The organism is Mesorhizobium waimense (assembly GCF_003601975.1).
GTDB classification, from domain to species: Bacteria; Pseudomonadota; Alphaproteobacteria; order Rhizobiales; family Rhizobiaceae; genus Mesorhizobium; species Mesorhizobium waimense.
Window position 1 is genome coordinate 1 of the sequence record NZ_QZWZ01000017.1, and the last position, 55116, is coordinate 55116.

57 protein-coding genes, 1 tRNA gene, 1 pseudogene and 1 riboswitch (1 of these 60 only partly in view) are annotated in these 55116 nt (G+C 63.4%); of the genes and pseudogenes, 28 read left to right on the plus strand and 31 right to left on the minus strand.

The window, feature by feature from the left end; genetic code table 11:
• Window positions 1-416: 416 nt before the first annotated feature.
• Window positions 417-493, minus strand: a tRNA-Arg gene (locus D3227_RS21240).
• Window positions 494-677: 184 nt separating this feature from the next.
• Window positions 678-1841, minus strand: coding sequence for a M20 aminoacylase family protein (locus D3227_RS21245; RefSeq protein ID WP_120016275.1), 1164 nt, complete (start codon window positions 1839-1841; stop codon window positions 678-680).
• 214 nt (window positions 1842-2055) lie between these two features.
• Between D3227_RS21245 and D3227_RS21250 the strand changes: the two genes are divergently transcribed.
• Complete coding sequence (locus D3227_RS21250) at window positions 2056-3222, plus strand: D-alanyl-D-alanine carboxypeptidase family protein (protein ID WP_120016395.1); 1167 nt, start codon at window positions 2056-2058, stop codon at window positions 3220-3222.
• 3 nt (window positions 3223-3225) lie between these two features.
• Window positions 3226-4368 (plus strand): CobW family GTP-binding protein, encoded by a 1143-nt coding sequence (locus D3227_RS21255; RefSeq protein ID WP_120016276.1) that lies wholly within the window; start codon window positions 3226-3228, stop codon window positions 4366-4368.
• Window positions 4369-4384: 16 nt separating this feature from the next.
• Here the strand turns inward: D3227_RS21255 and D3227_RS21260 are convergent, their stop codons facing one another.
• From D3227_RS21260 to D3227_RS21280, 5 genes are all read right to left on the minus strand, one after another.
• Entirely contained in the window at window positions 4385-4648 is a 264-nt protein-coding gene (locus D3227_RS21260; protein WP_120016277.1) for a sulfurtransferase TusA family protein, read from the minus strand.
• A gap of 51 nt (window positions 4649-4699) precedes the next feature.
• On the minus strand, window positions 4700-5995 hold the full coding sequence (locus tag D3227_RS21265; protein ID WP_120016278.1) for a L,D-transpeptidase family protein: 1296 nt from the start codon (window positions 5993-5995) through the stop codon (window positions 4700-4702).
• 212 nt (window positions 5996-6207) lie between these two features.
• Window positions 6208-7158: an acetyl-CoA carboxylase carboxyltransferase subunit alpha gene (locus D3227_RS21270; protein WP_120016279.1), complete on the minus strand. Its 951-nt coding sequence runs from the start codon at window positions 7156-7158 to the stop codon at window positions 6208-6210.
• A 100-nt stretch (window positions 7159-7258) separates the two neighbouring features.
• Complete coding sequence (locus D3227_RS21275) at window positions 7259-8176, minus strand: site-specific tyrosine recombinase XerD (protein ID WP_120016280.1); 918 nt, start codon at window positions 8174-8176, stop codon at window positions 7259-7261.
• 28 nt (window positions 8177-8204) lie between these two features.
• Complete coding sequence (locus D3227_RS21280; protein ID WP_006200257.1) at window positions 8205-8357, minus strand: hypothetical protein; 153 nt, start codon at window positions 8355-8357, stop codon at window positions 8205-8207.
• A gap of 151 nt (window positions 8358-8508) precedes the next feature.
• Between D3227_RS21280 and D3227_RS21285 the strand changes: the two genes are divergently transcribed.
• Genes D3227_RS21285 through D3227_RS21295 form a run of 3 tightly spaced genes read left to right on the plus strand, consistent with a single transcriptional unit; the run spans window position 8509 to window position 11161 of the window.
• Window positions 8509-9120, plus strand: coding sequence for a shikimate kinase (locus D3227_RS21285; RefSeq protein ID WP_120016281.1), 612 nt, complete (start codon window positions 8509-8511; stop codon window positions 9118-9120).
• A gap of 8 nt (window positions 9121-9128) precedes the next feature.
• Window positions 9129-10268: a 3-dehydroquinate synthase gene (aroB, locus tag D3227_RS21290; RefSeq protein ID WP_425374533.1), complete on the plus strand. Its 1140-nt coding sequence runs from the start codon at window positions 9129-9131 to the stop codon at window positions 10266-10268.
• Window positions 10265-11161: an HlyC/CorC family transporter gene (locus tag D3227_RS21295; RefSeq protein ID WP_167480792.1), complete on the plus strand. Its 897-nt coding sequence runs from the start codon at window positions 10265-10267 to the stop codon at window positions 11159-11161. The genes aroB and D3227_RS21295 overlap by 4 nt, the downstream gene beginning before the upstream one ends.
• Window positions 11162-11196: 35 nt before the next feature.
• Here D3227_RS21295 and D3227_RS21300 read toward each other — a convergent pair whose 3' ends face one another.
• Genes D3227_RS21300 through D3227_RS21310 form a run of 3 tightly spaced genes read right to left on the minus strand, consistent with a single transcriptional unit; the run spans window position 11197 to window position 16032 of the window.
• Entirely contained in the window at window positions 11197-12747 is a 1551-nt protein-coding gene (locus D3227_RS21300; RefSeq protein WP_120016284.1) for a SpoVR family protein, read from the minus strand.
• A 9-nt stretch (window positions 12748-12756) separates the two neighbouring features.
• Window positions 12757-14064 (minus strand): YeaH/YhbH family protein, encoded by a 1308-nt coding sequence (locus D3227_RS21305; protein WP_120016285.1) that lies wholly within the window; start codon window positions 14062-14064, stop codon window positions 12757-12759.
• Window positions 14065-14082: 18 nt separating this feature from the next.
• Window positions 14083-16032: a PrkA family serine protein kinase gene (locus D3227_RS21310; protein WP_120016286.1), complete on the minus strand. Its 1950-nt coding sequence runs from the start codon at window positions 16030-16032 to the stop codon at window positions 14083-14085.
• Between the two features lie 299 nt (window positions 16033-16331).
• Here D3227_RS21310 and D3227_RS21315 point away from each other — a divergent pair, with 299 nt between their 5' ends.
• Window positions 16332-17870: an acetolactate synthase large subunit gene (locus D3227_RS21315; protein WP_120016287.1), complete on the plus strand. Its 1539-nt coding sequence runs from the start codon at window positions 16332-16334 to the stop codon at window positions 17868-17870.
• A gap of 60 nt (window positions 17871-17930) precedes the next feature.
• Here the strand turns inward: D3227_RS21315 and D3227_RS21320 are convergent, their stop codons facing one another.
• On the minus strand, window positions 17931-18233 hold the full coding sequence (locus D3227_RS21320; protein WP_120016288.1) for a BolA family protein: 303 nt from the start codon (window positions 18231-18233) through the stop codon (window positions 17931-17933).
• Between the two features lie 134 nt (window positions 18234-18367).
• On the opposite strand from D3227_RS21320, the gene D3227_RS21325 reads away from it, so the two are divergent.
• The 4 genes from D3227_RS21325 to D3227_RS21340 all read left to right on the plus strand — a co-directional run bounded on the left by D3227_RS21325 (window position 18368) and on the right by D3227_RS21340 (window position 23036).
• Window positions 18368-18997 (plus strand): J domain-containing protein, encoded by a 630-nt coding sequence (locus tag D3227_RS21325; protein ID WP_040582048.1) that lies wholly within the window; start codon window positions 18368-18370, stop codon window positions 18995-18997.
• 123 nt (window positions 18998-19120) lie between these two features.
• Window positions 19121-20107 carry a cobaltochelatase subunit CobS gene (gene cobS / locus D3227_RS21330; protein ID WP_006200247.1) on the plus strand — a complete coding sequence of 329 codons (987 nt, stop codon included), beginning with the start codon at window positions 19121-19123 and terminating at the stop codon, window positions 20105-20107.
• An 11-nt stretch (window positions 20108-20118) separates the two neighbouring features.
• Entirely contained in the window at window positions 20119-22017 is a 1899-nt protein-coding gene (cobT, locus tag D3227_RS21335) for a cobaltochelatase subunit CobT (protein WP_120016289.1), read from the plus strand.
• Window positions 22014-23036 carry an esterase-like activity of phytase family protein gene (locus D3227_RS21340; protein ID WP_120016290.1) on the plus strand — a complete coding sequence of 341 codons (1023 nt, stop codon included), beginning with the start codon at window positions 22014-22016 and terminating at the stop codon, window positions 23034-23036. Before cobT ends, D3227_RS21340 begins: the two co-directional genes overlap by 4 nt.
• 25 nt (window positions 23037-23061) lie before the next feature.
• On the opposite strand, the gene D3227_RS21345 is transcribed toward D3227_RS21340, so the two are convergent.
• From D3227_RS21345 to rpmB, 3 genes are all read right to left on the minus strand, one after another.
• Window positions 23062-23736, minus strand: a complete 675-nt coding sequence (locus D3227_RS21345) for a hypothetical protein (RefSeq protein WP_120016291.1) — start codon at window positions 23734-23736, stop codon at window positions 23062-23064.
• A gap of 28 nt (window positions 23737-23764) precedes the next feature.
• The gene (locus D3227_RS21350; protein WP_120016292.1) at window positions 23765-24445 is read right to left on the minus strand and encodes a queuosine precursor transporter; all 681 of its coding nucleotides are present in this window, start codon (window positions 24443-24445) and stop codon (window positions 23765-23767) included.
• Window positions 24446-24566: 121 nt separating this feature from the next.
• Complete coding sequence (gene rpmB / locus D3227_RS21355) at window positions 24567-24863, minus strand: 50S ribosomal protein L28 (protein ID WP_120016293.1); 297 nt, start codon at window positions 24861-24863, stop codon at window positions 24567-24569.
• A 247-nt stretch (window positions 24864-25110) separates the two neighbouring features.
• On the opposite strand from rpmB, the gene D3227_RS21360 reads away from it, so the two are divergent.
• Genes D3227_RS21360 through D3227_RS21370 form a run of 3 tightly spaced genes read left to right on the plus strand, consistent with a single transcriptional unit; the run spans window position 25111 to window position 27486 of the window.
• On the plus strand, window positions 25111-25899 hold the full coding sequence (locus tag D3227_RS21360; RefSeq protein WP_120016294.1) for a DUF3108 domain-containing protein: 789 nt from the start codon (window positions 25111-25113) through the stop codon (window positions 25897-25899).
• A 28-nt stretch (window positions 25900-25927) separates the two neighbouring features.
• On the plus strand, window positions 25928-26815 hold the full coding sequence (gene yddG, locus D3227_RS21365; protein WP_120016295.1) for an aromatic amino acid exporter YddG: 888 nt from the start codon (window positions 25928-25930) through the stop codon (window positions 26813-26815).
• Window positions 26812-27486, plus strand: coding sequence for a lysoplasmalogenase (locus D3227_RS21370; RefSeq protein WP_120016296.1), 675 nt, complete (start codon window positions 26812-26814; stop codon window positions 27484-27486). The genes yddG and D3227_RS21370 overlap by 4 nt, the downstream gene beginning before the upstream one ends.
• Here the strand turns inward: D3227_RS21370 and D3227_RS21375 are convergent.
• Window positions 27483-27911 (minus strand): cupin domain-containing protein, encoded by a 429-nt coding sequence (locus tag D3227_RS21375; protein ID WP_120016297.1) that lies wholly within the window; start codon window positions 27909-27911, stop codon window positions 27483-27485. The two genes, D3227_RS21370 and D3227_RS21375, sit on opposite strands and share 4 nt — an antisense overlap.
• A 22-nt stretch (window positions 27912-27933) precedes the next feature.
• Entirely contained in the window at window positions 27934-28701 is a 768-nt protein-coding gene (gene gloB, locus D3227_RS21380; protein ID WP_120016298.1) for a hydroxyacylglutathione hydrolase, read from the minus strand.
• Between the two features lie 104 nt (window positions 28702-28805).
• Here gloB and D3227_RS21385 point away from each other — a divergent pair, with 104 nt between their 5' ends.
• The 3 genes from D3227_RS21385 to D3227_RS21395 all read left to right on the plus strand — a co-directional run bounded on the left by D3227_RS21385 (window position 28806) and on the right by D3227_RS21395 (window position 32409).
• Complete coding sequence (locus D3227_RS21385; RefSeq protein WP_120016396.1) at window positions 28806-29588, plus strand: class I SAM-dependent methyltransferase; 783 nt, start codon at window positions 28806-28808, stop codon at window positions 29586-29588.
• 114 nt (window positions 29589-29702) lie between these two features.
• Window positions 29703-31523, plus strand: coding sequence for an ABC transporter ATP-binding protein/permease (locus D3227_RS21390; RefSeq protein WP_120016299.1), 1821 nt, complete (start codon window positions 29703-29705; stop codon window positions 31521-31523).
• Window positions 31524-31608: 85 nt separating this feature from the next.
• Entirely contained in the window at window positions 31609-32409 is an 801-nt protein-coding gene (locus tag D3227_RS21395; protein WP_120016300.1) for a DUF1194 domain-containing protein, read from the plus strand.
• A gap of 37 nt (window positions 32410-32446) precedes the next feature.
• On the opposite strand, the gene D3227_RS21400 is transcribed toward D3227_RS21395, so the two are convergent.
• Window positions 32447-33382 carry a glycosyltransferase family 2 protein gene (locus D3227_RS21400; protein ID WP_120016301.1) on the minus strand — a complete coding sequence of 312 codons (936 nt, stop codon included), beginning with the start codon at window positions 33380-33382 and terminating at the stop codon, window positions 32447-32449.
• Window positions 33383-33710: 328 nt separating this feature from the next.
• Between D3227_RS21400 and D3227_RS21405 the strand changes: the two genes are divergently transcribed.
• On the plus strand, window positions 33711-34031 hold the full coding sequence (locus D3227_RS21405) for a DUF1330 domain-containing protein (protein WP_120016302.1): 321 nt from the start codon (window positions 33711-33713) through the stop codon (window positions 34029-34031).
• 25 nt (window positions 34032-34056) lie between these two features.
• On the opposite strand, the gene metW is transcribed toward D3227_RS21405, so the two are convergent.
• The gene (gene metW / locus D3227_RS21410) at window positions 34057-34671 is read right to left on the minus strand and encodes a methionine biosynthesis protein MetW (protein ID WP_120016397.1); all 615 of its coding nucleotides are present in this window, start codon (window positions 34669-34671) and stop codon (window positions 34057-34059) included.
• Between the two features lie 58 nt (window positions 34672-34729).
• Window positions 34730-35899, minus strand: coding sequence for a homoserine O-acetyltransferase MetX (gene metX / locus D3227_RS21415; protein ID WP_120016303.1), 1170 nt, complete (start codon window positions 35897-35899; stop codon window positions 34730-34732).
• A gap of 76 nt (window positions 35900-35975) precedes the next feature.
• A riboswitch (SAM riboswitch) is annotated at window positions 35976-36053 on the minus strand.
• A 136-nt stretch (window positions 36054-36189) separates the two neighbouring features.
• Here metX and hisC point away from each other — a divergent pair.
• Together hisC and D3227_RS21425 are read left to right on the plus strand one after the other, a co-directional pair.
• The gene (gene hisC / locus D3227_RS21420) at window positions 36190-37299 is read left to right on the plus strand and encodes a histidinol-phosphate transaminase (RefSeq protein WP_120016304.1); all 1110 of its coding nucleotides are present in this window, start codon (window positions 36190-36192) and stop codon (window positions 37297-37299) included.
• Window positions 37300-37305: 6 nt separating this feature from the next.
• Entirely contained in the window at window positions 37306-38241 is a 936-nt protein-coding gene (locus tag D3227_RS21425) for a prephenate/arogenate dehydrogenase family protein (RefSeq protein WP_208646410.1), read from the plus strand.
• A gap of 3 nt (window positions 38242-38244) precedes the next feature.
• On the opposite strand, the gene D3227_RS21430 is transcribed toward D3227_RS21425, so the two are convergent.
• Both D3227_RS21430 and D3227_RS21435 read right to left on the minus strand, forming a co-directional pair.
• Window positions 38245-39177: a sugar kinase gene (locus D3227_RS21430; RefSeq protein ID WP_120016305.1), complete on the minus strand. Its 933-nt coding sequence runs from the start codon at window positions 39175-39177 to the stop codon at window positions 38245-38247.
• A gap of 9 nt (window positions 39178-39186) precedes the next feature.
• Window positions 39187-40185 carry a DUF2125 domain-containing protein gene (locus D3227_RS21435; protein ID WP_120016306.1) on the minus strand — a complete coding sequence of 333 codons (999 nt, stop codon included), beginning with the start codon at window positions 40183-40185 and terminating at the stop codon, window positions 39187-39189.
• A 122-nt stretch (window positions 40186-40307) separates the two neighbouring features.
• On the opposite strand from D3227_RS21435, the gene D3227_RS21440 reads away from it, so the two are divergent.
• From D3227_RS21440 to D3227_RS21450, 3 genes are all read left to right on the plus strand, one after another.
• On the plus strand, window positions 40308-40844 hold the full coding sequence (locus tag D3227_RS21440; protein ID WP_120016307.1) for a gamma-glutamylcyclotransferase: 537 nt from the start codon (window positions 40308-40310) through the stop codon (window positions 40842-40844).
• A gap of 122 nt (window positions 40845-40966) precedes the next feature.
• Entirely contained in the window at window positions 40967-41929 is a 963-nt protein-coding gene (locus D3227_RS21445; protein ID WP_120016308.1) for an aldo/keto reductase, read from the plus strand.
• Window positions 41930-42011: 82 nt separating this feature from the next.
• The gene (locus tag D3227_RS21450) at window positions 42012-42632 is read left to right on the plus strand and encodes a LysE family translocator (protein ID WP_120016309.1); all 621 of its coding nucleotides are present in this window, start codon (window positions 42012-42014) and stop codon (window positions 42630-42632) included.
• Window positions 42633-42656: 24 nt separating this feature from the next.
• On the opposite strand, the gene D3227_RS21455 is transcribed toward D3227_RS21450, so the two are convergent.
• Together D3227_RS21455 and D3227_RS21460 are read right to left on the minus strand one after the other, a co-directional pair.
• Window positions 42657-43457, minus strand: coding sequence for a lysophospholipid acyltransferase family protein (locus D3227_RS21455; protein ID WP_120016310.1), 801 nt, complete (start codon window positions 43455-43457; stop codon window positions 42657-42659).
• 104 nt (window positions 43458-43561) lie between these two features.
• Window positions 43562-44467: a LysR family transcriptional regulator gene (locus D3227_RS21460; protein ID WP_120016311.1), complete on the minus strand. Its 906-nt coding sequence runs from the start codon at window positions 44465-44467 to the stop codon at window positions 43562-43564.
• A gap of 114 nt (window positions 44468-44581) precedes the next feature.
• Between D3227_RS21460 and D3227_RS21465 the strand changes: the two genes are divergently transcribed.
• Window positions 44582-45202, plus strand: coding sequence for a pyridoxamine 5'-phosphate oxidase family protein (locus D3227_RS21465; RefSeq protein ID WP_120016312.1), 621 nt, complete (start codon window positions 44582-44584; stop codon window positions 45200-45202).
• A 16-nt stretch (window positions 45203-45218) separates the two neighbouring features.
• Here D3227_RS21465 and D3227_RS21470 read toward each other — a convergent pair whose 3' ends face one another.
• The 3 genes from D3227_RS21470 to ftsE all read right to left on the minus strand — a co-directional run bounded on the left by D3227_RS21470 (window position 45219) and on the right by ftsE (window position 47705).
• On the minus strand, window positions 45219-45941 hold the full coding sequence (locus D3227_RS21470; protein WP_120016313.1) for a YdcF family protein: 723 nt from the start codon (window positions 45939-45941) through the stop codon (window positions 45219-45221).
• 122 nt (window positions 45942-46063) lie between these two features.
• Window positions 46064-47053, minus strand: coding sequence for a cell division protein FtsX (locus D3227_RS21475; RefSeq protein ID WP_120016314.1), 990 nt, complete (start codon window positions 47051-47053; stop codon window positions 46064-46066).
• On the minus strand, window positions 47046-47705 hold the full coding sequence (gene ftsE / locus D3227_RS21480) for a cell division ATP-binding protein FtsE (RefSeq protein ID WP_120016315.1): 660 nt from the start codon (window positions 47703-47705) through the stop codon (window positions 47046-47048). Before ftsE ends, D3227_RS21475 begins: the two co-directional genes overlap by 8 nt.
• A gap of 177 nt (window positions 47706-47882) precedes the next feature.
• Here ftsE and D3227_RS21485 point away from each other — a divergent pair, with 177 nt between their 5' ends.
• The 3 genes from D3227_RS21485 (at window position 47883) to D3227_RS21495 (ending at window position 49612) form a co-directional block, all read left to right on the plus strand.
• Complete coding sequence (locus D3227_RS21485; protein ID WP_120016316.1) at window positions 47883-48530, plus strand: hypothetical protein; 648 nt, start codon at window positions 47883-47885, stop codon at window positions 48528-48530.
• Window positions 48531-48645: 115 nt separating this feature from the next.
• The gene (gene hpt / locus D3227_RS21490; RefSeq protein ID WP_120016317.1) at window positions 48646-49188 is read left to right on the plus strand and encodes a hypoxanthine phosphoribosyltransferase; all 543 of its coding nucleotides are present in this window, start codon (window positions 48646-48648) and stop codon (window positions 49186-49188) included.
• 52 nt (window positions 49189-49240) lie between these two features.
• Window positions 49241-49612, plus strand: a complete 372-nt coding sequence (locus D3227_RS21495; protein ID WP_120016399.1) for a response regulator — start codon at window positions 49241-49243, stop codon at window positions 49610-49612.
• 67 nt (window positions 49613-49679) lie between these two features.
• Here the strand turns inward: D3227_RS21495 and D3227_RS21500 are convergent, their stop codons facing one another.
• Window positions 49680-50630, minus strand: coding sequence for a DMT family transporter (locus D3227_RS21500; RefSeq protein WP_120016318.1), 951 nt, complete (start codon window positions 50628-50630; stop codon window positions 49680-49682).
• Between the two features lie 212 nt (window positions 50631-50842).
• Between D3227_RS21500 and D3227_RS21505 the strand changes: the two genes are divergently transcribed.
• Complete coding sequence (locus D3227_RS21505; protein WP_120016319.1) at window positions 50843-51727, plus strand: LysR family transcriptional regulator; 885 nt, start codon at window positions 50843-50845, stop codon at window positions 51725-51727.
• On the opposite strand, the gene D3227_RS21510 is transcribed toward D3227_RS21505, so the two are convergent.
• Window positions 51722-51979: a glyoxalase superfamily protein gene (locus D3227_RS21510; protein ID WP_342634006.1), complete on the minus strand. Its 258-nt coding sequence runs from the start codon at window positions 51977-51979 to the stop codon at window positions 51722-51724. The genes D3227_RS21505 and D3227_RS21510 overlap by 6 nt on opposite strands.
• 388 nt (window positions 51980-52367) lie before the next feature.
• Window positions 52368-52829, minus strand: a complete 462-nt coding sequence (locus D3227_RS21515) for an Lrp/AsnC ligand binding domain-containing protein (protein ID WP_120016320.1) — start codon at window positions 52827-52829, stop codon at window positions 52368-52370.
• Window positions 52830-52968: 139 nt separating this feature from the next.
• Between D3227_RS21515 and D3227_RS21520 the strand changes: the two genes are divergently transcribed.
• Window positions 52969-53961 (plus strand): ornithine cyclodeaminase family protein, encoded by a 993-nt coding sequence (locus D3227_RS21520; protein ID WP_120016400.1) that lies wholly within the window; start codon window positions 52969-52971, stop codon window positions 53959-53961.
• A gap of 13 nt (window positions 53962-53974) precedes the next feature.
• On the opposite strand, the pseudogene D3227_RS21525 reads toward D3227_RS21520, so the two are convergent.
• Both D3227_RS21525 and D3227_RS21530 read right to left on the minus strand, forming a co-directional pair.
• Window positions 53975-54249, minus strand: a pseudogene (locus D3227_RS21525) (transposase); the annotation flags it as partial.
• Between the two features lie 40 nt (window positions 54250-54289).
• Window positions 54290-55116, minus strand: the 3' end of a protein-coding gene (locus D3227_RS21530) for a TIGR02302 family protein (protein ID WP_120016321.1). The gene runs 1762 nt beyond the window's last position; only the last 827 of its 2589 coding nucleotides appear in the window; its start codon lies off the right edge, out of view; the stop codon is at window positions 54290-54292.

Here is a 55116-nt window from a genome sequence, read left to right on the forward strand (position 1 = left end):
GCCACAACGAGAACCCCAAGCCATATCGATGGACCAAGTCCGCAGACGACATTCTCGCCTCCGTCAAACGCTTCTGCCAGAAGGCGGAACAATCCTTATGCCACGAAATTTAGATTCAGATGACTAGCTCGAGGCGGTCGGAAGGGCGATCAGCACGATAGCTGCCATGGAAGGCAGGGTTGCAGGACCGGGGTTTCCATAAAGGCCATCGGATCGCCGGTGCGTCGAAAGACAGGTGAGGATGATTGGGAACACCCGATGACCACTCTGAATCGGACATCGTAGCGCTCCGCTTTGCGGTTTCTTTCTCAGGCATGCGTGCCCAAAGTTTGAAGGTCTGCGAAATTCGCCGTACTTATTTCGCAAATACATCGCAAAAAAGTACGGCGAGAATTTTGCTAAGTATTTGAAAAGCTTGGTGATCCCGACAGGAATCGAACCTGTGACCTACAGATTAGGAATCTGCCGCTCTATCCTACTGAGCTACGGGACCACGCGGCCCGACACATAGCCGCTTCGGATCGTTTCGCCAAGAGGAAGGTTCAACGCACCAAGCGGGTCTTTTGTAGGTGGCGCGACGTTGAACTCCAAGGCCTGCGCCGTCGTGGCTGAGCCCTCGATCCCTTCGCGCCAGGCGCCGGAACGCCGGGCCGCATGCGGCCCGGCGCCAAAGTCCGTCAGGCGGCCAGCGCGGTTTCCGCCAGCTTCACCCAGTAGCTCATGCCGTGCGGGATGACCTCGTCGTTGAAGTCGTAGGCCGGGTGGTGGAGGCCGGCGGTGTCGCCGTTGCCGATGAAGATGAAGGCGCCCGGGCGTGCTTCCAGCATGTAGGAAAAGTCTTCGCCGCCCATCACCGGCTGGATGGCGCGGTGAACCTGGGCATTGCCGGCCACGTCGGCCGCGATATCGCCGGCAAAGATCGTCTCTTCGGCGTGATTGAAGGTGACCGGATAGTTGGCATTGTAGTCGACCTCGATCGTCGCGCCGAAGGCGGTGGCCAGCCCCTGGCAAATGGTGCGGATGCGCTCCTCCGCCTTCTTGGCGACTTCCTTCTTCAGCGAGCGCACGGTGCCGGCGATCTCGGCGCTTTCGGGAATGACGTTGTAGGCGTCGCCGGCGTGGAATTTCGTCACCGAAACCACCACGGCCTCGACCGGGTCGGTGCTGCGCGAAGCGACTGTCTGCAGCGCGCCGACGAGCTGGCTGGTGATGACGATCGGATCGATGGTGCCGTGCGGCATCGCCGCATGGCCGCCGCGGCCCCTGACGGTGATGGTGAATTCGGCGGTCGCGGCCATGATCGGGCCCGGCCGGATGGCGAACTGGCCGACCGGCAGGCCCGGCATATTGTGCATGCCGAACACCTTGGAGATGGCGAAGCGGTCCATCATGCCGTCCTTGACCATCTCGTTGCCGCCGCCTCCGCCTTCCTCGGCCGGCTGGAAGATCACAGCCACGGAACCGCTGAAATTGCGCGTCTCGGCCAGGTATTTGGCCGCGCCCAGAAGCATCGCGGTGTGGCCGTCATGGCCGCAGGCGTGCATTTTGCCCGGAACGGTCGATGCGTAGGGCTTGCCGGTGATCTCGTTGATCGGCAGCGCATCCATGTCGGCGCGCAGACCGATGGTCGTGCCGTCGCCCTTGCGGCCGTGGATGATGCCGACGACGCCGGTCTTGCCGAGGCCCGTCACCACCTCGTCGCAGCCGAAAGCCTTGAGCTTCTCGGTGACGAAAGCAGCGGTCTGGAAGACGTCGAAATTCAGTTCCGGCGTCTGATGCAGGTGTCGTCGCCAGCCGGCAACCTCTTCTTGCATCTCGGCGGCGCGATTCAGAATTGGCATGATCGGTCCATTTCGCTGTTGGAGCAGCCGGGTTGCGTCTGCTCAATTGCAATCGTGATTGTCCGGCACTTTGCCATGTTGGCGTCACATAGGGTAAATAGCACCGCAGCAAAGCGGTCCGGGGATGAGGGTCGGACCAACATGCTGGCGACCGTCTAATGAAATCTTACGGAGCCAGAGGCGACTACGGCAAGAGGCGATTTCGGATTCCATGATGCGGCACAGGCATTTTCTCAAATTGTTGCTGGCGGGCGCAGTTGCTCTGCCCGCCTTCGCGACATCGGTTCTCGCCAATCCGCTGGTCCTGTTCGACCTGCAGACAGGCAAGATCCTCGAGCATCAGGATGCCTTCAAGCGCTGGTATCCGGCCTCGCTGACCAAGCTGATGACCGCCTATGTGACGTTCCGCGCCATTGCGGCGGGCGAGGTCCAGCTCGATTCGCCGATCAAGGTGACGAAGCATTCCGCCGGCGAGCCGCCGAGCAAGATGGGCTTCAAGCCGGGTTCGGTGATGCGACTCGACAATGCGCTGAAGATGATGCTGGTCAAATCGGCCAACGACATCGCCATGGCCGTGGGCGAGAACGTCGGCGGCTCGCAAGCTGCTTTCGCCGAACGCATGAATTCCGAGGCACGCCGGCTTGGCATGACCGGAACGCATTTCGTCAATCCGAACGGGCTTTATTCGCCCGACCAGTACACGACGGCGCGCGACCTCGCTTTGCTGGTGATGGCGATCCGCAGCGAATTCCCGCAATACGCGCCCTGGTTCTCGATCGAGGGGCTAGCGGTCGGCAAGAAGGCGATCTCGAACTACAATCTGCTGATCGGCCGTTATCCGGGCGCCGACGGCATGAAGACCGGTTTCGTCTGTCCCTCGGGTTTCAACATGATCGGTTCGGCAACACGCAACGGGCGTACGCTGGTGGCGGTGGTGCTTGGCGAAAAGTCCGCGGTAAGCCGGGCGGAGACGGCGGCACGCCTCCTCGACCAAGGTTTTGACATGCCGGCGACCGGCTCGACCACCATCGCCGCCTTGCCCTCCTATGGCGACACGCTCTCGGCCAACGACATGAATGACGAGATCTGCAAGAAGAAGACGAAGGAGCAACAGTCGGAAGCACCGCCGGCCGTTGCCGCCAAGGATGCGCCGAAGTCGCCCTATCAGGAAAAACTCGACCACGTGCCGACGCTGGTCGCCGTCGGCCTCGGCGGTGCCACCGGACCGACGCCGAAGGCGATGCTCGACGAGACCGGCCAGGAATTTGCCGACGTACCGTTGCCGACCTGGCGGCCCGACCGGCCAGCACCGGCCGGCGCCACCGTGGTCGGCTCAGCCGCCGTACAGGGCGACCAGCCGGTCAAGGCCGCGAAGAACTAGGCAATGGCAAGCTTCCCGATCCCAGTCTCGGTGCTCACCGGTTTCCTCGGCGCCGGCAAGACGACGCTGCTCAACCGGCTGCTCAAGGATCCCGCGCTCGTCGACACAGCCGTCATCATCAACGAGTTCGGCGAGGTGGCGATCGACCATCTGCTGGTGGAGCAGGCCTCCGACGGCATCATCCAACTCTCCGACGGCTGCCTCTGCTGCACGGTGCGCGGCGAACTGGTCGACACGCTGGCCGATCTCGTCGACCGGCTGCAGACCGGGCGCATCGCCAAACTGGCCCGCGTCGTCGTCGAGACAACGGGTCTCGCCGATCCGGCGCCGGTGCTGCAGTCGATCATGGCGCATCCGGCGCTGGTCCAGGCCTTCCGGCTCGACGGCGTCATCACTTTGGTCGACGCGGTCAACGGCAATGCGACGCTCGATGCCCATGTCGAGGCGGTGAAGCAGGCGGCCGTCGCCGACCGCATCGTGCTGACCAAGACCGACCTGGTGACCGAACCCGGTGACGTCGAGGCCTTGCGGACCCGGTTGCGGCAGATCAATCCGGGTGCGGCGCTGCTCGAGGCGGGCGACAGGAACACGGGCGCGGCGGCGCTGTTCGACTGCGGGCTCTACAATCCGGCGACGAAATCCGCCGACGTGCAGCGCTGGCTCGGCGAAGAAGCCTCCCATGATCATCATGGAGAACATCATCACCACCATGGCGATCACGACCATGCTGGTCACGATCATGGTGGTCATGATCACGATCATGACGGCCATCGCCACGATTCACGCGTGCGGTCCTATTCGCTCGTGCATGACGGGCCGGTGCCGTTTTCGGCGATCGAGATGTTCCTCGACCTGTTGCGTTCCACGCATGGCGAGCGCCTGCTGCGCATGAAGGGCGTCATCGAGTTGCAGGAGGACCCGTCGCGGCCGCTGGTCGTGCACGGTGTGCAGAAGATCCTGCATCCGCCGGCGCGGCTGCCGTCCTGGCCCGACGGCCAGCGCGGCACCAGGTTGGTGCTGATCACGCTCGACATGCCGGAAGATTATGTCCGCCGGCTGTTTGCCGCCTTCACCAACCGGCCGTCAATCGACACGCCCGACCGCGCGGCCCTGGAAGACAATCCGTTGGCCATCGCCGGGATGTGAGCGAAGCTCTGCGGGGTCAGGCGGCGCCGCCGCGCTCGACCAAAAACCGATGGCCGCCGGATACCGCCGCCGTTTCGATCAGCTGGTGGCCGGCGTCGGAGCAGAAGGCGGGAATGTCGATGACCGCCAGCGGGTCGGTGGTCTCAAGCCAGAGCCTGCTGCCCGGCTTCATGGTCGCCAACCGCTTTTTTGTCTTGAGCACGGGCAAGGGGCAATTCAGCCCCTTGAGGTCGTAGACAGTGTCGGGATTGGCCAAGGGCCTATCTTCTTGTTCAAGCATGATCTTTTCCGAAAACCGGCTTCCACTTTTTCGGGATCATGCTGCGGAGCCTCAGCCGCCGAACATGCCGAGCAGCTTTTTCTTCAGCTTCGTCACTGTGCCGTCGCCAGCGTCAGCCGCCTGCGTCTCTGCCGGTGCGGCCTCGGCGGGCTGCGCGATGGTTGCAGTGGCGACCGGCTGCTGGGCCGCGGCCTTCTCGGCCTCTTTTTCGGCCAGGGCCTGGGCCTTCGCCGCCTCTTTCGCAGCCTTCGCGGCCTCGATTGCCGCGAGCCTTTGTTCCTCGGCCTTCTTCTTGGCCGCCTTCTCGGCGTCGAGCGCGGCCATCTTGCGGCCTGCCGGCGAATCGATGCGGCCCATGCGCGCCGTCTCGGTCACCGTACCGTCGGAGTTGAGAGACGGTGGATTGATCGGCACGCGCTCACCGCGGGCGCGGCGCTTCGACCAGTCGGAAACGATGCTGGCTTCCTTGATGCCGGCAATGGTCGGCTTGGGCGCCGGCACGCTGGCCTTCACCGCGCCGCTGAACGCAGCGTCGTAAGTGCTCTGATAGGCGTTGTAGGCGCTCTTCAGCGAATCCGGCTGCGTGCTGGCGGGGCAGGGACCGGTCGGATCGAAGGTCGTGCCTTCAGGGGCGACCTGGTTGAAGACGTAGCGCTTCTCGCAGACGTCGACCTTCGGCGGCACCTTGGTGATCTCGAAATTGTCGTAGCCGACCTTCAGCATCTTCCAGAAGTCGTAGTTCGGGTCGTTGCGGTAGCGCGCCATGTTGGCGGGGGTCATGCGGAACGGAAAGGCCTCGATCTGGAACTCGGTCTGGCCGCCCTGGAAGGCGTCGCGGCCGAAGGCATAGATCTGCTCGATCTGCGCGTCCGTCATCGAATAGCAGCCCGAGGACGAGCAGGCGCCGTGCACCATCAAATTGGAGCCGGTGCGGCCATTGGCGCGGTCATAGGCGTTGGGATAGCCGATGTTGAAGGACAAATGGTAATTCGAGCGCGGGTTCATCTGCTGGGGACGGACCGTGTAGAACCCTTCCGGCGCCTGGCGGTCGCCCTCGGTAAATTTGGGTCCGAGCTTGCCTGACCATTTGCAGATGTCGTAGCTGGCGACCAGATCGTAACGGCCGTTGGTCTTGGCCTTCCAGATCTCGAGCTTGCCCTCTTCCTTGAAGATACGAGCCATCACCGAGGAGGTGCGGACCATGCCCTTGGCCTTCATGTCGGCGAGGATCTTGTCCGGCAGCGGCTTGTTGGCCTCCGGGGCGAAATCCTTCATCGAGGAATCGTTGCAGCCGGCCACGCCAATCGCGGCGATCAGGGCTCCGGTGCGGGAAAGCTTGGCAAACATGGGTACGGCTACGTCTTTTCTCTCGGGCGACAGATCTCGGCACCGCCGGCCCACAGCTAAACATTAGCGGACCGTAAGCCCGTTAACCTTGAAAAATCCTTACCGCAAGCTTCGGATCACCCCTCACGGCAGTTTCATTGACCCGAATGCGGCGGCATTTTTGTGGCGAAATTGCACAATTCCGCCACTTTGCGGCGTGTTGTCGGCGCCGCCTAGAGGCTACGGCCCATGGCCAGGTATTTCTCGCGACGCTGCTCGCGGAAATCGGTGTTGGCGCCGGCAAAGTCCTTCATCGTCCTGGCGATGAGGTCGCCGGTGGCGGCGATCACCGTTTCCGGGGCGCGATGGGCGCCGCCGAGCGGTTCAGGGATGATGGCGTCGATGATCTTCATTTCGTAAAGATCCTGGGCGGTGATCTTCATGTTGGTCGCGGCATCCTTCGAGCGGGTGGTGTCGCGCCACAGGATCGAGGCGGCACCTTCCGGCGAGATGACCGAATAGATGGCGTGTTCGAGCATGTAGACCCGATTGGCGGTGGCGATGGCAATGGCGCCGCCGGAACCGCCTTCGCCGATCACCACCGAGATCGACGGCACCTTGAGGCCAAGACAGGCCGAGGTCGAGCGGGCGATGGCCTCTGCCTGGCCGCGCTCTTCGGCGCCGACGCCGGGATAGGCGCCTGCGGTGTCGACCAGGGTCAAAAGCGGGATCTTGAAGCGGTCGGCAAGCTCCATCAGTCGCACCGCCTTGCGGTAGCCTTCGGGCCGCACCGAGCCGAAATTATGCTTGAGACGGCTCGCCGTGTCCGAGCCCTTCTCCTGGCCGAGCACCGCCACCGGTTCGCCGCGGAAGCGGGCGAAGCCGCCGACGATCGCCTGGTCCTCGCCGTAATTGCGGTCGCCGGCCAGCGGCGTGAAATCGCTGAGCAGGCCCTTGATGTAGTCGACGCAATGCGGCCGGTCGGGATGGCGCGCTACCTGCACCTTCTGCCACGGCGTCAGCGCCTTGTAGGCATCGCGCAGCGCGTCGCGTGAGCGTTTCTCCAACCGGCTGATCTCGTCGCCGACATCGACGGCCTCGCCGTTCTCGGCAAGCTTCTTCAGCTCGAGGATCTTGCCTTCGAGATCCTGCACCGGCTTTTCGAAATCGAGGTAATTGTACATTCTTGAGCGGACCGGCAATTCGGAAGGCAATGGCTGGCGAAACCCTCGAAAACGGAGGCTCCGGGCGGTGGAACGTCGCCCTCACATAGCGATATGAGGCCTAGTCGGCAAGCGGATGATGATCATTGACCAGCCGCACCAGCCGCTCCTCCAATACGTGGGTGTAAATCTGCGTGGTCGAGATGTCGGAATGACCGAGCAGCTGCTGCACCGCCCGGAGGTCGGCGCCGTTCTGTAAGAGATGGCTGGCGAATGCATGGCGAAGCACATGCGGCGAGATCTTCGCCGCAGTGATGCCGGCCCTGGCGGCAAGCCCCTTCAGGTCGCGGGCAAACACCTGCCGCGAGAGATGGCCGGTGTCGGACGCCGCCGGAAACAGGAAAGTACTGTCGGCAAAGGCCGGCACGGTGGCTCTGGCGGTGAGCCAGGCCCGCATCGCGGCACGTGCCTTGGCCGACAGGGGCACCATGCGTTCCTTGTCGCCCTTGCCGCGCACCATGAAGAAGCGATCGTCGCGCAGCGCCACCGTCACTGGCAGGCCGACCAGTTCGGAGACCCGCAGGCCGGTGGCGTAGAGCACTTCGACCAGCGCATGCAGGCGCAGCGCCGCCAAGCTGTCGCCGTCGTTCAGCGCGGCATTCGTCGCCTCTTGCGCCGCGCGGTCGACCAGGCGGCCGGTCTCGGCCTCGCTCATCGTCTTCGGCAGCGGCCGGCCCTTTTTCGGACTGTCCAGCGTGCCGGTCGGGTCGTCGCCGCGCAGGCCTTCGGCGTAGAGGAACTTGAAGAACTGGCGGATCGCCGACAGTTTTCGCGCCTGCGAGGTCGGCGCAAAACCGCGTTCGGCGATGTCGTCGAGATAGGAGCGGATGTCGGCGGCGCCGGCGCCCGCAAGCCCGCCGCTGATCTCTTGCGAGGCGTCCTCGAGGTCGCGGCGATAGGAGGAGAGCGTGTTTTCGGCGGCACCCCGCTCGGCGCTCATCATTTCCAGGAAGGCTTCGATGCGAGCCGCGCTGTTCATTCTTCTGGATCAGTTTTTCTTTTTTTGATCAGTTCTTCTTGGGATTCAGCTTTTCCGGCGGAATGCGCACGCTCATCTCAGCCTTTTTCGGCTCGACGAACATCGCCAGCGCGAACATCGTACCATAGGCAATGCCGGCAAGAATCATCAGCGTCACGACAAAGCGAAACAGAGTCGGCATCAATCTTCGCCCGTCTTCATGTTCTGCATTTCCAAACCCTGTGCCCTTATGGGACGCCAATCCGGCCAATTCAAGGACGAAGCTCGCTTGACGCAAACAGGCTTTTGATGTCGATACGCCGGCAAAGAGGGCCTAGAAACATCATGGTCTCATGAACGCGCTGCCAGCAAATCCTCCAGGCGAAGGCCATGCCGAGCTGCTCGAGCGGCTGCGCAACCGCTCGATCGTCTTTGTCGGCCTGATGGGCGCCGGCAAGACGGCGATCGGCCGCAAGGTGGCGGCGATGCTGGCACTGCCCTTCATCGACAGCGACCAGGAGATCGAAAGCGTCTCGCGCATGACCGTGCCGGAGCTGTTCGAGCGCTATGGCGAGACGGAATTCCGCGCGCTGGAGCAGCGCGTCCTCCTGCGGCTGCTGGAAAACGGCCCGCAGGTGCTGTCGACCGGCGGGGGCGCCTTCATGAATGCGCAGACGCGCGAGGCGATCGCCGGTCACGGCGTTTCGGTATGGCTGAAGGCCGAACTCGACCTTCTGATGGAGCGCGTGTCCAAGAAGCAGAATCGGCCGCTGCTCAAAAATCCCGATCCGCGCGCCGTGCTCGAGCGGCTGATGGCCGAGCGCTATCCGGTCTACGCCACATCCGACGTCACCGTGCCGACCCGCGACGACCGCAAGGAGGTCATCGCGGCCGAGGTCGTGAATGCGCTTTGCCGGCATTTCGGTGTTGCTGAAATCGTCGCGGCCAGCGAGGTGCGTCCATGAGCAGCGATATGCCTGCCGGAGAGACAGTCACCGTCGAGGTCGGGCTCGGCGAGCGTGCCTACGACATATTGATCGGCTCCGGCCTGCTGTTGCGCGCGGGCGCCGAAATTTCACGCCGTTTGCCCGGCACGCGTGCGGCGGTCGTCACCGACGACAATGTCGCCGCAGCCCATCTCGAGACGCTGAAGGCGGGCCTGGAGCAGGGCGGCTTCCAGCCTGCCGTCATCACGCTTCCAGCCGGCGAAAAAACCAAAAGCTTTGCCCATCTCGAAGAGGTAGTGGACGGCGTGCTTGCCGCGAAGCTGGAGCGCGGCGACGTCGTCATCGCGCTTGGCGGCGGCGTCATCGGCGACCTTGCCGGTTTTGCCGCCGGGATCGTGCGGCGCGGCATGAATTTCGTGCAGATCCCGACCTCATTGCTGGCGCAGGTCGATTCCTCGGTCGGCGGCAAGACCGGCATCAACAGCGCGCGCGGCAAGAACCTGGTCGGCGTCTTCCATCAGCCGAAGCTGGTGCTGGCCGACACCGGGGTGCTCGACACGCTGCCGATCCGGGAATTCCGCGCCGGCTATGCCGAACTCGCCAAATACGGATTGATCGATCGCCCGGCCTTCTTCGGCTGGCTGGAAGAAAACTGGCGCGAGGTCTTTGACGGCGGCCCGGCGCGGGCTGAAGCCATCGCAGAGGCCTGTCGCGCCAAGGCGAATGTCGTCGCCCGCGACGAGTTCGAGACCGGCGACCGCGCGCTGCTCAATCTCGGGCACACCTTCGGCCACGCGCTCGAAGCCGCCACGCGCTATGACGGCGCCCGCCTCGTCCATGGCGAGGGCGTCGCCATCGGCATGGCGCTGGCGCATCGCTTTTCATCGAGGCTCAACCTGGCGAGCCCGGACGATGCGGCGCGCGTCGAGGCGCATCTCAGCGCCGTCGGCCTGCCCTGGCGCATGACCGATATTCCCGGCGAACTGCCCGACGCCGAGGCATTGTTCTCGTTCATCACCCAGGACAAGAAGGTGTCGCGCGGTGCGCTGACCTTCATCTTGACGCGCGGCATCGGCCAGTCCTTCATCGCCAGGGATGTGCCAGCTTCGGAAGTCTTGTCGTTCCTGAGAGAGAGCCACCCGGGTCAGGAAAGCCGACCTGGATGATGAACGAGCCCGGCTGGATTGTCGCTGCCGTCCTTGCCGGCCTCGGCCTGCTGGTCCTTCTCTTGCGCACGCGCTTGCTTGCCCTCTTTGGCTACGAGTTGCAGCCGATCGAGCCGCAGCGTTCGAGCCATGACGAATTGCGTGGTGCGGTCGACGATTTCCGCCGTGACGGCCAGATGGTGCGCGAGGATCGCGACCGTGTCGGCGGCCTGTTCGACCTCGAGGAACTCGAAGTGTCCGACATCATGGTCCACCGCACCAATATGCGCTCCGTCAATGCCGACAATCAGCCGGAAGCGGTGGTGCGCGAGATCCTGCAGAGCCCGCACACCCGCATGCCCTTGTGGAAGGGCTCGCTCGACAACATTGTTGGTGTGCTGCATGCCAAGGACCTGCTCAGGGCGCTCAACGAAGTCGGCAACGACTTTTCCCGGATCGACGTGATGAAGATCGCGTCGAAACCATGGTTCGTTCCGGACACCACGACGCTGCAGGAACAGCTCAACGCGTTTTTGCGTCGCAAGGCGCATTTCGCCATTGTCGTCGATGAGTATGGCGAGGTCGAAGGGCTGGTGACGCTGGAGGACATCATCGAGGAGATCGTCGGCGAGATCGCCGACGAGCATGATATCGAGATCCAGGGCGTCAAGCAGGAGGCCGACGGCTCCGTCGTCGTCGACGGCACCGTGCCGATCCGCGACCTAAACCGGGCGCTCGACTGGAACCTGCCGGACGAGGAGGCAACCACTATTGCCGGCCTTGTCATCCACGAGACGCAGTCAATCCCTGACGAGAAGCAGGCCTTCACCTTCCACGGCATGCGCTTCGTCGTAATGAAGCGCGACAAGAACCGGATCTCCAGGCTGAGGATCAAGCCTGCCGGCGAAGCCTGAATATTCTAGACCAACGACCTACAGTTCCGGAGGCCTCACTCCGCGATCTGGCGGCTCGAGCGCTCGTTGATTGTCGCACCGGTCTGGGCATCGACCGCCGCCAGGCTGACCTCGTAGCCCCAGAGCCTGCGGATGTGGCGCAGCGTCGCGTCGCGACTGGCCTCATCAAGGACGACGCCGTCTTTGACCTTGTGCTGCAGCCGCAAATGCCGGTCGCCAAGCAGATCGACATCCACGGCCTGGATGTCGGGCCGGTTTACTCCGACATCGTAGCTGTGAGCCAGGGCGGCGCGGATCTTCCTGTAGCCACGCTCGTTGTGGATCGAGGCGACCTGGTAATGCGGTTCGTCGGCCGCGTCGCCAAGGACAAAGAACCGCCATTTCCGGATCAGGGTTGGACTGAGGTACTGGCGGATGAAGGACTCGTCGCGATGGTTCGCCCAGGCGTCGAGCAGGATCTCGCGCCAGTCGCCGTGGCCGGCGATGTCGGGAAACCAGTCGCGGTCCTCCGCCGTCGGCTCGGTCGCGATGCGCTGTATGTCCTGCATCATATCGAGGCCAAGCGCGTAGGGATTGATGCCGGAATAGCGCGGATCGTCGAAGGCCGGCTGGAAGATCACGTTCGAATGGTTGCGCAGGATTTCGAGCATGGCGCCTTCGTTGATCTGGCTCCGGTCGAACAGCATGTTCATGAGCGTATAATGCACGAAGGTGGCACAGCCCTCGTTCATCACCTGCGTTTGGCGCTGCGGATAGAAATACTGCGCAATGATACGCACGATCCTGACGAGTTCGCGCTGCCAGGGCTCAAGGACAAGACTGTTCTTTTCCAGGAAGTACAGGAGGTTTTCCTCCGGCAGGTTGAGCGACTTCTTCGGATCGGCCATGCCCCGGTCCCTGTCGTCGATCTTCTTGTTTCCCTGCGCGGGCGGCAGTGTGCGCCACAAATCGTTGTAGGAACGCTCTTCATATTCCAGGCGCTCACGCAGTCCCTCGCGCTGCCGTTCCGAGGACAATTTCGGCGGACGACGATAGCGAAATACGCCCTGTTCCATCAGCGCATGCGCCGCGTCGAGAACCGCCTCCACTGCGGCAAGGCCATGCCGCTCCTCGCAGCGGGTTATGTAGCCCTTGGCGAAGTCCAGATAGCTCAGGATCGCCCCGGCATCCGTCCATTGCCTGAACAGATGATTGTTCTTGAAGAAATGATTATGTCCGAGTGCCGCATGCGCCGTCACCAGAGCCTGCAAGGCCATGGTGTTTTCCTCCATCAGGTAGACGATGCAGGGGTTTGAGTTGATGACGAGTTCATAGGCCAGCCCGCGTCCGCCTTTGCGATAGAGGAGTTCCTGGTAGAGGAAGTGTTTGCCGAACGACCAGTGACGATACATCAGCGGCATGCCGACCGATGAATAGGCGTCGAGCATCTGTTGAGAGGATATGATCTCCATCTGCACCGGATAGGTATCGAGGTGCAGTTCTTCGATCGCGAGGGCCTCGATCGCCTCATGGGCCCGCGACAATTTCCCAAAATCCCAGTCGGATCCTGAAAACAGCAGACCCGGTTTGGTGGCTAGTCTGGCCATCGGCCCTCCTCAGGCGCTCTTGCGGGCAGGAACCGGTTGCCTGGCGAAGAGCCGGCGAAAGACCGGGTATATATCTGCCGGAGTGGCAATGCGGCTCATCTGGAAGTTGGGCCATTTCAGCTCGACCCTGCTGTAGGCGCGCCAAAGCGACGTCCCGTTTTCGGTGGCGCCGAATATATGGGTTTCTCGTTCGTCGATGATCTCGACATAGGCGAAGTACTGGCAAAGGCGCATGAGCCTGCGGTCCAGAAACTCTATGCATCGCTCGGAATCGGTGGCGAAATTGTCGCCGTCCGAGGCTTGCGCGGCATAGATGTTCCACTCGTTGGCCGGATAGCGCTGTTCGATGATGCGGTGCATTTCGTCAAGCGCGGTGGAGACGATCGTACCGCCGCTCTGCGTGTTGTAGAAGAACGTGTCCTCATCCACTTCGTGCGCCTCGTGCGTGTGGCGGATGAAGACGATCTCCGTGCGTTCGTAGCGCCGCTTCAAGAACAGGTGCAGCAGCACGAAGAAGCGTTTGGCCAAGTCCTTCTCGCGTTCGCCCATCGATCCGGAAACGTCCATCAGGCAGAACATGACGGCTTTGGCATTCGGTATGGGCCGGGCATCGAAGCGGTTGAACCGGATATCGACCGGATCGACAAAGGCAATTCGCCTGCGCCGACGTTCCAGCCGGTCTAGCTCCTCGCGCAATCCTGCAATGCGCTGGCGCGTCGCCGCGCCGGCTGATGCCGACTCAAGCGTGGCGATTTCCTGGAGGATCGCATCCAACTCCTCCTGCTTTGGCCGCCTCAGCGCAATGCGTCGGCCGTGGCTGTTGCGCATGGTGCGACCGACATTGACGTTGGTCGGCGAACCGGTTGCGGCGAAGCCAGCCCTGCGCGGCTTGAAGGCAAGGATCTCCTTGAGGTTGAGCTTGACCAGGTCGGGCAGTTCGAGATCCTCGAAAAAGAGCTCAAGCACCTCCTCGCGCGACAGCACGAAACGAAAATCGTCTTCCGACACCTTGTTCCCCGGGCCGCCTGCGCCGCTGCCCCCGGGCTTGGGGATCAGGTCTCCAGGGGCGAAATGCCTGTTGCCAGGAAGGATGTGCTGGCGCCGGCCGCTGGCCTTGTCGTCGTTGAAGCTTGGCTCGGCCGTTCCCCTTTCGGGCATCGGCACGGTGTGCTCGGCATCCACGTCGGCGATCCTGCCGCTGCGGATCTGATCGCGGATGCTTCGTTTCAATTCCTCGCGAGCACGCCTGAGGAAGCGCTGTCGATTGCCGAGGCTCTTGTCCTTCGGATTCAGGCGACGGTCGATGAAGATCGGCATGGAACCATCCGGGCTCTATCAACCCGCCTTGTTCACCCGCATGTACCAGTCCACCAGCCGGCGCACCTGCCGTTCGGTATAGCCGCGCTCGACCATTCGCTGCACGAATTCGTTGTGGCGTTTTTCCGTAACGCTGTCCTGCTTGGAGCCGAAGCTGATCACCGGCAGGAGATCCTCGACCTGTCCGAACATCCGCTTCTCGATGACCTCGCGCAGCTTTTCGTAACTCGTCCATGACGGGTTGCGGTCGTGGTTTTTTGCCCTGGCGCGCAGCGTGAACTTCACCACCTCGTTGCGGAAGTCCTTGGGATTGGCGATGCCTGCCGGTTTTTCGACCTGTGACAGCTCGTTGTCCAGGACCTCCCGGTTGAGGATCTGGCCGGTGTCGGGGTCCTTGTAATCCTGGTCCTCGATCCAGGCGTCGGCATAGGCGATGTAGCGGTCGAAAAGGTTCTGGCCATATTCGCTGTAGGATTCGAGATAGGCTTTCTGGATCTCATGGCCGATGAACTCGGCGTAGCGCGCGGCGAGTTCCGACTTGATGAATTCGAGATAGGCCGCTTCCGTTTCCTTCGGGAACTGCTCCCGCTTGATCGCTTCCTCCAGAATGTACATCAGATGCACCGGATCGGCGGCCACTTCCTTGGTGTCGTAGTTGAACGTCTGCGACAGGATCTTGAAGGCAAAGCGCGTGCTGACGCCCGTCATGCCTTCATCGACGCCGGCGGCGTCGCGGTATTCCTGGACCGACTTCGCCCTGGGATCGATCTCCTTCAGGTTCTCCCCGTCATAGGCGCGCATCTTGGTGTAAAGAGGTGAATTGTCGTGCTCGGCCAGGCGGGTCGAGACGGTGAAGCGACTGAGGATATCCAGCACCTCGGGTGCGCAGGGGCTGGCGGCCAGTTCGCTCTCGCGCAGCAGCTTTTCGTAGATCTGCCTCTCTTCGGTGATCCGCAGGCAGTACGGCACCTTGACCACGAGGATGCGGTCGAGAAAGGCCTCGTTGTTCTTGTTGTTCTTGAACTGCTGCCATTCCGACTCGTTGGAATGGGCCACGATGATCCCCTGGTAGGGAAAGGCGCCGAAATTTTCGGTGCCGTTGTAGCTGCCTTCCTGGGTCGCGGTCAGCAGCGGATGCAGGACCTTGATCGGCGCCTTGAACATCTCGACGAATTCGAGCAAACCTTGCGTGGTTCGATTCAGTCCGCCGCTAAAGGAATAGGCGTCCGGGTCGGATTGACTGAAATTTTCCAATTGCCTGATGTCGACCTTGCCGACCAGTGCCGACACATCCTGATTGTTCTCATCGCCCGGCTCGGTCTTGGCAATGCCGATCTGGCGCAGCCGGGACGGCATCAGTTTGACCACGCTGAACTTGGAGATATCGCCGGACAACTCATCGAGGCGCTTGGATGCCCAGGGCGAGATGAGCCCGTTGAGGCGCCGCCGCGCTATGCCATATTTGTCCTCCAACAGATCGCCCATGCGATCGGGATGAAACAGGCCAAGTGGCGATTCGAAAACCGGGCTGATCTGGTTACCGACCTTCAGCGTGTAGATCGGGCGCTGCTCCATCAGTTTCTTCAGCCGCTCGGCAAGGGACGACTTGCCGCCGCCGACCGGGCCGAGAAGGTAGAGGATCTGCTTGCGCTCCTCGAGTCCCTGGGAGGCATAGCGGAAATAGCCCGCAATGCGCTCGATCGTGTCCTCCATGCCGTAGAAGTCGGAGAAGGAGGGATACACCTTGACCGTTCGGTTTGAGAAAATGCGGCCAAGCCGCTCGTCCTTGCTAGTGTCGACAAGATTTGGCTCGCCGATTGCCTCGACCATTCGCTCGGGTGCCGAGGCATACATCGACTTGTCTTCTCGGCAGGCAAGAAGGTACTGCTGGATGCTGATCTCTTCCTGCGCCGCGTTCGTGTAAATCTCAGAAAACAGGTCGAAAACGTCAGACTGGTTCTCGCGCATGATATTTCGCCCTCAGAGCCGCCCGACTGGCTGCTGGACGGACCATCTACATATTCAACTGTTGGAGGAGCGTTGTGGTTCCCTTCTCCTAAAGGAGAACGGCTGCAATCAGGCATTGAGGCGATGGCGAACATTTTTGAATGGCTGCAATGCCTCGCAGACGCCTCCTTCGATCCGGCGATCCGGCGATCCGCGACCGTCTGACGGCGAAGATGGTGGATCACGCCAAATTGATGGCGGGATATTGCCGCGCGGGCGCTGGCAGGATCAATTGTCCTGCGTCAACCGGGGAGGGATTCATGAACGGAGCCGACGTCCTGTGTGACGTGCTGCTGGCAAACGGCGTGACGGTCTGCTTCGCAAATCCCGGTACATCGGAGATGCATTTCGTTGCCGCACTCGACCGCAAGCCGCAGATGCGTTGCGTGCTGGGCCTCTTTGAAGGCGTGGTGACAGGTGCCGCCGACGGTTACGCGAGGATGACCGATCGACCGGCCGCGACGCTGCTGCACACAGGGCCCGGGCTCGCCAACATCCACAACGCCAGGCGCGCCTTGAGCCCGATGATCAACATTGTCGGCGACCACGCCTCCTATCATCTGGCGCTCGATGCACCGCTCACCAGCGATATCGAGAGCCTTGCGGCGCCGATGTCGAACTGGGTTCGCCGTATCGAAAGTCCCGCCGATGTCGCGCCGGCGGCCGAGGCGGCCTTCCGCGCCTCCCTTTCGCCGCCGGGCATAGCCACCCTGATCCTGCCGGCGGACGCTGCATGGGGCGAGGCTCCTATGGTTTCGGCCCGCAAGGTGGAGCTCGCGCAGCCCACCGTCGATATGGGCGCTGTGCGAAAGGCAGCCGAGGCGATCCGTGGCACTCCAGGCCGTGTCGGTATCATCGTTCGCGGACGCGCGGCGCGAACTGATGCGCTTGAGATCGCCGGTCAAATCTCGGCAGCGCAGGATGTCCGCTTGTTCAGCGAGGTTCTGGTGGCGCGGATGGAGCGCGGTCGCGGACGGGTCGCGCCCACGCGCATCCCCTATCCGATCGATGCTGCAACGGCCCTGCTGAGCGATATCGACGTGCTGATCCTGGTCGGAGCGAAGGAGCCTGTTGCCTTCTTCGCCTATCCGGGAAAGCCGGGACGGCTGGTTCGAGACGGTTGCGAGGTGCTTTCGCTGGCGGCGCATGGCGAGGACTTGAAGGCGGCACTGGAGGCGCTTCGCAACGAACTCGGTATCAGGTCGACGCAGCAGCTCCCTGTCGCTACGGGCTTTTCCGACGAGCCGGTGCCGCGCGGCAAGCTGACCGATGATGCGATCGCCCTTTCGGTGGCGCGGAAACTTCCTGCCAATGCCATCGTCTGCGACGAGGCGGTGACGTCGGCCCGGCGTTACTTCGCCCTGTCGGCCTTTGCCGCGCCGCACGACTACATGATGACGACCGGCGGATCGATCGGCGAAGGCATCCCGTTGGCAACAGGGGCAGCGATCGCGTGCCCCGATCGCAAGGTGATCAATCTCGAGGCCGACGGCAGCGGCATGTACACCGTGCAGGGATTGTGGACCCAGGCACGGGAAAATCTCGATGTCGTCACGATCGTCTTTTCCAACCGGACCTACGCAATCCTGCATGGCGAGATGAAGAATGTCGGGGTCGGCGCGATCGGCGAGAATGCCAGGCGTATGCTCGATCTCGACCAGCCCGCGCTGGACTGGGTATCGCTGGCGAAGGGCATGGGCGTGGAGGCGGCCCGCGCCGACACGTGCGAGCGGTTCGATGCCCTGCTGGACAGCGCGCTGTCGCGCCCCGGGCCGTTTCTCATCGAAGCAGTGATCTGACCGTTTCTCCGCGGCGGTTCCAGGGAGCCGGGTTGAGCGGCGTCGGCCGACGCGCAGCGCCTACCAGCGCGTCTGTTCGCCAGGTGCTGCCGGTTCGATCGCCAGCGCGTGGACGCCGGCTTTCAGCTCGTCGGCCAGCAATTCGTTGACGGCGCGGTGGCGCTCGATGCGGCTCATGCCGGCAAAGGCGGGCGAAACGATACGGACGCGGAAATGCGTCTCGCCGGTGCCATCATAGGCGCCGTGATGGTCCGAGCCATGATGATGGTGGCCGGCGTGGAGATGGCTTTCGTTGATGATGACCAGCCGTTCCGGCGAGAACGCCTTGTTCAGCTTGCCTTCCATCGTCGCCTGTATGGACATCGGAGCTTCCCTTCACCACATCTACGGCACTGCCGCAAAATTCGCCATTTGCCCGCTTTAAGCCGCGATTCAGCGGTTAGGGCGATCATCGTCGAAATGTCAATTCTTGTTTCGTACTAGCGAACAGCCCATAAATGGGTGAGATGAAACCGTATCCCAAATATTTCGAGAAGATCCGCATCCGGCCGGAGAAGGACGCGGAGCTGAAGTCGCGCTCGCCGATCTGCCAGTGGGACGGTTGCAAGGAGGCCGGCACCCATCGCGCGCCGGTCGGACGCATGAAGGAAGGCGAGTATTTCCAGTTCTGCTTCGATCACGTGCGCGAGTACAACAAGGGCTTCAACTATTTCTCCGGCGTCCCGGACAGCGAGATCGCCCGTTTCCAGAAGGAAGCGATGACTGGCCACCGGCCGACGTGGAAGATGGGCATCAATGGCGCTTCGACGCGATCCTCGCCTGACTTCGCGCAGCAGCGTTCCGGTCGCGCCGGCTACTACAACCGCATGCGCGATCCGTTTGACCTGTTCAAAGGTCCAAAGGATCCGCGCGAGGCGCGCGAGCGCAAGGCCAAGCCGCTTGAGGCCAAGGCACTGGAAACGCTTGGCCTTGATACAAAGGCGACTGGCAAGGATATCAAGGCACGCTATAAGGAACTGGTGAAGCGCCATCATCCGGATGCGAATGGCGGCGACAGAGGTTCGGAAGACCGGTTCCGCGATGTGCTGCAGGCCTATCGCGTGCTCAAGCAGGCGGGATTGTGCTGAGCGACCATACGGTTCGTGTCGTTTTCCAACTTTCATAAGGTTGGAAAAGGCTCTAAGACCGCCCCCGGACAAAATCGATTGCCGGCGAAATCAGGCGTTTCGCCCGTGGAGACGTTGATAGAGATGAACAAGGTCGATCGCGACATCGCCAACCTGCCCGACACGACGGTGTCGGTGAAGGACAAATTCGGCTTCGACTCCAAGATGGTGGTGCCGGCCTATTCGGTGACCAGCGAGCATGTGCCCGACGTTGATCCCGACTATCTGTTCGACAAGAACACGACGATGGCGATCCTCGCCGGCTTTGCCTACAACCGCCGCGTGATGGTGTCGGGCTATCACGGCACCGGCAAGTCGACCCATATCGAACAGGTCGCCGCCCGCCTCAACTGGCCCTGCGTGCGCGTCAACCTCGACAGCCATGTCAGCCGTATCGACCTCGTCGGCAAGGATGCCATCGTCGTCAAGGACGGGCTGCAGATCACCGAATTCCGCGACGGCATCCTACCTTGGGCCTACCAGCACAATGTCGCGCTGTGCTTCGACGAGTATGACGCCGGCCGTCCGGACGTGATGTTCGTCATCCAGCGCGTGCTGGAATCGTCGGGCCGGCTGACGCTGCTCGACCAGAGCCGGGTCATCCGCCCGCATCCGGCCTTCCGGCTGTTTTCGACCGCCAATACGGTTGGGCTGGGCGACACCACCGGCCTCTATCACGGCACGCAGCAGATCAACCAGGCGCAGATGGACCGCTGGTCGATCGTCACTACGCTGAACTACCTGCCGCACGACAATGAGGTGAACATCGTGCTGGCCAAGGCCAAGCACTATCGCGATAGCAAGGGCAAGGACATCGTCAACAAGATGGTGCGCGTCGCCGACATGACGCGCTCGGCCTTCATCAATGGCGACCTGTCGACGGTGATGAGCCCGCGTACGGTCATCACCTGGGCCGAGAATGCCGAGATCTTCGGCGATATCGGCATGGCGTTCCGGCTGACCTTCCTCAACAAATGCGACGAGTTGGAGCGTTCGGTGGTGGCCGAATTCTACCAGCGCGCCTTTGGCGAAGATTTGCCTGAATCGGCTGCCAATGTGGTGCTGGGCTAAACAGAGTCTCCATGGCGGGTCCGGGCGACAACACGCGCAACAAGTCGAAGACGGGGTCTGAAGCCGACAGCTTCAAGCGCTCGGTGACTGTCTGCATGCGCGCGATCGCCGGCGATAAGGATCTCGAGGTCGGTTTCGCCAAGGACAGGCCCGCACTTGCCGGCAGCCGTGCCCGGCTGCCCGAACTGCCGAAGAAGGCCTCCAGGACCGATATCGCGATCACCCGCGGGCTCGGCGATTCCATGGCGCTGAAGCGCGCCTGCCACGACGCGCGTATCCACAGCAAGCTGGCACCGGAGGGCAAGCTGGCGCGCTCGATCTACGACGCGGTCGAGCAGGCCCGCGTCGAGGCGATCGGCAGCCGCGCCATGCAGGGCGTCGCCGACAATATCGGTTCGATGCTCGAGGACAAATACGCCAGGGCCAACCTCATCGACGTCAAGGACAAGGCCGACGCGCCGATCGAGGAGGCGCTGGCGCTGATGGTGCGCGAAAAGCTGACCGGCCGCACTGTCCCGACGAGCGGCGAGCGGCTGGTCGACCTCTGGCGCCCCTGGGTCGAGGAAAAGGCCAGCGCCAATCTCGACGGTCTGTCGGCCAAGCTCGACGACCAGCAGGCCTTCGCCCGCGTCGTGCGCGACATGCTGGTTTCCATGGAAATGGCCGAGGAGCTCGGCGACGATCAGGAGACCGAAGACTCCGAGGACAATGACGAAAACCAGCCGCAAGGCGAGGAGCAGAGCGAGGAGGGCGGCGAGGACGATTCCGGCTCCGAGCAGTCGCAGTCCGACGATGCCGAGGCGTCGGCCGACGACGAGCAGTCGGCCGAGACAGAAGCGTCCGACGCCACCGCCGACGATCTCTCCGACGATGACGATTCCGATGCCGAAACGCCCGGCGAGGCGCGGCGCAACGACAATCCCTTCACCAATCTGCCGAAAGAGATCGACTACAAGGTCTTCACCACCGCCTTCGACGAGACGGTCGGTGCCGAGGAGCTTTGCGAAGAGGAAGAACTGGACCGGCTGCGCGCCTTCCTCGACAAGCAGCTCGCCAATCTTTCCGGCGTCGTCGGCCGCCTGGCCAACCGGCTGCAGCGCCGCCTGATGGCGCAGCAGAACCGCTCCTGGGATTTCGACCTCGAAGAGGGCTATCTCGATCCGGCGCGGCTGGTGCGCGTCGTCATCGATCCGATGCAGCCGCTGTCCTTCAAGCAGGAGCGCGACACCAAATTCCGCGACACGGTGGTGACGCTGGTGCTCGACAATTCGGGCTCGATGCGCGGCCGGCCGATCACGGTCGCCGCCACCTGCGCCGACATACTGGCGCGCACGCTGGAGCGTTGCGGCGTCTCGGTCGAGATCCTTGGCTTCACCACCCGCGCCTGGAAGGGCGGGCAGGCGCGCGAGAAATGGCTGAAGGACGGCAAGCCGCCGAACCCAGGCCGGCTCAACGATCTGCGCCACATCATCTACAAATCCGCCGACCATCCGTGGCGGCGGGCGCGCCGCAATCTCGGCCTGATGATGCGTGAGGGCCTGCTCAAGGAAAACATCGATGGCGAGGCGCTGCTTTGGGCGCACAACCGTCTGATCGCCCGGCCGGAGCAGAGAAAAATCCTGATGATGATCTCGGACGGCGCGCCGGTCGACGATTCGACGCTGTCGGTCAATCCGGGCAATTATCTCGAGCGGCATCTGCGTGCCATCATCGAACTGATCGAAACACGCTCGCCGGTGGAACTTTTGGCCATCGGCATCGGCCACGACGTCACCCGCTACTACAGGCGTGCCGTCACCATCGTCGATGCCGAGGAGCTGGCCGGCGCCATGACCGAGCAGCTTGCCTCCCTGTTTGGCGAGGAAAGCGCCCGCGAGACGCGTCGCGGCGGCCTGCGGCGCACCGGATGAGCTTTTCGGGCGGGGGCCTTAGGCACACGATTTTTGCTGCTTGCATGCTGGCCAGCATGCTGTCGCCTGCATTTGCCGCCGGCCCAGACTCGGTCGAGCCGGTCGAAATCACGGCGCGGCCGATAGGCCAGTTCCGCATCGGCCATGATGACAAGCAGTTCGGGCCGCTCGAATTTGTCGGCGGGCTGGAGATGACCTCGCCGTCGCGCGATTTCGGCGCGCTGTCGGCCTTTCGCTTCCTCAAACCCGGAAGCGACTTCATCGGCGTTGCCGACACCGGCTTCTGGTTCTTCGGCAGCGTCACCCACGATGCCGACACGCGTCCGTCGGGCATACAGAATTTCCGCATGCAGCAGATGGTCGATGAGGCAGGCCAGCCGATCGACAAGAAGTGGCAGGTCGATGCCGAAGGCCTGGCGGTCAAGGACGGCATCGCCACGGTCGGTTTCGAACGCAATCAGCGTGTCGCCCAGTTCAAGATCGATCCGGACGGCATGAAGGCGCCGTTCAAGCAATTGGATTTTCAGGTTCCGGCCAACGAGCTTCGGCAGAACCGCGGCTTCGAGACGGTCACCCACGCCCATCCCTATGGCCAGCATGAGGGCGGGCTGGTCGTGGTGTCGGAAAAGAGCCTCGACAAGGCCGGCAACATCTATGCGGCAGTCATCGAAGGGCCGCACAAGGGCGTCTTCACGGTCAAGCGCAATGGCGATTTCGACATCACCGACGGCGCCTTTCTGCCGGACGGCGATCTTTTGCTGCTCGAGCGCAGCTTCTCGATGGCCGGCGGGGTGAAGATGCGGCTAAGGCGCATCTATGGCGAGGGCGTCGAGAAAGGCGCTGTCGCCGACGGGCCGGTGCTGCTGGATGCCGACATGGGCTACCAGATCGACAATATGGAAGGGCTTGACGTCTGGACTCGCGACGATGGCGCGCTGATGGTGTCGCTGGTTTCCGACGACAACCACTCGATCCTGCAGCGCAACCTCTATCTGGAATTCATTCTGCACGAGGATTGAGGCCGCCGATTTCGAGGCAGCGGGCCTATTTCCCGTTGGTCGCGATCCAGATGACGTGCCGGGCGCCGCGCTTGCCATGGGCGCGTGCCGTGACCTCATCGACGGAAAAACCTGCCTGCTTCAGCCGCCGTGTAAAGCCGTTGTCCGGCCCTTGCGACCAGACCGACAGCACGCCACCGGGCTTGAGAGCGGCACGCGCGGCGCCGAGGCCGGCCGCACCGTAGAGCGCGTCGTTGCCTTTATGGACGATGCCTTCCGGGCCATTGTCGACATCAAGCAGGATGGCGTCCCAGGTCGAGATACCCGAGTGGATGATGTGCCCGACATCGGTCTCGCGGATGGTCACGCGGGGATCGTCGAGCGAGCCGCCAAAGATCTCGGCCATCGGGCCGCGTGCCCAGGCAACGACTGCCGGGACCAGCTCGGCAACAACGACGCCGGCATCATCCGGGAGTTGCGCGAGCGCGGCGCGCAGCGTAAAGCCCATGCCAACCCCGCCGATCAGGATTTTGGGCTGCTTGCGGCCGGCGATCCTTTCACAGGAGAGCCTTGCCAGCGCTTCCTCGGAGCCGCTGAGGCGGCTGTTCATCAGCTCGTTGGTGCCGAGCATGATCGAGAATTCAGCGCCGCGCCGCTTCAGGCGCAGTTCCTGTCCGCCATCAGGCGTTTTTGCCGAGTCCAGTTGGACCCACGGGATCACGGCCTGATTCCACTTTTTGGAATCATCGCTATGTCGCCAGCGCTGGCTGGCTCCAGCGGGCCGCGAGCAGCCGGTAGGGGATCAGCGCCACAACGGCGATGATCAGCTTCACCGAGAGGTCGCCGAGCGCCCAGGATACCCAGCGCATGGTTTCGACCGGCAGCACGCCCAGCAGCGGCGCCGTTTCGAGCGCGAAACTGTCGTTCGGGCCGGCAAAAGCGAAGGCGGCCGAGAAGGCGACGGTGAAGAACACGAGCGTGTCGAACACCGAGCCGACCAGCGTGCCGACGATCGGCGCGCGCCACCAGCTCTGCCGGCGCAGCCGGTTGAACACGGTGACGTCGAGCAGCTGCGCGGTAAGGAAGGCAGCGCCCGAGGCAGCCGCAATGCGCACCAGCCGGTCGGCGGCGGTCTCGAACTCGATCAAGCCGTGACGGAACAGGAAGGGCGGGACGAGGATCGAGCAGATCACTGCCGTCATGAAGCCGACAAAGACGATCCGGCGCGCCACGGTCGGGCCATAGCGACGGTTGGCGAGGTCGGTGACCAGGAAGGAGAATGGGTAGGTGAAGGCGCCCCAGGTCAGGATATCGGCCAGCGACAGGCCGCCGATCTGGCCCTGCATCGGGAATTGCACGAGGATGTTCGACGCCACGACGACAAGCGCCATGGCGGCCACGAAGGGCAGGTAACGCGAGAAGGAATTCATTTTTTTATCCTGGGTAATGGAACCAGCAAAGCGCCACCCAATCCGGACGGCGCTGCATTGCTCAGATATTTGGCCGAAAACCGCTTCTTCGCGCCATTCGGCGCGAGACCTCGGACGGCAATCAGGCGGCGGGCTGGTCGGCGAGCTTCTTGGCGATCTGCTTCTTCAGCAGGCGAGCGCGCTGCGACAATTCCTTAGCGTCGGCCTTGGCCAGGAACGCATCAAGGCCGCCGCGGTGCTCGACCGAACGCAGCGCGTTGGCCGAAACGCGCAGGCGCACGTTCTGGTTCAGCACTTCGGAAATCAGCGTCACATTGACCAGGTTCGGCAGGAAGCGGCGCTTGGTCTTGTTGTTGGCGTGGCTCACATTGTTGCCGGTCATGACGGCCTTGGCAGTGAGTTCGCAGGTGCGGGACATGGTTCTAACCTTCAGTTCTCGGTCTGGCCAAACCATTCAACCCGCGCCGGGTGGCGCGCGGTCTCGGTCAGGCGGCCTTATGGAAAAAGTTGGCGTTCCATAGTTGCATTTCGCTGGCGCGTCAAGCTCCGGCCTGCCCAGCGCCTGTTTCATATAAAGGCCGGATTCTGGCCTATAAGCGGTCGCAAAGGGACCTGCCAGCCTGAAGTTCCCCCTTCCGGCTGAAATCGAGGATCGATCCGCCGTCATGCTTCGTTCGTCATATGCCCTCTGCGCCTTGCTTGCCATTGCCCTGCCGGATGCAGCCACTGCGGCCGCTCCACAGTCCTTCAAGGGCGAATATACAGTGTCGTTCCTCGGTCTTTCGGTGGCCAGGGCGACGTTCTCCAGCAGCTATCAGGGCGATATCTATTCGATCAACGGCACTGTCTCCGCTGCAGGCCTTGCCAAGCTGTTCGACGACACGAAGGGCACCATCTCGTCAAAAGGCACGATTTCCGGCAAGAAGATGCAGCCGCAGGCTTTCCGTGCCGATTACACGTCGGGCAAGAAGGCATCGGTGGTCGATATCCGCTTCGCAAATGGCGCCGTCACCGCCACCAAGGTCATCCCCGCGCCAGGCAAACGTGATCCCAAAAGCTGGGTTCCGATGGGCAGCGGCGACCTGACGTCGGTGCTCGATCCGATGGCCGCCACCGTCATCCATGCCGACAGTCTCGACAATGTCTGCGGGCGCACAGTGAAATTCTACGACGGCGAGATGCGCGCCAACCTGACGCTGACCTATGCTTCCAAGGGATCGATTTCGGTGCGCGGCTACAAGGGCGACACGGTGACCTGTCGCATGGGCTTCGAGCCGGTGGCAGGCTATCGCAAAGGCCGCAAGGCTTTGAATTACCTGAAGAACCGCAGCAAGATGATGGTGACGTTTGCGCCAGTCGGCCAAAGCGGGGTATATGCGCCGATCCGCGCCACGGTCGGCACACAAATCGGCACGCTGACCATTAGCGCCGGGCGGTTCGAAGCAGTTAATTAGGCGCCTTCGCGCGCCGCCGGAGACGGGCATGGGGCGCGCAACACTGATCGGGTTTTCGGCGGTCGCCATGTGGGCGCTGCTGGCGCTGCTCACCGACGCTTCCGGGGCGGTGCCGCCATTTCTGCTGTCGGCCATCACCTTCGCCATCGGCACCTGCGTCGGGCTTGGCGCGCGGCTGTTCATGCCAGCCGCCGACAGGAGCCAAAAAATTCCGCCGCAGGTGTGGGTGATCGGCATTGCCGGCCTATTCGGCTACCACTTCTTCTACTTCACCGCGCTGCGCAACGCGCCGGCGGTGGAGGCGAGCCTGATCGCCTATCTGTGGCCGCTGCTGATCGTGCTCGGCTCGGCGCTGATGCCGGGCGAGCGACTGGCCTGGAACCATGTCGTCGGCGCGCTGCTCGGACTGGCCGGTACGATCCTGATCGTCACCAAGGGCGGCGGGCTCGCCTTTGATGCGCGCTATGCCTTTGGCTATGCGATGGCCGGCGTCTGCGCGCTTTTGTGGTCGGCCTATTCGCTGCTGTCGCGGCGGTTCCCGTCGGTACAGACGAGCATCGTCACCTGGTTCTGCGCGGCGACGTCGGCGCTTTCGCTGCTCTGCCACCTTCTGCTGGAACAGACAGTGCTGCCCGATGGCGCCGGCCAGTGGCTGGCCGTGCTCGGCCTTGGCCTGATGCCGGTGGGTGCGGCCTTCTACGCCTGGGACATCGGCGTCAAGCGCGGCAACATCCAGGTGCTGGGCGCGGCAAGCTATGCCGCGCCGCTTTTGTCGACGCTGGTGCTGATCGCGGCAGGCGTCGCCGAACCGTCGCTGCGCATCCTCGCCGCCTGCGTCCTCATCACCGGCGGCGCGGCACTGGCGGCAAAGTCGCTGTTCATGCGCAAGCTGGCGACAGGCGAGGCCAGCGCATGACGATGCCGTTTCCCGGCGGCATCGACGCCAACGCCAATGCGACACTGGTTTTCTCGCTGGTGGCGGCGCTGATCTATGCCCTCACGCTCGGCATGCCGCCGCGGCTCGCGCGCTCGGCGGCCAAGACGCTGGCGGTGGCGATCCTGGCAGTGCTTGCCTTCATGCAAGGCGGGCCGTGGCTGCTCGTCGCGGCGCTGGCGCTGAGTGCCGTCGGCGACGCCTTTCTGTCACGCGACGGCGAAAAGGCCTTTCTCGGCGGGCTGGCCAGTTTTCTCCTGGCGCACATCTTCTATGTCGTGCTGTTCCTGCGTAGCGGCGGCGGCTCAGGGCTGCTCGGCGCGGAGTCATGGCGTGGCGCGATCGCGCTGGCGATGGCGGCCTTCGTGATCGTCATGCTGGCCGCACTCTGGCGCCGTGTCGGCCCCACCTTGCGTCTTCCGATCGTCATCTATGTCGCGGCGATCCTCGCCATGGGGATCTCGGCGCTCACCACGAGCAACACCCTGGTGATCGGCGGCGCCGTCCTGTTCATGGCGTCGGACGGGTTGCTCGCCACGGAACAGTTCCTGCTTGCCGCCATCTCGCCCCACCGCGTCTGGATGCGTTACGCGGTCTGGGCGCTTTACTACGCCGCCCAGCTAGGCATCACCTTGGGATTCCTGCTCAGCTAAGACCCTTCCGGCTGCCAGCCGGGCTCGGCGAGCTCGAAGGCGGCGAAGTCGAAGCCCGGCGCCACCGTGCAGCCGACCAGCGTCCACTCACCGAGGCTGCGCGCCGATTGCCACCAGCCGGCGGGCACCACGATCTGCGGTCGCTCGCCCGCCGCAAGGGCGGTGCCGAGCACCTGCTCGATGATTGTGCTGCCTTCCTCCTGTATCGACAGCGCCAGCGGGGCGCCGGCATAGAAATGCCAGACCTCTGCCGCATCCTTGACCCGGTGCCAGGCCGACAGTTGGTCCTCTTCCAGAAGGAAATAGATCGCCGTCGAGTGGCCGCGCGTCCCTTCCGCGCCATCGCGAAAGGTTTCGGCATACCAGCCGCCTTCCGGATGCGGCTTCAGGCCGAGCGTGGCGATGATTTCGGCTGCACTTGTCATCGGCTGGAGGCCAGCACCGGGCTCAGAAATTGTCCTTGCGCTTGCGGATTTCGGCGAACACGTCAGCGTCGTTGGCCTTCTCCATGCCGAGATGCTTGCGGATTGCCGGGTCGTGCCAGCGCAGGAACGGATTGGTCGACAGCTCCTCGCCGATCGTCGTCGGCAATGTCGGCTTGTTGTCGGCGCGTAACGTTTCGATTTTCGCAGCACGTTCCTTCAGGGCGGAATTGGTCGGGTCGACGGTCAGCGCGAAGCGGGCATTCGAAAGCGTATACTCATGGCCGCAATAGATGACCGTGTCGGCCGGAAGTGCCGCCAGCTTCTTCAGCGAGTCGTACATCACCGGCGGCTTGCACTCGAACAGCCGGCCGCAGCCCAGCGCAAACAGCGTGTCGGCGGTGAACGCCACCTTCGAGGCCGGCAAATGGTAGGAGACATGGCCAGCCGTGTGGCCGGGCGTGGCGATCACGTCGATCTTTTCGTCGCCGAGATGGACGACCGAGCCTTCTTCGACCGTCTCGTCGATGCCGGGGATCTTCGCCTGTTCCGCTTCCGGGCCGATGATGCGCAGCTTGAAGCGCTCCTTCAGCGCCAGATTGGCCTCGACATGGTCGACATGGTGGTGGGTGGTCAGGATCATCGTCGGGGTCCAGCCGGTGCGCTGGATCGCGGCCAGGATCGGCGCCTCCTCGGGCGCATCGATGATCGCGGTCTGGCCGCTTTTGGGGTCATGCACAAGCACGCCGAAATTGTCGCTGCGGCACATGAACTGTTCGATTTCGACCGGCATCGCATCTCTCCATTGTCGCCGCAGACATAGGGCGCTTGCCGGCCGATGTCATCTGGAATTGAGCTTTGTTGAACTCGGCAGATATCGCGGCTACCGTCCCGGCCATGCATTCCGATATCGTCGACCTCCGTTCCTTCTATTCGACCACGCTCGGCCGGCTTGCCGAACACTCGATCACCATGGCGCTGTCCTCGATATGGGCCGCGGTGCCGAATGAGCGGCTGGTCGGCCTCGGCTACACCTTGCCGTGGCTGGAGCGGTTCGGCGCCGATGCCGAGCGCGTCTTTGCCTTCATGCCGGCAACGCAGGGCGCGGTGGTCTGGCCGGCGACGGGTCCGACGGCGACGGCGCTGGTCTTCGACGAGGAATTGCCGCTGGTCGATTCCTGCATCGACCGCATGCTGCTCGTCCATTCGCTCGAGCATGTCGAGAACCCGCGCGAGACGCTGAACGAGATCTGGCGGGTGCTGTCGCCGGCCGGGCGCGTCGTCATCGTCGTGCCCAACCGGCGCGGCGTCTGGGCGCGTTTCGAGCATACGCCGTTCGGCAATGGCCGGCCGTTCTCGCGCGGCCAGCTCACCGAATTGCTGCGCGAGGCGCATTTCACCCCGGCGGCATGGTCCGACGCGCTGTTCTTCCCGCCGTCGCCGCGGCGCTTCATGATGCGGTTCCACAATATGCTGGAACGGGCCGGCCGTCGGTTCTGGCCGATTTTTTCCGGTGTCATCGTGGTCGAGGCGCAGAAGCGGCTTTATCAAGGCGTACCGGTCGCCCAGCGTGCATCGCGACGCGTTTTCGTGCCGGTGCTCTCGCCGCAAGGCGTGACCAGGCTCGGCCGGTCGCGCGACGGTGAGGCGGCTTCCCCGGGCGGGGTGACGCGTTCGTGATCGGAACTGAGCTTTGTCACTCCCTATCTGTCGAGTGCGGGGCCGCCGCCTGAACATGGCCGGTCATGGTACTGACCCGGCTCCACCACTCTTCCGAATGCAGGGATATCACGCATGGCGGATCAAGCGGATGTCATAGCCGGCGCGGGACAGGCCGTGTCGGTAGAAGCCAGCAGCCTCGGCGACCAGTTGAAGACGATCCGGCAGGCGCTGAAGACCTCGCCGGTACGCAAGCCGCTCGCCTGGGCCTCGATCGGCATTGTCGCCGTCATTGTCGCGACCGCGATCGGCCAGGTTCTGCTCAACCGCTGGAACCAGCCCTTCTACGATGCGCTGGCAAGGCGCGACATGCAGGGTTTTCTGCACCAGCTTGTTGTCTTTGCCGAAATTGCCGGCGGGCTGTTGGTGCTCAATGTCGGCCAGACCTGGCTCAACCAGACGATCCGGCTGAAGCTGCGCCAGGCGCTGACGCTCGACCTGATCGATGAATGGATGCGGCCGGCGCGCGCCTTCCGGCTGGCGCACGCCGGTGCCATCGGCGTCAATCCCGACCAACGCATGCAGCAGGATGCCGCGCACCTGTCCGATCTGTCGACCGATCTCGGTGTCGGCCTGCTGCAGTCCTTCATCCTGCTCGTGTCCTTTATCGGCGTCTTGTGGACGCTGTCCTCGGGCTTCGTTTTCCACATCGGCGGCAAATCGTTGGCGATACCCGGATACATGGTATGGGCGGCGATCCTCTATGCCGGTATCGCCTCCTGGCTGAGCTGGCTGGTCGGACGGCCGCTGATCCGCTTCAACAGCGATCGCTATACGCGCGAGGCGGAACTCAGGTCCTCGATGGTCCGCGTCAACGAGAATGTCGACGCCATCGCGCTCGCGCATGGCGAGGCGGATGCCAGGCGGCAGCTCGAGATCGATCTCGGCACCGTGCTCGGCGCCATGAAGCGCATCTACAGCGCGCAGATCAACCTGTCCTGGGTCACCGACACCTATGGCTGGATCACCGTGGTCGCGCCGATCCTGGTCGCTTCGCCGGTCTATTTCGCCGGCGATATCAGCTTCGGCGGCCTGATGATGGCGGTCGGCGCCTTCAACCAGGTGCACTCCTCGCTACGCTGGTTCATCAACAATATCGGTGGCATCGCCGACTGGCGGGCGACGCTGATGCGTGTCGCCGATTTCCGCATCGCGCTTGGCGAAACCGACATCCTCCACGACAAGGAAAAGCGCATCGAATTCGGTCAAAATCCTGACGGCAGGCTGACCTTCGAAAGGCTCGAGGTCGCGTCGCCGGATGGGTGTACAAAGCTCGCCGAGCAGGACGTCGAGATACGCCCCGGCGAGCGCGTCATGATCACCGGCGACCCGCGCGCCGGCAAGACGCTGTTCTTTCGCGCCATTGCCGGCCTGTGGCCGTGGGGCAGCGGGCGGATCGGCATGCCGACCGGCGATGCGCCGATCTTCGTTCCGCGAACCCCTTATTTCCCGCTCGGGACGCTGCGCGAAGTGCTCAACCACATCGACGGCACCGCACCGGTCGACGATGCCGAGATCGCGGCGGTGCTGGCCGAGGTCGGTCTCCAGCGGCTCGCATCCTCGCTCGACCGTTCGGCGCGCTGGGAGCATGAGTTGGCCGATGACGAGCAGCGCCTGCTGGCCATTGCCAGGCTTGCGCTCAGGCGGCCGAAATGGGTGATCATCGACGAGGCGCTGGATACGTTCGACGGCGCGACACTGAGGCAGGTGCTGTCGATGCTGGCGCGCCGCCTGCCCGACGCCGCCATCCTCAACATCGGCCGCGGCCAGCACAACAACCAGTTCTTCCCGCGCTCGCTGACGATCGTGAAGGATAGCGGCGGATCGGCGCTCAAGCCCGCCCGCGTCAGGGCCGGAGCCATCGAGCCGCCGCCCGCCGCAAGGCGAAAGAAGTAAGCTCGCCGAAAGAAGCAACCGGGCAAGCTTTATTTTGCCGCGATCGCCGGGGAAGATCGTCCGCATCACTCGGACGCACGCAGCCATGCTCGACATGTTCAGCCTGCTTGCCTGTTTCGCCTGTACCCAGGCAGCACCCCTGCCTGTGCCAGCCGACACGATTGCCGTGGATGTCGAACTGGTGCTGGCCGTCGACATCTCGCTGTCGATGAACGAGAAGGAGTTTGCCCTGCAGCGCGCCGGCTATGTCGCGGCGCTCAGGCATCCGGATTTCATCAAGGCGGTGCGTTCGGGCACAAACGGGCGCATTGCGCTGGCCTATTTCGAGTGGGCGGGCACCGTTCGCGACGACGCCATCCTCGCCTGGCAGATCATCGACGGCAGCGACAGCGCCAACGCCTTCGCCGACAGGATCGCGGCCCGCCCGTTCCGCAGCTTTCGCGGTACCTCGATTTCCGGTGCGCTTGCCTTCGGCGCCGACCTCTTCGAAAAAACCGGCTTCACTGGCGCGCGTCGCGTCATCGACATGTCAGGCGACGGCCCCAACAATATCGGCCCGCCGGTCACAGCGACGCGCGATGCGGCGCTGGCAAAGGGTATTGTCATCAACGGCCTGCCGATCCTGATCAGCCCGTCGCCGACCTTCAGCCATCTCGACAGCTATTATGCGCAATGCGTCACCGGCGGCCCAGGGTCCTTCGTGCTGCCGATCTATGCAGCTTCCGAATTTTCGACTGCCATTCGCCGCAAGCTCATCCTCGAAGTGAGCGGCATCGCCAACGCAACGACAGTCCGGATCGACGCGGCGGCGCCCATCGACTGCCTGCAGGGCGAGCGCGACCGGCGGTTTTTTTCAGACCCGTATTTTCCAGAACTCGATCGATAAACCGTGAGTTTTCCCGAACCTCCGGTTTCGAGATGGTTCAGGCCGGCCGCGTGCCGTATTTCTCGCGGAACTCATCGTAGAGATTGCGGCGCCAGCGCCGGCCGCCGACATAGCCGCGCAACAGCTGCGGCAGCGAGTAGCCGAGTGCCTTCGACGACCGGTTGGCCAGATAGCCTGCGAATGCCTGGGAAACCCTGCCCTTCATCGCATCGGAGATGATCTGGCGCGCGATCATATAGGGCGGGACGTCGGGATATCGATCGGCGATGTAAGGGTGTTTGTCGATCAGGTTTGCGTAGGCTTCGACATAGCCGTCGCGGCGACCCGAGATCGAATTCTCCGAATTGTATTTCTTCCAGTCGATGTCCTCTGACAGCAGTGCCCCGCTGCGCCGGGCAAAACGCAGCAGCAATTCGCGATCCTGCATGCGCGCGATGTCGCTGTCGTAACCGCCGATCGCCAGCAGGGATTCGCGGCGGGCGGTGATCGCGGAGCCGGCGATGAAGATCGTCTGTCCGACCAGCGCCTTCTCCAGCGAGCTGCGGGTCAGGAAAGCTTCGCGATTGACGCATTTGGTGCTGCGGCCGCCTTTCACCGAGACGAACGAGCTGATGAGGATTTCCAGCGATGGGTTCTCGTCGAAGCGTGCCAGCGTCCGCTCCAGCCGGTCCGGCAGGTAGACATCGTCCGAATCAAGGAAAGCCACGATCGGCGCGCGCGCTCGCTCGATGCCGGCATTGCGGGCGGCATTGGCGCCGCGCCATTTCGCGCCGACATAGACCAGCCGAGGATCGCGGATGGCGGCAAGGGCCGCGGCAGTGGCGTCGGTCGATCCGTCGTCGACAACAATGTGCTCGAACTGGGTAAGGCTTTGCGCCAGCACACTTTCCACTGCGCGCACCACCTGGTCGCGACGATTGTGGGTCGGTGTGATCACCGTGATAAGGGGAGCTGGGTCGACGGTTTTGCCCATGCGGCTATGCCCCGGGTTCTGCGATGTGCGGATAGATTTGATGGCCGCCTTCCATACCCACCCCGGGATTGCGTTCGATTCGACCGTACAAAAAAGAAACGCCTGTGTCATCCCGACTGCCGGCAGGCAAGCCGTGCGCCCGTCGAATTTCACAAGCCGCGCCTGAACTGCAACACCGTCTCTCGGCTGGCAAGCCCAGCCGGAGGAATGTCGAAGCCGATCCAACTGCCGCCTGGGAGAAGTAGCCGTGCTATTACCCGTCACGTAATCGACTTGCCTACCGCATGTCGGCAAAGCTGCTCCCAGTTGCAAAAAGAGGAGTTCAGCCATGACCGCTTACGCCGTTGCCCTTATGCGCCAAGCCACATTGGGACCTGAGATTGTCGAATATCTGCACAAGATCGACGCCACGCTGGAACCCTTCGGCGGCCGCTTCCTGGTGCATGGCGGCGTGGTGGAGGTCGTTGAAAACACCTGGCCGGGACATCTGATCGTCATCGAATTCCCCGACCGCGACCATGTACGCGGGTGGTACAACTCGTCCGCCTATCAGGCGATCCTGGCGCTGCGCACCGAAAACTCGCAGGCCGACGTGATCTTCGTCGACGGCGTCGAACGTCCGCACAAGGCCACCGACGTTCTGGAATAGCTGCATGGCCGACAGCCGGCCAAGGTCATCGCTTCAGCAGGAACACCGCTTGCTGGCCGAAGAAGTTCCAGAACCACCACGGCATCGACAGGCCGATCTTCTGGCCGTTGGCGTCGAGAGCGGTTGCCCTTTCCACCGTGGCGCCGAGCTCCTCGACCAGATTGACGAAGTCGCGGATGGTGCAGAAATGGATGTTTGGCGTGTCGTACCAGGAATAGGGCAGGTCCTTGGTCACCGGCATCCGCCCCTTGACGAACAGCGACAGCCGCACCCGCCAGTGGCCGAAATTGGGGAAGGAGACGATGGCGCGGTTGCCGATCCTCAGCAGTTCGTCGAGCACCAGTTTCGGGTTGCGGGTGGCCTGCAGCGTCTGCGACAGGACGACGAAATCAAAACCCTTGTCGGGATAGAATTCGAGGTCCGTGTCGGCGTTGCCCTGGATGACGCTGAGGCCGCGCGCCACGCATTCGTTGACGCCGCGCTGCGACAGTTCCAGGCCGCGGCCGTCGACCTGCTTGGTCGCCTGCAGCAGTTCGAGCAGCAGGCCGTCGCCGGATCCGACGTCGAGCACCCGCGACCGCGCCGGGATGAGACCGGCGACCACTTCAAGGTCGACGCGCTGGGCGCGATTGACGCTCATGGTTTCGCCTCCTGCCCAGCGCATGATTCCGGTCCGAAAAGTCTGCAACTTTTCGGGGTCATGCGCTGAGCCCTCTCGCCCGAGCGGCCGAGCCGATAAAGCCGTTGATGGCGGCGAACAATTCCGGTTCCTCGAGCAGGAAGGCATCGTGGCCGCGGTCGGTGTCGATCTCGACGAAGGACACGGAGGCGCCGGCGGCGTTCAGAGCATGCACGATGGAGCGGCTCTCTTCGGTCGGGAACAGCCAGTCACTCGTGAAGGACACCAGGCAGAAGCGGGTCTTGGTGCCGGCAAAGGCATCGGCCAGCCGGCCGCCATGGTCGGCGGCAAGGTCGAAGTAATCCATCGAACGGGTCATGTAGAGATAGGAGTTGGCGTCGAAGCGATCGACGAAGGTCATGCCCTGATGGCGCAGATAGCTTTCGATCTGGAAGTCGGCATCGAAGCCGAAGGTCAGCGCGTCGCGGTCCTGCAAATTGCGGCCGAACTTGCGATGAAGTGCCGCTTCCGACAGATAGGTGATGTGGGCGGCCATGCGCGCCACCGCCAGGCCCTTCTCCGGACGCTTGCCATGCTCGAAATATTTGCCGCCATGCCAGTCCGGGTCGGCCATGACGGCCTGCCGGCCGACCTCATGGAAGGCAATGTTCTGCGAGGAATGGCGGGCGCCGGTGGCGATCGGCAGCGCCGAGAAGACGCGCTCCGGACAGGTCGAGGCCCATTCCAGCACCTGCATGCCGCCCATCGAGCCGCCGAGCACGCAAAACAGTTTTTCGATGCCGAAATGATCGACCAGCATAAGCTGTGCCCGCACCATGTCGCGGATGGTGATGATCGGCAGGTCGAGCCCGTAGGGCTTGCCGGTGGCCGGATTGGTCGAAGCGGGGCCGGTGGAACCCAGGCAGCCGCCGAGGACGTTGGAGCAGATGACGAAGAAACGGTTGGTGTCGATGATCCTGCCGGGGCCGATCAGCGCCTCCCACCAGCCCGGCTTGCCGGTTACCGGATTGGTGCTGGCAACATGCTGGTCGCCGGTCAGCGCATGGCAGACGAGGATGGCGTTGGAGCGGGCATCGTTCAAAGTGCCGTAGGTCTGGTAGGCGATCTGGAACGGCGACAAAAGCGTGCCGGCGTCGAGCTTCAGCGGCTTGTCGGCGCCGAAACGCAACACCGGGCTCGACGGTGCGTCGATCTCGTTGTTGGTTTTTCCAGGGCGCGGAGCGGCCATTATCTCTCTCTTGCATTGCGCATCGTCCGGCCGGCAGCGGACAACAAAAAACCGGCAATGCCTTCGCAAAGCCGGTTACAGGATGCAAACGGCCCTTTAGCGAGTTGTTTAACGTGGCTGCAAGCCGACCGGCCAAATCACCACGGAACTGTCACATTCTTCTAGAACTAGCGCGCCGTGGCGTCAACGGCCGGCCGCTCGCACCACCGCCGGCTCTCGACATTCCGGGCTACGGCTAGTATTTCCGCTGCGGCTTCCGGGTGGAAGCATTCTCGACGGATTTGTTAGACATGAACAAGAGACCGGATCAGGCACGGCCAACGCCCCGCGCGGGCATCATGGACATCGACGCCTATGTGCCGGGCAAGAGCACGGCGCCGGCCGGTGTCGCCAAGGTCTACAAACTGTCGTCGAACGAGAACCCGCTCGGCCCGTCGCCGAAGGCGATCGCAGCGGCGCGTGAAATCGCGGCAAAGCTTGACGTCTATCCCGATGGCACCGCCAGGCGGCTGCGCGAGGCGATCGCCGAGGTGCACGGGCTGAATGCGGCAAACCTCATCTGTTCCAACGGCTCCGACGAGATATTGGGCCTGCTGGCTCAGACCTACCTGGCGCCCGGCGATGAGGCCGTCTTCACCGAGCACGCCTTCATGGTCTACAAGATCTACATCCAGTCGGCCGGTGCAACACCGGTCGCGGTCAAGGAAACCGACGAGCGCGCCGACATCGATGCGATACTGGCCGCCGTGACGCCGCGCACAAAGATCGTGTTCCTCGCCAATCCCAACAACCCGACCGGCACCTATGTGCCGTTCCAGGAGGTGCGCCGCCTGCATGCGAGCCTGCCGAAAAACGTGCTTCTGGTGCTCGACGCGGCTTACGCCGAATATGTGCGCCGCAATGACTATGAAGCCGGTATCGAGCTGGCGGGCAGCGCGGAGAACGTGGTCATGACCCGTACCTTCTCCAAGCTCGGCCTTGGCGGGGCGCGGATCGGCTGGATGTACGGCCCCATGCACATTGTCGATGCGATCAACCGCATTCGCGGCCCCTTCAACGTCAACGCCACGGCGATCGAGGCCGGCATCGCCGCCATCCGCGACCGCGCCCATGTCGAGCGCAGCGTGATGCACAACGAGAAATGGCTCAACTGGTTGAATGAAGAACTGCCAAAGCTCGGCCTGAGGGTAACGCCGAGCGTTGGTAATTTCGTGCTGATCCACTTTCCCGACGACAAGAAGCATTCGGCGGCGGCCGCAGACGACTACCTTACGGCGCGAGGTTTCATATTGCGGCGCGTTTCCGGCTACGGCTTTCCCAATGCGCTGCGCATGAGCATCGGCACCGAAGAAGCCAATCGCGGCGTCATCGACGCCCTCACGACATTCCTGAAAAGCTAGAACACCATGACATCACCGCTGTTCGAAAAGACCGCGCTGGTCGGCATCGGCCTGATCGGCTCGTCGCTGGCCCGAGTCATCCGCCGCGAGGGGCTGGCCGGCCATGTCTCCATCGCTACGCGCAGCCCGACTACACTGGCGCGGGCGCAGGAACTTGGCCTCGGGGATTCCTACACCACCGATGCAGCCGAGGCGGTGCGCGATGCCGATCTGGTCATCGTCTCGGTGCCGGTCGGCTCCTCCGGCGCGGTCGCGGAAGAAATCGCGCCAGCGCTGAAGAAGGGCGCCATCCTCACCGATGTTGGTTCGACCAAGGCCTCCGTGATCGCGCAGATGCAGCCGCATGTGCCTGAGGGTGTCCATTTCATTCCCGGTCATCCACTGGCCGGCACGGAAAAATCGGGCCCTGACGCCGGCTTCGCCGACCTCTTCGACAATCGCTGGTGCATCTTCACGCCGGTGCCGGGCACCGACCCGGACGCACTGGAGCGGCTGTCGGAATTCTGGCGGCGCTGCGGCTCCAACATCGACACGATGGACCCGCAGCATCACGACATGACTTTGGCCATCGTCTCGCATTTGCCGCATATCATCGCCTACAACATCGTCGGCACCGCGGACGATTTGCAATCGGTGACCAAGTCCGAAGTCATCAAATACTCGGCCTCCGGTTTTCGCGACTTCACCCGTCTCGCCGCCTCCGACCCGACCATGTGGCGCGACGTCTGCCTGCACAACAAGGACGCCATCCTCGAAATGCTGGCTCGCTTCTCGGAGGATCTAGCCTCGCTGCAGCGGGCGATCCGCTGGGGCGACGGCGAAAAGCTGTTCGATCTGTTTACCCGCACCCGCGCCGTGCGCCGCTCGATCATCGAGGCCGGCCAGGACATCGACGTGCCGGATTTCGGCCGGCAAGCAGTCGAGCACCCGGCCAAAGGGTAGGTCTTACGCTTCCAAAGCTGCTGGCCAGTGGGCGGCCATCATCGCCAGCGTCTCGGCCCGGTCCGGCGCGCCCAGCCGGCCGCCGAAGCGTTGGCATTTGAGCGCGGCGGCAGCACTGGCAAAGCGCAAGGCTTGTTCCGGAGGCATGGCCTCCGCTAGGCCGACGGCAAAGGCGCCGTGAAACACGTCGCCAGCGGCAAGTGTGTCCACCGCCTTGACCCTTGGCGCCTCGACATGGCGCACGCAGCCGGCGGAACGGTCATGCCACCAGCTTCCCTGCGCCCCGCCCGTGACCGCGACAAAGGCATCGGTGCGACTGGCGAGGTCGGCACAGGCGGTCTCCGGATCCAGCGCCTGGCCGCAGACGATGCGCGCCGCCGGCTCCGAGGCGACGATGTGCGTGGCTAAAGGCAACAATTGCTCCAGCACCTCCAGCGGCGCGGTGTCGGCATCGAGGATCGCCGGACGGCTGGCGGCGCGCGCCGCGGTCAGGGCCAGTGCGGCTGCGTCCGGCCAGCGCACGTCGACCAGCACGGCGTCGAAGCCGGAAAGATCGGAGGGCAATTTCTCGGGATCGGTCTGCGCCTTCGGATCATAGAAGGGAACGATGATGCGCTCGCCATGGGCATCGACCAGGATCGCGGCCAGTGCCGATCGTGCGCCCTTGACGCGGCGGACAAGGCTGCAATCGACGCCCTCGGCCTCGATCTCGGCGATGAGCTGGTCGCCGACAGCATCGTCACCCGCACTTGCCCAGAGCGAGACCTCGGCGCCGAGACGCCGCGCGGCGCAAGCAGCACTGGTAGCCATGCCCGAGGCCATTTGGGCAGCGTCGGAGGCGATGAACTTGCCCTGATGCATGGGCAGCGTGTCGAGACGAAGGATGGTGTCCAGCGTCAGCGCGCCAACGCTCAGGAGCCTTACCGGTCTGCTCATTCGTTGTTCCTAATCGACCGGCTTGATCTTGCCCAGCGGAATGAAGCCGAGCGATGCCTTGCCCTTGACGATCTTGAGCGGCATCGAGGGTTCGTTGCCGAGCATTGCCAGGCCGGCAAAGCCTTGCTCGATCTCGCTCTTGCGCTCGGGGATGGCGGTGCCGAGGATTGCCGCCACCGCCTTGGGATCTTTCAGCCTGATCGTCAGATCGGCGTCGATCAGGCCCTCGGCATCGACCGACAGCGGTCCGGAGACCGTAACCCGCGCGGTGCCTGACGAGAGGTCCAGCTTGGCGATGTCGACGGCCTGGCCGCGCAGGCTCTTTATCTGCTTCCCGATCAGTGCGACGCCGTTCTTCAGCGTTGCCTCGCCGCTGCCGTCGAGCGCCGGCAGCACGCGGCCGCCGATGGCGTTGGCGTCGATCTCGAGATCGCCGAAGCTTCCAGTGTAGGCGATGTCCTGGCCATCGGGCTGCAATTGCCCCGCCGCCGTTCCGGCGCTGAACAGCGAGACCGGATCGGTGTCGTCGGCCGGGTCGGTCTGGCCCGACAAGCCCTCCGCCTTCAGCGCAACGCGCCGGGGCAGCGGCCAGGAGAGTTTGACGTCCGCCCGCAGCCTGTCCCAGTCGATCCAGAGCGGCGTCATGCCCGGTATGGAGGTCCTGAGCGGTCCGCGCAGGTCGGCGACAGGGCTCAAAGGCCGGGTGATCTGCGCGACGGCATTGAAGCTGCCGGTCGAGGCGGCGACATTCCTGGTGTCGTCCTCATAGGCGAGCGTATCGCAGGAGACGGCGAAGCTCAGCGGATAGCCGCTGACGTTCAGGTTGGAGCAGCCGGCCTCGATGCCGTTGCCGTTGAGGGCGGCCACCGCCTTGTCGGCTTCGCTCCTGACACGGTCGGCCAGATAGAACCAGCCGCCACTGTAGATGGCGAACAGCACGGCAATGAAAGCGGCAAGCCAGAACAGCCGGCGGCGAAAGTTCGGCGGGCGCTCGTCACTTGACGTCATGCTGCAGCTTTCATTAACGCCGCGTGTTGCGGGTGGACTGTCGTTTACGCAACAAGCAGATAGACGGAAAAGCACCGATTCCGGTGCGGAGTCGTCACTCTCGTGCAATCAGGCTTGGCGATATGGGCGATTTTTGGGTTTTTGGCTATGGGTCGCTGATCTGGCGACCGGGATTCGCGCATGTCGAGACGCGGCGCGCCCGCCTTTACGGCTACCGCCGGTCGCTCTGCGTCTATTCCTTCGTGCATCGCGGCACGCGTGAGCGTCCGGGTCTTGTGCTCGGCCTCGACCGTGGCGGCTCCTGCGTCGGGCTGGCGTTTCGCGTGCCCGGCGAGTTGCGCGACGAGGTGCTCACCTATCTGCGCGAACGCGAACTGGTGACCAGCGTCTATCTCGAACGCTCGCTCGATATCCGCCTCGACAGGAACGGCATGACCGGGGGCAAGACGGTGCGCGCGGTCGCCTATATCGTCGACCGCAAGCATGAGCAGTATGCTGGGGGGCTCGATGCAGCGCATGCGGCTGATGTTGTGCGCGGCGCCGTCGGCCAGTCTGGCAGGAACGAGGATTATCTGTTCAGCACGCTGGAGCATCTCGAGGCGCTGGGCATAAGTGACCACTGGCTGGAAGAGGTGGCCCGACGGCTCGCGCCTTTGTGAAGCGCTGGCCCGCAGGAAAGCGCAGCCAGGCCTTTGACCTCGGCATGACGAGACCTAGCTTAGCTCCAGCCCGGAGCTTTTCGGGTTTCGTCCGCCCAATTCCAGCATCACGGAGCCAGATCTTGCAGAAACGCCGTCTCGGTCGTACCGACCTTTCCATCGCGCCGCTGGTTGTGGGCGGCAATGTCTTTGGCTGGACCGCCGACGAAAAGACCTCCTTCGACCTGCTCGACCGCTTTGCCGAGGCCGGCTTCAACGCCATCGACACGGCCGATGCCTATTCGCGCTGGCATGCCGGCAACAAGGGTGGCGAGTCCGAAACCATCATCGGCAAATGGATGAAAAGCCGCGGCAACCGCGACAAGATCATCGTCATCACCAAGGTCGGCTCGGACATGGGTCAGGGCAGGCGGGACCTTTCCGCTGCCTATATCGAAAAGGCAGTCGACCAGTCGCTGAAGCGGCTGCAGACCGATGTGATCGACCTTTATCTGTCGCATTGGCCGGATCCGGCGACGCCTTACGAGGAAACGCTCGGCGCCTACCAGAGCCTGCTCGCCAAGGGCAAGATCCGCCATGCCGGCTGCTCCAACCTCGATGCCGGCCAGTTGCGCGCCGCCCTGGACGTGGCAAGCCTGCGCAGCCTGCCGCGCTACGAGGTGCTGCAGCCTGCTTACAATCTCTACGACCGCTCACCCTTCGATGGTCCGCTGCGCGATCTCTGCCTCGCGGAGGACATTGGCGTCATCAGCTATTACGGTCTCGCCAAGGGGTTTCTGAGCGGCAAATACCGCAGCGAGGCCGACCTCGGCAAAAGCCAACGCGGCGGCGGCGTCAAGGACTATCTCAATCCACGCGGCATGCGCATCCTGAGCGCACTCGATGCCGCGGCCGAGCGTCATTCGGCTACGCAGGCGGAGGTGGCGTTGGCCTGGGTGATGGCGCGGCCGGGCATCACCGCGCCGATCGCCAGCGCCACGACGCTCGCCCAGATGGACAGCCTGGTACACGCCGCATCGCTGAAGCTTGGCGTGGACGATATGGCCGCGCTGGACGAAGCCAGCGTGCAAATGAGAGCCGCCTGAACGGATTCAGCACGATCGTTCAAGACGAGAACTGCCGCCTTGCCGCACTCTTCCCGACCTCGTGGCAGAGGCAGGAAACGGCATGGCCGGAGAGGTTTTCTCGCATACGCAGCCGTGGCAGCAATTGCTGGCGCTGGTGCTGGCGGCAACCGTCGTCATGGGCAGTCCAGGCCCGGCGACGATCAGCGTGACTGCCGTCGGCGCCGCCTTCGGCCTGCGCGGTTCGCTCCGTTACGCGTCGGGGATTGTCGTCGGCACGATCGCGGTGCTGCTGGTAGTGGCCACCGGCATCATGGCGGTGCTTGCCTCGATGCCGACGTTGGCGCCGCTGCTGGCGGTCGCCTCGGCGGCCTACATCCTCTATCTCGCCTTTAAGATAGCGACGGCGCCGCCGCTGGCCGCGCGTGAAAGTGGCGCTGCCTATCCCACTTTCCTCGGCGGCTTCCTGCTCGCCGTCGCCAACCCGAAAGCCTATGTGGCGATTGCCGCCGTACTCGCCGGCGCTTCATCGGGAGCCGGGGGTCTCGGCATTCCAGCCACGCTGGCGATCCTCGCCTTGATGATCGTCGCCATCCATGCGCTGTGGCTTCTCGCCGGGGCGGCATTCGCGCGCTTTCTGCGTCAGCCGCTGGCCTCGCGGATCATCAACCTGGTGTTCGCCGCAACGCTGGTGCTGACCACGGTACTGGCGGCGTGGCCGTGAGCCGACCGGCGGGACGGCTAGGGATCAGGCCTTCGCCTCGTTCGCCGCGCCGAGTTCCGCCAGCCGCTTCACCGCCGCCGGCGGCATCGGCGGCGGGTTTGGCGCGCACGCGGCCTCGACAAGCATCTGATCGCAGGCGGCTTCCGTTTCGCCGATCAGCCGCTCCATGAATTCTTCCCTGTCGAGTCCTGCGGGGATCGGCGGCAGGAAGCGAGCTTTGACGGTGCCGGGGTAGCGCAGGAATTTGCGGCGTGGCCAGTAGAGGCCAGCAACATGCGCCACGGGCACCACGGGGACGCCAAGCTGGGTGTAGAGCTCGACGATGCCGTACTTGTAGGCCGGCTCGTCGCCCGGCGCGCGACGCGTGCCTTCGGGATAGATGATCAGCTGGCGCGGATTGCGCGCCATCTCTTCCCTGGTCGCGGAGACCACGGCCTTCAACGCCTTGGAGCGGCTGCCGCGGTCAACCGGGATCATGCGCATCTTCATGATGTACCAGCCGAAGAACGGGATCCAGGTCAGTTCCCGCTTCAGGATGTAGAGCGGGTCCTGGAGGAAAGGGAAAAAGGCGATCGCGTCCCAGAACGACTGGTGCTTCGGCGCCAGGATGAAAGAACCCTCGGGCAGGTTCTCCAGGCCGGTGATCTCGCTCTTGGTGCCGGCGATTTTGTCGTAGAGCCACATGCAGGTACCGGACCAGAATTTCGGCACGAACCAGGCACGGTGGCGCGGCGACAGGAAGTAATACGGCGTCCAGAGGATCATCTGGACGATCAGGTTGACGTAGAAGACGAGGTTGAACGCCAGCGAGCGGATGTAGAGCATGCGGGAAGGGCCCGGTGAGGAGGTGTGCGTTGGTTACACCAAGCGCGGGCAAAAAGGAAACGTGCGGTTCCGGGAACGATCCCGGGCCTGCGCGCGCCATCCGTCTACCACATTGCCTGCGTCAGGCGCTCCTTCAGGCGCGGCGCGGCGAAGTCGAGGAAGGCGCGCAGTTTCACCGGCAGCAGGCCCTGGCCGGCATGGACGAGGCTCACGGGCCATGGCTGCAACTCGAACTCCTGCAGGATGGGGCATAGCGTGCCGGAGCGCATCTCGGCGGCGATCTGGTAGGACAGCACCTTCGTCACCCCGACGCCGGCGACCGCGGCGTCGATTGCGGCTTCCGCCGTGTTGACCCGGAGGCGAGAGCTGACCGGAACGGCGAGCTCGCTCTTCCCGGCGACGAAGGTCCAGGCGGCGGGAGTGGAGAGGTTCTCGAAAGTGATGCAGCTGTGTCCGGCCAGATCCCAGGGAGATTGCGGCGTGCCGTGGGCGGCAAGATAGGCGGGGCTCGCGCAGACGACGCGGCGGATCGAGCCGACGCGGATGGCGACCAGGCTCGAGTCGGGCAGATCGCCGATGCGCACGGCAAGGTCGATATGCTCCTCGACCAACTGGGTTATCCGGTCGGCCAGCGTCAGCCGGACCGCCACTTCGGGGTAGGCCGCGAGGAAGGCGGTGACGACCGGCAGCACATGCAGGCGGCCAAAGACGATCGGCGCGCTGATGATCAGTTCGCCGGTGGGTACGCTGTATTCGCCGGCGGCGCTGCGTTCGGCCTCGCCGACCTCGTCCAGAATGCGACGACAGGCGGCCAGATAGGCCTGCCCGGCATCGGTAAGCGTCAGCCGTCGCGTCGACCGGTTCAAAAGACGCGTCTTCAGATGTCTTTCCAGGTCGGAGACCTTGCGGCTGACCGTCGCCAGCGGAATGCCGAAACGGCGTCCTGCCGCGGAAAGGCTGCCAGCCTCCACCGCGGCGACGAACAGCGACATAGCCTCGAGACGATCCATGCTTCTCCCGAAAAATGGAAGGATGGATTACAAACATGCCATCTACATCCGAAGGATGGAAGGTATTAGCTGTTGTGGCCAATGGCCATAGGTCCGGCCTCAAGGAGGCTTCCCATGAATGCCCACACCTTCACCAGCGATGTCGCCTTTACGCCGACCGTCAAGGCGATCCAGAGCCGCAAGGGTTCGCGCGATGCCTATGCCCGCGTCGAGGAGCGCGGCGGCTGGCAGGCAGTGATCACGCCCGACCTCGCCGGTTTCATCGAGGCGCAGACCAGCATCTTCCTGGCAACGGCCAATGGCGCGGGCCAGCCCTATATCCAGCATCGCGGCGGGCCGGCAGGCTTCCTGAAGGTAATCGACGAGCGCACGATCGGCTTTGCCGACTTCTCCGGCAACAGGCAGTTCATCACCCAGGGCAATTTGAGCGACAATGCTCAGGCTTTCCTGTTCCTGATCGACTACGCCCGCAGGCAGCGCATCAAGATCTGGGGTACGGCCCGCATCGTCGAGGACGACACCGAACTGATGGCGAAGCTGATGCCCGGGGATTACAAGGCGCGTCCCGAGCAGGTCATTCTGTTCACCGTTGCGGCCTGGGATTCCAATTGCCCGCAGCACATTCCGCAGCGCTTCGAGGCGGCCGACGTGGCAGCCGCCCTGGCCGAACGCGACCGGCGTATAGAATGTCTCGAAGCGGAGATTGCCGGTCTGCGCGCTGCCGCCGCTGGCTGATGCCTGCCAACGGCGCTCACTTATGCGCCGTGGCGGCTTGCGCCACCGCGATGCTGCCGGTCTGGCGAGCCGGCACGATGCCGCGTGCCAGCGCCAGCACATATTTGCTGTATTCGGTCAAAAGCACGCGCAGCGCCTCCGGCTTGGTCAGCCAGCCGCCATTACCGAGATTGGTGTTGACCACCGGGTAGGGCTCGAGCCGCGCGCCGTGCAGCAACCGGCTCATCTCGAGCAGGCTGCGCGGCATGTGGTAATTGTTGGTGACGAGGATGACGGTGCCGTAGGCGTGGCTCTCCACCCATTTGGCGCTCTCCTCGGCATTGCCGATCGTGTCGAGGGCGGCGCGGTCGATGTCGACGCAGCACGAAAACAGCGCCTTGTCGCCGCCGGTGGCGGCCTGGAGCTGGCGGCGGCTGGCCGAAGGGTGGACGCCGCTGATCAAGAGACGCTCACCCTTGCCGGAGGCAAGCAGGTCCATTGCCGCATCGAGGCGCGACTGGCCGCCGGTGAGCACGATGATGGCGTCGGCCTTGGCCGGATTGGCTGGCGTGGTCATGTGGCTGACGGTGCTGGCGAACCAGCCGAAACCGCCGGCAAACAAGGCGGCCAGCACGAGAATGGAGAAAGCGGAGATGCGCACGGCTCTTGCCAATCGGCTCGGCCAGCCTCGGGCATGCGAAAGGGAACCAACCACTGGCATCTGTCCAGCCGTTCCGGTTGAGTCCCTCGCGTCCATCATCCTATGGTTAATCCTGAAATGTGGCCTTTGATAGGAAAAAAAGCGCACATTGCGTTACGTCAGTTTTCTACCGTGATCATTGCTGAGCCCGTTTCGTTTCATGCAGGCTCGCCATCCGAGCATCAGTTCGCGTCCGGCTGACGGATGTCGATGTCGCTGAGATAGGTGACAACGGTGGCGTGCGACGTCGCCGCCGTCAGCGCGCCGATCACCAGCACCATCAGGCCGACGCCGAGATAGCCTGCCGATCCGATGGCGAAATTGCCGAACAGAGCGGTTGCCTGGTCGGCCTGCGGCGTCGCCATATTGCGCGACGACCACCAGGAAAAGACGATGAATACCAGAATGGCGGCGGCCCCGCCGGCAGCGGCACCCTTCATGCCGGTGACCAGGAAGTGCCAGCGGAATTCACGTGCGATGAAGCGCGCTTCGGCGCCGACGAAATGCAGCACCTCGATGATGTGGCCGTTGCCGGCCATGGCGCCACGCGTCGCGAACACCACCGTCAGCACGGTGGCCGACAGCATCAGCGCCAGCACGGCGATGCCGATGGTCACCGTCGTGCGGGCCATGGCGACCAGCCGGTCGACCCAGGTGCGATGATCGTCGAGTGCGGCACTCGGCAGCTTGGGCGTGATCGCGGCGCGCATGGCGGCGAAGTCTGGCGGGTTGTTCTCGTCGATGGTGACGACGACCAGGCGCGGCACCGGCAACTCGTCGATGTTCAGGCCCGAGCCCAGCCACGGTTCCAGCAGCCGGGCGGTCGCGTCGCGGTCGATGATCCTGGTCTCCTTTACACCGGGGAATTCGCCGGCGATCTGCGAGGCCTGGGCAAGGGCTGCCTCCATGTCGAGACCTTCGACCGGTTTGATCTGGATCGTCGCCTCGCGCGAGATCTGGTTCTCCCAGACCGACGCGGTGTCGCGCACCAGCGTCACCGCGCCGAAGGTCAGGCAGGACAGGAAGGTCATGATGGCTATGACCAGCACCAGCGCCCGGCCGGCAATGTTCTGCGCCGGCACGATCGGCGCCATCTTGCGTTGGACGCGCTGCACCGCGCCGGCCATCTCGGCAGGCTCTTCGTGCAGGTGTTCTACGGAAAGCTCAGTCATAGACATCAAGCCTTCCGCCGGCCAGGATCATGCGCCGCGCGTCGACCTGCTCCATCAGGCCGAGATCGTGGGTTGCAATCACCACCGCCGTGCCGAGACGATTGAGTTCGATGAACAGCCTGAGCAGCCGGCGCGCCAGCGGCGGGTCGACATTGCCGGTCGGCTCGTCGGCAAGCAGGATCTCGGGTTGCTCGATCAGCGCACGTGCGATCGCCGCGCGCTGCTTTTCGCCGCCCGACAGCACCGGCGGCAGCACATGCATGCGCTCGCCGAGGCCGACCCATTTCAGCAGTTCGGTTACGTCGGTGCGATAGGTCGCTTCCTCGCGCCCGCGCACGCGCAGCGGCAAGGCCACGTTCTCATAGGTGGTCATGTGGTCGAGCAGGCGGAAATCCTGGAACACGACGCCGATGCGCCGCCTCAGATGCGGCAGCTCGCTGCGCGAGATGCGCGAGCGGTCCTTGCCGAAGATGGTGATCAGCCCACGCGTCGGCTTCAGCGACATGAACAGAAGGCGCAGCAGCGTCGTCTTGCCGGCGCCCGAAGGGCCGCTCAAGAACTGGAAGGAGCGCTCCGGAATGTGCAGGGAAATGTCACGGAGGATTTCCGGACCCATGCCATAGCGGAGGCCGACGTTTTCGAAGCGGATCACGTTCGACGACCTGAAACTTGCGGCGGCGGCGTGCCAGCCCTTTCTCTCAAATGACCATCGGCCGGCATGGTTAACCGTCGGTTAATTTTTGGTGTTTTTCGGTTCAACACAGGGGTTCCGGTTGGGAAGCGTTAACCATTTCCGTTTACGCAAAAGAAACGAAGACGAACAAGGGCCATAATGGCTGAAGATCGAACCGCGCGCCCGGTTTCCGGCGAAATCATGACCGGGCTGGGGACAAGTGCCGCGGCGGAACCGCGCGCGCCGGCCGCCGACATCGTCGATGCCGACTATGAGGTGCTGCCGCGCCATGGCGTCAAGGCGCAAGCCCTGGCGCCGCCTGCTTCGCGCATGAGCGATGCGCCCTCGATCGAAGGTATGGAGATGCTGCGCAAACCCGAAGCCGCAGCAGAGCGCCCGCCGGCCTCGCGCGGCGGGCCGATCTTCTGGATCGCCGGCGTCGGCGCCGCACTTGCCGCCTTCTGGGTCTCAGGCGGCCACGCGCTGGTGCGCCAATCGCCGTTCTGGGCCGCCGAACAGCCGGCCGGTGTCGCGCTCAGCATCTCGGGCGTAACCTCTCGCATCGATGCCTCCGGCCTGAAGCCGGTGTTGTTCGTGGACGGTGAAGCGGCCAATGACGGGGCAAGGGCCGCACCGTTGCCGCCTCTGGAGATCCGGGTCACCGGCAATGACAGCCAGGTAACGCGCTATACGCTGGGGACATCGAGCCGGTCCTTGGCGCCCGGTGAAAGATTCGGCTTTTCCAGCCGCCTCGATGTGCCTAGAAACGGGGTCAAGGCCGTATCGGTCACGTTCGCCGGCTAAGGCTCGATCCAGGAACCGGTTTCCTGGGATCGTGTGCAAAATCAAAAAAGTCTACAGCGCGTCCGCAGGCCCAAAAGGTCGTGGCCCTGTAGGCGGAGCGCCTGGAGGGCCCAAAATGCCAGTTGTGCGTGGCAAGGACATCGAGGTCCTGTTTTCGGCGTCGGCGATCGCCCGGCGCAATCTTGAACTTGCCAAGGAGATAGCCGGTCACGATTACCATGACCTGCTTGTGATTTCGGTGCTGAAGGGATCCTTTATCTTCGCCGCCGACCTCATCCGCGCCATGCACGATGTCGGCCTGTCGCCGGAGGTCGAGTTCATCTTCATTTCCAGCTATGGCGCCGGCACCATCAGCGGCGAGGTGAGGGTGCTGCGCGACATCGACAATGAGGTCGCTGGCCGCGATGTGCTGCTGATCGACGACATTCTCGAATCCGGCAAGACGCTCTCCTTCACCCGCGACCTGATGCTGTCGCGCGGCGCCAAAAGCTGTTCGATCGCCGTGCTGCTCGACAAGCGCATGCGCCGCCAGACGGCGCTCAACGCCGATTATGTCGGCTTCGACTGCCCCGACTATTTCGTCGTCGGCTACGGCATGGACGTGGCGCACGCGTTTCGGGAACTGCCGTTTGTCGGCGTCGTCAAGGGCGACGCATAAAAGCCGTTTGCGGTTCAGGAAAAGTCAACTTTTCGCCGCCAAATATGCCGCCATGGCAAAGCTTCTGATCGTCGAGGACGATGAGTCCGTCCGCACTCTCGCCGCCCGCGCGCTCGAACGCGACGGGCACAGCGTGGCCATCGCCGCTGACGGCGCACAAGGGTTGGCGTTGATCCAGCAGGCCCGTGGCGGCTACGATCTGGTGGTTTCCGATATCCGCATGCCGGAGATGGACGGCATCGAGATGGCGACCGCTGCAGCGAAGCTGTTCCCGGCGATGAAGATCCTGCTGATGACCGGCTATGCCGATCAGCGGGAGCGCGCCGAGGAACTGAACGGCATCATTCTCGATGTCGTGCAGAAGCCGTTTACGCTGGCGGAGATCCGCGCCCGTGTTGGGCGCGCGCTCAACTGTTTCGCCTGATCGCCTCTTCTGTTTTCCGCAATTTCGACGGAAAACCGCTGCCCACCTTTCCTGAAATTACTCCAATTTAGGCCGCGTCGCCGGTTGCGGCGAGCGCGGGTGCGGCGCTGCGGCGCCGCTCGCCGTTGAGGGCGAGCAGGCCGGCGCCAATGATCAGCGCCGCACCTAGCATCGTTGTTCCCCTGGGCACCTCGGCGAAGAACAGAAAACCCCAGAGCGGCGACCAGAGGATGCCGGTGTATTCGAAGGTGGCGACACGGTTGGCCGGCGCCAGCCGGTAGCCCTGCGACAACAGGATCATGCCGGCCGAGGCGACGAAGCCGCAGGCGGCCATCTTGAGGAAATCCGGCAGTGCCGGCCACACCCATGGCCGCACCAGGAATTCGAGGCTCGGATGGACCGCATGGGTGATGCCGGCGAGGTGAAACGCGCCGGCGACCACGATGGCGCCAGTGAGATAGGCGCCATTCTGGTAGAAGGCCATGACCGTCGACGATTCGGTATCGCCGATCCTGCGCGCCATAAGTTGCGAAAAGCCGTAGAGCGCAGCCGAGCCGAGCGAGAGCAGGGCCGCCCAGTCGAACAATCCGGCGCCGGGGCGCAGCATCACCAGAACGCCGACCAGGCCGATCAGAACGGTCGCCAGCGTCTGCCATGAGACGCGCTCGCCGAGATAGGGGCCGGCGAGCGCCATGATGAATAGAGGCGCCATGAAATAAAGCGCCACCGCGTCGGCCAGCGGCAGGGCGGCGATCGCCAGATAGTAGACCGTGTAGGACGAGAACTGGATGAAGGCGCGCAACGTCAGCAGGCCAAAGCGCCGCGACAGCAAAGCCCGCAATCCGACATCGGCGTGGACGAGAACGATCAGTATTGGAAGAGCGATGATCGCGCGGATCGCCATCACCTCGGTTACCGGATAGGCTCCCGATACCGCTTTGACGAGCGGGTCCTGCAGCGAAAAGACCAGGACGCCCAGACAGAGGCACAAGATGCCAAGCGTCATCCGGTTCTGCATATGCTTCGGCCCCCCGCGAGCCACTGCGTACCAAGTAAAAAGAACCCGCCACCGTTTTCGGGCAGCGGGTATGAGTGAGGACTCTTCGATTGGTCCGCCACCGATTTCGCGGTCGCATATCCAATGGGTGAGGGGACTATCGTCCGGCGTTTGACATGTTGCAAACGAATTGGAATGATGCCAGCAATCAAAAATTCTTATGGCGAAATGCGATGAAGCCTACCCTCGACAGCGACCTGCTGCGCACCTTCGTCGCGGTGGCCGAGACCGGCAATTTCACCAAGGCGGCGGAACAGGCAGGCCGCACCCAGTCGGCGGTCTCCATGCAGATGAAGAAGCTCGAGAGCATGGTCGGCGACAGCCTGTTCGAGCGCGGCTCGCGTGGCGTTTCGCTGACACGCCGCGGCGGCGAATTGATCGTCAATGCCAGGCGCATCGTTTCGCTGCTCGACGAGACGGCGGCGTCGCTGTTGGCGCCGCCGCTCGGCGGTCCGGTCCGAATCGGCATTCCGGCCGAATATGGCCATTCGATCCTGTCACGCGCGCTCGGCGCCTTCGCCAAGCGCCATCCGCAGGTCGAGGTCACCGTGCGCTACGCCCATTCCGACTCGCAGATGCGGGCGCTGGCGGCGGGCCAGCTCGATCTCGCCGTGGTGTTCGAATGGGAAGGTCTGTCGGGCGGCGAGGTGCTGATGCATGATCCGACGGTCTGGGTCACGTCGGCCATCCATCACATGCATGAGGAGCGGCCGGTGCCGATCGCGCTCTACAACCGTGGTGGCTGGTGCCGCGACTTCGCCATCAAATCGCTGGAGCAGCGTGGCGTCGGCTACCGCGTCGCCTATACCAGCGATACCAATGGCGGCCTGACGCTCGCCGTGACCTCGGGCCTGGCGATCGCGCCGATCTCGCGCAGCAACATTCCCGCCGGCTGCCGCGAACTCGGTGCAGCCGACGGCTTCGGCGACATCGATTCCTCGAATGTCGTTCTGCACCGCAATCCGAGCGTTTCCGGCGAAGCCATCGACAGCATGGAACAGGCGATCCGCGAGGCGTTCATGCTTACCGGTCAGGCGGGTATCACGCCGGATCTATGACTCCGGGTTGGGCATGCCCTCGTAGAAGGTCAGGCGGTTGCCGAACGGATCGCCGACGGTGACCTCCTTGGTTCGCCACGGCGTCTCTTCCAGCCCCGGCCTGGCAAAGCGGTATTTCTTGCCGATCAGTTCGCGATGCAGTGCCGCGACATCGGCCACCGCGATGCGGATGTGGGAGCCAGACGAGCCGTCGCCGTGATGCTCGCTCAGATGCAGTTCGCGACCGTCGCGGGCATGCCTGTAGAAACGCAGCTCGAAACCGAGAAAGCCGAGATAGAATTACCGCATCGGCCCGAAAATCGGAATCGATTTTCGGAAGGCACAATGCGTAGAATCAAAGTGTTAGAGCGTCCTTTGCGCGTCCTAAAGGACGCGCGGCGCTCACACCCTGTGGAGCCTCCACAGGTTGTCGTGGGTCAGGGCGAGGCGGCTGATAGGTGGTGTGGACACTTGTCTGATCGATAAGACGATGGCGGCGATGAGCGCCTTCCGGCAGACCTCTGGAACCGGCACTCCCTCCCCCGGTCTGCCGCAGAATGAAGGCGATCTGCGGCCTGCGTGAACTTCGACTTTTTTCATGCCGAAAACTCCGTCTAGACTGGAATTTTCCAGCCCCAACCGGTCCAGAAAACCGGAGCTGTCAAAGCGGCAACAATGCGTCAGGCTTCACATCACCGATTGATGCGTAAGTGTGCGTTTCCCTGACACCAGGAAGCGGCAGAATCACCCGCTGCAGGAATTCCTGAAACGTCGCCATGTCAGCTATTCGTGCTTTGACCAGGTAGTCGAAACCACCAATCACCATATGGCATTCGATAATTTCGGGTGCCTTCGCAACAGCCTCGGCAAAGCGATCGAAGACGTGCGGCGCGGTGTGATCGAGCCTTACCTCGACAAAGACGAGCGTGCCGCGTCCTATCTTTGAGGGCTCCAGCACAGCACGCACTGCGCGGATAAAGCCTTCACTGAAAAGGCGCTTGATGCGCTGTGATGCGCCGGTCGGTGACAGTCCAACGCGTTGGGCGAGGTCAAGTACCGTCCGGCGACCATCTTCTTGCAATAGCCCGAGCAGCATCCGGTCGATACGGTCCAGATCGTTCATTTCGGATTCACACTTTCTTGGGTCTGAATTTGCGATAATCACGCAAAGAGTTCGAAATTGATATATTTCATCACGCCAGTTGCCGCAATACGGTTGGAAAAGCACAGAACGCCTAACCGGAACGAAGGCAAGCAACATCATGGACAGCACACGACCTGCCTCGAGCAATCACGCAAAGGGTGAGATCAAGATTCTCTCGCTGAGCGAAGCGGAGATCAAAAAATGTATCGACCTGCGTAAGCTGCTCGACGCGCTAGCGGACGGGTTCAAAGCGCTTTCCGACGGCCGTGTCGTCAATCCAGCGCGGCCACAACTCGATATTCCGAATGCAGGCTATTCGTTGGCGATGCCGGCCTGGATGAAGGGCATGCATTTGACCGTAAAACTGGTCAACGTGTTCGAAGGCAATATCGCCCGGGGCATCCCAAGTCACCTCGCAACAATACATCTCTTCGATCCAGAAACAGGAATGCCTGTTTGCATTATGGATGGCACCTACATCACGGCCGTACGCACGTCCGGCTCGGCCGTCCTCTCGGTACGAGAGCTCGCCAGGCGCAATGCCAAGGTCGCGACCGTCGTGGGCGCTGGCGTTCAAGCCAGCCAGCACCTTCACCTGTTGTCGCTCGTTCGGGATTTCCAGGAAATCCGAGTTTTCTCGAAGGATTTTGCTGATGCGCAGGCGCTGGCTTCACGTCATTCCGGTATCACCGCCGTCGAGGACCTCGAGGCCGCGGTACGCTCTTCAGATGTCGTGTGTCTCGCGACGCACTCCTACGTCCCAGTGATATCCGCAGAATGGGTTCAACCAGGAACGCACGTTTCCTCGGTTGGTGTCGCGCCACCCGGCGGCGAACTTCCGATCGATTTGATCGCTCGCGGCAACCTCTTCGTTGAAACGCGGGATTCCTTCTCGCCAACACCCGTGGGTTGCTGCGAACTTGCAAATATTGATCCCGAGGCAGGCACCGATCTTGGTGCCATGTTACTGGGACAGCGACCAGGTCGCACGTCAGATCAGCAGATCACAATCTACAAGGCCATGGGCGTCGCCATGGAAGATATGGTGGCAGCCGACCTCGCTTACCGCGAGGCCAAACGCCTGGGTGCGGGCCATGCTATTTCTCTCTAGGTGGCGTGGACTGTTATCTGATCCATAGGACGGTTGCTGCGATGGTGACGACGGCGAGGTAATTTCTCGCCGTCTTCTCGAAGCGTGTAGCGACGCGCCTGGACTGCTTGAGTTTCGAAAAGCAGCACTCGATCAGATGCCTCTGGGCATAGAGGTGACTATCGAGGGGTGTTTGCGGGCTTTGGACGGGTTGTTTGGGATGACGGCAGTCGCGCGCTTGCGGGCGATCGCCTCGCGCAGCCTGTTGCGGCCACAGGCGGCGTCGGCCATGACGACGTCTGCGGGCAGGCGTTGCGACCGTTCGAGGAGATTGGGGTGGCAGGATCCGCTATTTCAGTTCCAGCAGCCGTTCGAGATAGCTGCGTTCGATGTCGGGACTGAGCGCATTGCCGAGCCGCTTGCGGATTGCTTCCAGGATCTGGCGCGCGCGCTGGACGTCGATCTCGTCGGGCACCTTCACCTCGGTGCCGTCATCGGGACCCCTTGTGGCGCGCGGCCGGCCGAGCGGGTCGCGGTCGGCGTTCTGCTGGCGCCCGCCCTGCTCGCTGCCGCCCTCGTCGCCCTGCATGGCCTGCATCTGCTTCATCATGTCCTTGGCGCCCCTGCGCAGCGCCTCCAGCGCGCGGCCCTGGTGGCCGACGGCCTGGTCGCCCTCGCCCTCGCCGAGCGCCTGTTCGGCATTGCCCATGGACTTGCCTGCCTCGCCAAATCCCTCACTGGGCTGCATGCCCATGCCTTCCAGCCCCTTCTTCAGCTGCTCGAGGTCGCCTTGCAGCTTGCCCTGGCCTTCCTGAAGCTGCTTCAGCGCATCGGCGAATTCCTGGGGCGTCATCGGCTTCGGGCGGGCGAGCGGATCGCGGTCGTCGCCGGGGCCGGGCTTGCCCTCATCCTCGCCGCCGCCGTTTTCGCCAAGCTGCTCGTCGCGGTTCTCGCCACGCTGGCGCTGGCCGCGCTGCATCTGGTCCATGCGGAAGGTGTCGTTCATCATCTCCTGCTGGCGCCGCATGATCTCGCCCAGCTTGTCCATCTGCTGGCGCATCTCGCTGTCTTGCTCGCCGCCGGGCTGGCGACGGCCGGCCTGCAGGTTGTTCATCATGTCCTGCAATTCCGACAAAAGCTGCTGGGCGCGGTCGCGGTCGCCGGACTTGGCCAGGT

Bases quoted from the DNA above. Each gene is read 5' to 3' on its own strand.
- D3227_RS21495 (WP_120016399.1), top strand. From the start codon at position 49,241: ATGGCAAAGCTTCTGATCGTCGAGGACGATGAGTCCGTCCGCACTCTC.
- D3227_RS21400 (WP_120016301.1), bottom strand. From the start codon at position 33,382: ATGGGCAAAACCGTCGACCCAGCTCCCCTTATCACGGTGATCACACCG.
- metW (WP_120016397.1), bottom strand. From the start codon at position 34,671: ATGAGCGTCAATCGCGCCCAGCGCGTCGACCTTGAAGTGGTCGCCGGT.
- D3227_RS21425 (WP_208646410.1), top strand. From the start codon at position 37,306: ATGACATCACCGCTGTTCGAAAAGACCGCGCTGGTCGGCATCGGCCTG.
- D3227_RS21460 (WP_120016311.1), bottom strand. From the start codon at position 44,467: ATGGATCGTCTCGAGGCTATGTCGCTGTTCGTCGCCGCGGTGGAGGCT.
- rpmB (WP_120016293.1), bottom strand. From the start codon at position 24,863: ATGTCCCGCACCTGCGAACTCACTGCCAAGGCCGTCATGACCGGCAAC.
- D3227_RS21375 (WP_120016297.1), bottom strand. From the start codon at position 27,911: ATGACAAGTGCAGCCGAAATCATCGCCACGCTCGGCCTGAAGCCGCAT.
- D3227_RS21250 (WP_120016395.1), top strand. From the start codon at position 2,056: ATGCGGCACAGGCATTTTCTCAAATTGTTGCTGGCGGGCGCAGTTGCT.
- D3227_RS21440 (WP_120016307.1), top strand. From the start codon at position 40,308: ATGGGCGATTTTTGGGTTTTTGGCTATGGGTCGCTGATCTGGCGACCG.
- D3227_RS21340 (WP_120016290.1), top strand. From the start codon at position 22,014: ATGAGCTTTTCGGGCGGGGGCCTTAGGCACACGATTTTTGCTGCTTGC.
- aroB (WP_425374533.1), top strand. From the start codon at position 9,129: ATGCCTGCCGGAGAGACAGTCACCGTCGAGGTCGGGCTCGGCGAGCGT.
- D3227_RS21260 (WP_120016277.1), bottom strand. From the start codon at position 4,648: ATGCTTGAACAAGAAGATAGGCCCTTGGCCAATCCCGACACTGTCTAC.
- D3227_RS21315 (WP_120016287.1), top strand. From the start codon at position 16,332: ATGAACGGAGCCGACGTCCTGTGTGACGTGCTGCTGGCAAACGGCGTG.
- D3227_RS21515 (WP_120016320.1), bottom strand. From the start codon at position 52,829: ATGAACGATCTGGACCGTATCGACCGGATGCTGCTCGGGCTATTGCAA.
- D3227_RS21520 (WP_120016400.1), top strand. From the start codon at position 52,969: ATGGACAGCACACGACCTGCCTCGAGCAATCACGCAAAGGGTGAGATC.
- D3227_RS21505 (WP_120016319.1), top strand. From the start codon at position 50,843: ATGAAGCCTACCCTCGACAGCGACCTGCTGCGCACCTTCGTCGCGGTG.
- D3227_RS21370 (WP_120016296.1), top strand. From the start codon at position 26,812: ATGACGATGCCGTTTCCCGGCGGCATCGACGCCAACGCCAATGCGACA.
- hisC (WP_120016304.1), top strand. From the start codon at position 36,190: ATGAACAAGAGACCGGATCAGGCACGGCCAACGCCCCGCGCGGGCATC.
- D3227_RS21285 (WP_120016281.1), top strand. From the start codon at position 8,509: ATGAACGCGCTGCCAGCAAATCCTCCAGGCGAAGGCCATGCCGAGCTG.
- D3227_RS21245 (WP_120016275.1), bottom strand. From the start codon at position 1,841: ATGCCAATTCTGAATCGCGCCGCCGAGATGCAAGAAGAGGTTGCCGGC.
- gloB (WP_120016298.1), bottom strand. From the start codon at position 28,701: ATGCCGGTCGAAATCGAACAGTTCATGTGCCGCAGCGACAATTTCGGC.
- D3227_RS21300 (WP_120016284.1), bottom strand. From the start codon at position 12,747: ATGGCCAGACTAGCCACCAAACCGGGTCTGCTGTTTTCAGGATCCGAC.
- D3227_RS21295 (WP_167480792.1), top strand. From the start codon at position 10,265: ATGATGAACGAGCCCGGCTGGATTGTCGCTGCCGTCCTTGCCGGCCTC.
- metX (WP_120016303.1), bottom strand. From the start codon at position 35,899: ATGGCCGCTCCGCGCCCTGGAAAAACCAACAACGAGATCGACGCACCG.
- D3227_RS21450 (WP_120016309.1), top strand. From the start codon at position 42,012: ATGGCCGGAGAGGTTTTCTCGCATACGCAGCCGTGGCAGCAATTGCTG.
- D3227_RS21470 (WP_120016313.1), bottom strand. From the start codon at position 45,941: ATGATGGACGCGAGGGACTCAACCGGAACGGCTGGACAGATGCCAGTG.
- D3227_RS21395 (WP_120016300.1), top strand. From the start codon at position 31,609: ATGCTCGACATGTTCAGCCTGCTTGCCTGTTTCGCCTGTACCCAGGCA.
- D3227_RS21280 (WP_006200257.1), bottom strand. From the start codon at position 8,357: ATGCCGACTCTGTTTCGCTTTGTCGTGACGCTGATGATTCTTGCCGGC.
- yddG (WP_120016295.1), top strand. From the start codon at position 25,928: ATGGGGCGCGCAACACTGATCGGGTTTTCGGCGGTCGCCATGTGGGCG.
- D3227_RS21275 (WP_120016280.1), bottom strand. From the start codon at position 8,176: ATGAACAGCGCGGCTCGCATCGAAGCCTTCCTGGAAATGATGAGCGCC.
- D3227_RS21350 (WP_120016292.1), bottom strand. From the start codon at position 24,445: ATGAATTCCTTCTCGCGTTACCTGCCCTTCGTGGCCGCCATGGCGCTT.
- D3227_RS21265 (WP_120016278.1), bottom strand. From the start codon at position 5,995: ATGTTTGCCAAGCTTTCCCGCACCGGAGCCCTGATCGCCGCGATTGGC.
- D3227_RS21320 (WP_120016288.1), bottom strand. From the start codon at position 18,233: ATGTCCATACAGGCGACGATGGAAGGCAAGCTGAACAAGGCGTTCTCG.
- D3227_RS21325 (WP_040582048.1), top strand. From the start codon at position 18,368: ATGGGTGAGATGAAACCGTATCCCAAATATTTCGAGAAGATCCGCATC.
- D3227_RS21255 (WP_120016276.1), top strand. From the start codon at position 3,226: ATGGCAAGCTTCCCGATCCCAGTCTCGGTGCTCACCGGTTTCCTCGGC.
- cobS (WP_006200247.1), top strand. From the start codon at position 19,121: ATGAACAAGGTCGATCGCGACATCGCCAACCTGCCCGACACGACGGTG.
- D3227_RS21435 (WP_120016306.1), bottom strand. From the start codon at position 40,185: ATGACGTCAAGTGACGAGCGCCCGCCGAACTTTCGCCGCCGGCTGTTC.
- D3227_RS21405 (WP_120016302.1), top strand. From the start codon at position 33,711: ATGACCGCTTACGCCGTTGCCCTTATGCGCCAAGCCACATTGGGACCT.
- D3227_RS21430 (WP_120016305.1), bottom strand. From the start codon at position 39,177: ATGAGCAGACCGGTAAGGCTCCTGAGCGTTGGCGCGCTGACGCTGGAC.
- D3227_RS21390 (WP_120016299.1), top strand. From the start codon at position 29,703: ATGGCGGATCAAGCGGATGTCATAGCCGGCGCGGGACAGGCCGTGTCG.
- D3227_RS21385 (WP_120016396.1), top strand. From the start codon at position 28,806: ATGCATTCCGATATCGTCGACCTCCGTTCCTTCTATTCGACCACGCTC.
- D3227_RS21500 (WP_120016318.1), bottom strand. From the start codon at position 50,630: ATGCAGAACCGGATGACGCTTGGCATCTTGTGCCTCTGTCTGGGCGTC.
- D3227_RS21475 (WP_120016314.1), bottom strand. From the start codon at position 47,053: ATGACTGAGCTTTCCGTAGAACACCTGCACGAAGAGCCTGCCGAGATG.
- D3227_RS21465 (WP_120016312.1), top strand. From the start codon at position 44,582: ATGAATGCCCACACCTTCACCAGCGATGTCGCCTTTACGCCGACCGTC.
- D3227_RS21270 (WP_120016279.1), bottom strand. From the start codon at position 7,158: ATGTACAATTACCTCGATTTCGAAAAGCCGGTGCAGGATCTCGAAGGC.
- cobT (WP_120016289.1), top strand. From the start codon at position 20,119: ATGGCGGGTCCGGGCGACAACACGCGCAACAAGTCGAAGACGGGGTCT.
- hpt (WP_120016317.1), top strand. From the start codon at position 48,646: ATGCCAGTTGTGCGTGGCAAGGACATCGAGGTCCTGTTTTCGGCGTCG.
- D3227_RS21305 (WP_120016285.1), bottom strand. From the start codon at position 14,064: ATGCCGATCTTCATCGACCGTCGCCTGAATCCGAAGGACAAGAGCCTC.
- D3227_RS21360 (WP_120016294.1), top strand. From the start codon at position 25,111: ATGCTTCGTTCGTCATATGCCCTCTGCGCCTTGCTTGCCATTGCCCTG.
- D3227_RS21310 (WP_120016286.1), bottom strand. From the start codon at position 16,032: ATGCGCGAGAACCAGTCTGACGTTTTCGACCTGTTTTCTGAGATTTAC.
- D3227_RS21455 (WP_120016310.1), bottom strand. From the start codon at position 43,457: ATGCTCTACATCCGCTCGCTGGCGTTCAACCTCGTCTTCTACGTCAAC.